This window comes from Bacillus sp. SORGH_AS_0510, from assembly GCF_030818775.1.
Lineage (GTDB): Bacteria > Bacillota > Bacilli > Bacillales > Cytobacillaceae > Neobacillus.
The window spans coordinates 1,120,001-1,177,671 of the sequence record NZ_JAUTAU010000001.1 but is presented as its reverse complement, the minus strand read 5'-3'; the positions used below and the strand labels follow the sequence as shown (position 1 = coordinate 1,177,671).

36 protein-coding genes (2 of these 36 running past the window's edge) are annotated in these 57,671 nt (G+C 39.1%); 14 read left to right on the top strand and 22 right to left on the bottom strand.

All coding sequences use genetic code 11. From position 1 onward, the window contains the following. The 4 genes from QE429_RS05995 to QE429_RS05980 form a co-directional block, all read right to left on the bottom strand. Positions 1-827, bottom strand: partial view of an N-acetylmuramoyl-L-alanine amidase gene (locus tag QE429_RS05995; RefSeq protein ID WP_307285160.1) — the 5' portion only. It extends 421 nt beyond the left edge of the window; only the first 827 of its 1,248 coding nucleotides appear in the window; its start codon is at positions 825-827; the stop codon falls past the left edge of the window. A gap of 428 nt (positions 828-1,255) precedes the next feature. Beyond that, positions 1,256-2,320, bottom strand: coding sequence for a glycosyltransferase family 4 protein (locus tag QE429_RS05990; RefSeq protein ID WP_307285158.1), 1,065 nt, complete (start codon positions 2,318-2,320; stop codon positions 1,256-1,258). A 105-nt stretch (positions 2,321-2,425) separates the two neighbouring features. Beyond that, positions 2,426-3,532 (bottom strand): glycosyltransferase, encoded by a 1,107-nt coding sequence (locus QE429_RS05985; RefSeq protein WP_307285156.1) that lies wholly within the window; start codon positions 3,530-3,532, stop codon positions 2,426-2,428. Positions 3,533-3,544: 12 nt separating this feature from the next. Continuing rightward, on the bottom strand, positions 3,545-4,300 hold the full coding sequence (locus QE429_RS05980) for a WecB/TagA/CpsF family glycosyltransferase (protein WP_307285154.1): 756 nt from the start codon (positions 4,298-4,300) through the stop codon (positions 3,545-3,547). A 477-nt stretch (positions 4,301-4,777) separates the two neighbouring features. Here QE429_RS05980 and QE429_RS05975 point away from each other — a divergent pair, with 477 nt between their 5' ends. After that, positions 4,778-6,118, top strand: a complete 1,341-nt coding sequence (locus QE429_RS05975) for an O-antigen ligase family protein (protein WP_307285153.1) — start codon at positions 4,778-4,780, stop codon at positions 6,116-6,118. A gap of 89 nt (positions 6,119-6,207) precedes the next feature. After that, on the top strand, positions 6,208-6,987 hold the full coding sequence (locus QE429_RS05970; RefSeq protein ID WP_307285150.1) for a LicD family protein: 780 nt from the start codon (positions 6,208-6,210) through the stop codon (positions 6,985-6,987). A gap of 93 nt (positions 6,988-7,080) precedes the next feature. Here the strand turns inward: QE429_RS05970 and QE429_RS05965 are convergent, their stop codons facing one another. Together QE429_RS05965 and QE429_RS05960 are read right to left on the bottom strand one after the other, a co-directional pair. Further along, positions 7,081-7,902, bottom strand: a complete 822-nt coding sequence (locus tag QE429_RS05965) for a glycosyltransferase family 2 protein (RefSeq protein ID WP_307285148.1) — start codon at positions 7,900-7,902, stop codon at positions 7,081-7,083. A 27-nt stretch (positions 7,903-7,929) separates the two neighbouring features. Further along, positions 7,930-9,384: an oligosaccharide flippase family protein gene (locus QE429_RS05960; RefSeq protein WP_307285146.1), complete on the bottom strand. Its 1,455-nt coding sequence runs from the start codon at positions 9,382-9,384 to the stop codon at positions 7,930-7,932. A gap of 436 nt (positions 9,385-9,820) precedes the next feature. Here QE429_RS05960 and QE429_RS05955 point away from each other — a divergent pair, with 436 nt between their 5' ends. Further along, positions 9,821-11,053: a CDP-glycerol glycerophosphotransferase family protein gene (locus tag QE429_RS05955; RefSeq protein WP_307285144.1), complete on the top strand. Its 1,233-nt coding sequence runs from the start codon at positions 9,821-9,823 to the stop codon at positions 11,051-11,053. 209 nt (positions 11,054-11,262) lie between these two features. Next, positions 11,263-11,658, top strand: a complete 396-nt coding sequence (gene tagD / locus QE429_RS05950) for a glycerol-3-phosphate cytidylyltransferase (protein WP_307290734.1) — start codon at positions 11,263-11,265, stop codon at positions 11,656-11,658. A gap of 75 nt (positions 11,659-11,733) precedes the next feature. Here the strand turns inward: tagD and QE429_RS05945 are convergent, their stop codons facing one another. The 3 genes from QE429_RS05945 to QE429_RS05935 form a co-directional block, all read right to left on the bottom strand. Then, positions 11,734-14,010 (bottom strand): leucine-rich repeat domain-containing protein, encoded by a 2,277-nt coding sequence (locus tag QE429_RS05945; RefSeq protein ID WP_307285141.1) that lies wholly within the window; start codon positions 14,008-14,010, stop codon positions 11,734-11,736. 171 nt (positions 14,011-14,181) lie between these two features. Continuing rightward, complete coding sequence (locus QE429_RS05940) at positions 14,182-14,931, bottom strand: NlpC/P60 family protein (RefSeq protein ID WP_307285138.1); 750 nt, start codon at positions 14,929-14,931, stop codon at positions 14,182-14,184. A 458-nt stretch (positions 14,932-15,389) separates the two neighbouring features. Continuing rightward, positions 15,390-17,030: a glucosaminidase domain-containing protein gene (locus tag QE429_RS05935; protein ID WP_307285135.1), complete on the bottom strand. Its 1,641-nt coding sequence runs from the start codon at positions 17,028-17,030 to the stop codon at positions 15,390-15,392. Positions 17,031-17,438: 408 nt separating this feature from the next. Here QE429_RS05935 and QE429_RS05930 point away from each other — a divergent pair, with 408 nt between their 5' ends. After that, entirely contained in the window at positions 17,439-18,116 is a 678-nt protein-coding gene (locus QE429_RS05930; RefSeq protein WP_307285133.1) for a nuclease-related domain-containing protein, read from the top strand. A gap of 857 nt (positions 18,117-18,973) precedes the next feature. Here QE429_RS05930 and QE429_RS05925 read toward each other — a convergent pair. The 9 genes from QE429_RS05925 to QE429_RS05885 all read right to left on the bottom strand — a co-directional run bounded on the left by QE429_RS05925 (position 18,974) and on the right by QE429_RS05885 (position 39,210). Beyond that, positions 18,974-19,669: an NTP transferase domain-containing protein gene (locus QE429_RS05925; protein ID WP_307285128.1), complete on the bottom strand. Its 696-nt coding sequence runs from the start codon at positions 19,667-19,669 to the stop codon at positions 18,974-18,976. 2 nt (positions 19,670-19,671) lie between these two features. Continuing rightward, complete coding sequence (locus tag QE429_RS05920; RefSeq protein WP_307285126.1) at positions 19,672-20,637, bottom strand: DMT family transporter; 966 nt, start codon at positions 20,635-20,637, stop codon at positions 19,672-19,674. After that, positions 20,627-22,507 (bottom strand): phosphotransferase, encoded by a 1,881-nt coding sequence (locus QE429_RS05915; protein ID WP_307285124.1) that lies wholly within the window; start codon positions 22,505-22,507, stop codon positions 20,627-20,629. The genes QE429_RS05920 and QE429_RS05915 overlap by 11 nt, the downstream gene beginning before the upstream one ends. Positions 22,508-22,667: 160 nt before the next feature. Beyond that, positions 22,668-23,702: a M14 family metallopeptidase gene (locus QE429_RS05910; protein ID WP_307285122.1), complete on the bottom strand. Its 1,035-nt coding sequence runs from the start codon at positions 23,700-23,702 to the stop codon at positions 22,668-22,670. Then, positions 23,695-24,321: a hypothetical protein gene (locus tag QE429_RS05905; protein ID WP_307285120.1), complete on the bottom strand. Its 627-nt coding sequence runs from the start codon at positions 24,319-24,321 to the stop codon at positions 23,695-23,697. Before QE429_RS05905 ends, QE429_RS05910 begins: the two co-directional genes overlap by 8 nt. Before the next feature lie 122 nt (positions 24,322-24,443). Further along, positions 24,444-26,921 (bottom strand): glucosaminidase domain-containing protein, encoded by a 2,478-nt coding sequence (locus QE429_RS05900; protein ID WP_307285117.1) that lies wholly within the window; start codon positions 26,919-26,921, stop codon positions 24,444-24,446. A gap of 578 nt (positions 26,922-27,499) precedes the next feature. Beyond that, the gene (locus tag QE429_RS05895; RefSeq protein ID WP_307285115.1) at positions 27,500-31,717 is read right to left on the bottom strand and encodes a S8 family serine peptidase; all 4,218 of its coding nucleotides are present in this window, start codon (positions 31,715-31,717) and stop codon (positions 27,500-27,502) included. Between the two features lie 356 nt (positions 31,718-32,073). Continuing rightward, positions 32,074-36,261, bottom strand: a complete 4,188-nt coding sequence (locus tag QE429_RS05890; protein ID WP_307285113.1) for a S8 family serine peptidase — start codon at positions 36,259-36,261, stop codon at positions 32,074-32,076. Positions 36,262-36,813: 552 nt separating this feature from the next. Then, positions 36,814-39,210, bottom strand: coding sequence for an immune inhibitor A domain-containing protein (locus QE429_RS05885; protein ID WP_307285111.1), 2,397 nt, complete (start codon positions 39,208-39,210; stop codon positions 36,814-36,816). A gap of 515 nt (positions 39,211-39,725) precedes the next feature. On the opposite strand from QE429_RS05885, the gene QE429_RS05880 reads away from it, so the two are divergent. Beyond that, entirely contained in the window at positions 39,726-40,331 is a 606-nt protein-coding gene (locus tag QE429_RS05880) for a hypothetical protein (RefSeq protein WP_307285109.1), read from the top strand. A gap of 43 nt (positions 40,332-40,374) precedes the next feature. Here QE429_RS05880 and QE429_RS05875 read toward each other — a convergent pair whose 3' ends face one another. Then, positions 40,375-41,307, bottom strand: a complete 933-nt coding sequence (locus QE429_RS05875; protein WP_307285106.1) for a CPBP family intramembrane glutamic endopeptidase — start codon at positions 41,305-41,307, stop codon at positions 40,375-40,377. A gap of 308 nt (positions 41,308-41,615) precedes the next feature. Between QE429_RS05875 and QE429_RS05870 the strand changes: the two genes are divergently transcribed. Next, positions 41,616-41,915, top strand: a complete 300-nt coding sequence (locus QE429_RS05870; RefSeq protein WP_307285104.1) for a hypothetical protein — start codon at positions 41,616-41,618, stop codon at positions 41,913-41,915. A 47-nt stretch (positions 41,916-41,962) separates the two neighbouring features. Here QE429_RS05870 and QE429_RS05865 read toward each other — a convergent pair whose 3' ends face one another. The 3 genes from QE429_RS05865 to QE429_RS05855 are packed head-to-tail and all read right to left on the bottom strand — an operon-like array spanning position 41,963 to position 44,838. After that, positions 41,963-43,747 carry a hypothetical protein gene (locus tag QE429_RS05865; protein ID WP_307285101.1) on the bottom strand — a complete coding sequence of 595 codons (1,785 nt, stop codon included), beginning with the start codon at positions 43,745-43,747 and terminating at the stop codon, positions 41,963-41,965. After that, positions 43,740-44,696, bottom strand: a complete 957-nt coding sequence (locus QE429_RS05860; protein ID WP_307285099.1) for a hypothetical protein — start codon at positions 44,694-44,696, stop codon at positions 43,740-43,742. Before QE429_RS05860 ends, QE429_RS05865 begins: the two co-directional genes overlap by 8 nt. Beyond that, entirely contained in the window at positions 44,689-44,838 is a 150-nt protein-coding gene (locus QE429_RS05855; protein WP_307285097.1) for a hypothetical protein, read from the bottom strand. Before QE429_RS05855 ends, QE429_RS05860 begins: the two co-directional genes overlap by 8 nt. Before the next feature lie 202 nt (positions 44,839-45,040). On the opposite strand from QE429_RS05855, the gene QE429_RS05850 reads away from it, so the two are divergent. From QE429_RS05850 to QE429_RS05820, 7 genes are all read left to right on the top strand, one after another. Continuing rightward, positions 45,041-46,816, top strand: coding sequence for a VWA domain-containing protein (locus tag QE429_RS05850; protein WP_307285095.1), 1,776 nt, complete (start codon positions 45,041-45,043; stop codon positions 46,814-46,816). 112 nt (positions 46,817-46,928) lie between these two features. After that, positions 46,929-50,321, top strand: coding sequence for a tubulin-like doman-containing protein (locus QE429_RS05845; protein ID WP_307285092.1), 3,393 nt, complete (start codon positions 46,929-46,931; stop codon positions 50,319-50,321). Positions 50,322-50,428: 107 nt separating this feature from the next. Further along, the gene (locus QE429_RS05840; protein ID WP_307285090.1) at positions 50,429-52,786 is read left to right on the top strand and encodes a hypothetical protein; all 2,358 of its coding nucleotides are present in this window, start codon (positions 50,429-50,431) and stop codon (positions 52,784-52,786) included. Positions 52,787-52,798: 12 nt separating this feature from the next. Further along, complete coding sequence (locus tag QE429_RS05835) at positions 52,799-54,073, top strand: vWA domain-containing protein (protein WP_307285087.1); 1,275 nt, start codon at positions 52,799-52,801, stop codon at positions 54,071-54,073. Between the two features lie 39 nt (positions 54,074-54,112). Further along, positions 54,113-54,754, top strand: coding sequence for a beta-mannanase (locus QE429_RS05830; RefSeq protein ID WP_307285084.1), 642 nt, complete (start codon positions 54,113-54,115; stop codon positions 54,752-54,754). Positions 54,755-54,765: 11 nt separating this feature from the next. Beyond that, on the top strand, positions 54,766-56,034 hold the full coding sequence (locus QE429_RS05825) for a TRAFAC clade GTPase domain-containing protein (RefSeq protein ID WP_307285082.1): 1,269 nt from the start codon (positions 54,766-54,768) through the stop codon (positions 56,032-56,034). Further along, a protein-coding gene (locus tag QE429_RS05820; RefSeq protein WP_307285079.1) for a GAP1-N2 domain-containing protein crosses the window boundary here: on the top strand, positions 56,031-57,671 show its 5' portion. Its footprint extends 1,167 nt past the window's final position; the window shows 1,641 of its 2,808 coding nt (coding positions 1-1,641); the start codon lies at positions 56,031-56,033; its stop codon lies beyond the right edge, outside the window. The genes QE429_RS05825 and QE429_RS05820 overlap by 4 nt, the downstream gene beginning before the upstream one ends.

The window sequence follows — 57,671 nt, the reverse complement described above, 5'->3', positions numbered from 1 at the left end:
CCTGTCGAATCAAGATAATACCATTTATTGTCCACTTTCACCCAGCCCGTCTTCATAACGCCTGAAGAATCAAGATAATACCATTTATTGTCCACTTTCACCCAGCCCGTCTTCATGGCACCTGTCGAATCAAGATAATACCATTTATTGTCCACCTTCACCCAGCCCGTCTTCATGACGCCTGTCGGATCAAGATAATACCATTTATTAGATACTTTTACCCAGCCAGTTTGCATAACTCCAGCAGCATCGAGATAATACCACTTATTGTCCACTTTTACCCAGCCCGTCTTCTTGCTATTGCCGTTGTAGTAAGACCACTGATTTGTGCCTTGCTTGACCCATTTGCTCGCTTCTCCCTTGCAGCGGTCAATAAAATTATCCCAGTTTGGCAAAAGATTTCTTGGGCAGTTCTTACCTGTCCAATGTTTGTGAGGCACGATTTTATTAATCGAAATATTATAGAGGTTCATCAAATATTGGACGACTTCCACCGTATTTGCAACCGTTTTTTCATAATTGCCATCCTCATTCACACACATTTCGATGTGGATGGACTTTCTGTTACCAGGTCCATTCCTCCCATCGCCTGCAGCCCATGCCACTTCATTGAATGGTATGGATTGAATCACTTCATGATCGTCAACCTGCAGATGCCACGAGGCAGTCCGGCTGTTCCCTCGTTCCTGTAGCCTTGCATGCGCCTCCGCGTCAGCCCCCCTGCTTGTATTATCTGTTTCATGAATGGTAATGTACTCCGGAACCAATTTCAATCCGGGGCGAGTTTCCGTATGTGAAGCAGGAATAAGTTTTTGAATAATATTCATGGCTAATCCTCTCCTTTACTGTTTATTTATGCTAAACAGGAGCAAATGGTCAGGGCTTAGGCTCGGAAATGATTATTTATACTCATGAACACCTCTCGGAGTTATAGTTCTAAAGTACCTATAAGAGTGCAGATTAGATTACACTCAAGTGACTGCCTATCGCACAAAAGGCCAAGCATCCGGCTTGGCCATTTTTTATAAAAAAGCTGTGTTAAAGAACAGTGTTGATTTATACATACTGTTGATTGGAGCGGAAGGGACGAAGACTCCTGTAGGAGTATGGTTCTGGGGAGACCCCGCAGACGCTTGCGTCGAGGAGGCTCGCCGAAACACCCACGAACCGCTCGTGCCTGGAGCGGAAATCAACAGGCATGGTTAACAGAGCCTATAAAAAAAGAAAGCCTGAAATCAAGCTTTCTATGAGTATATTAAAATTTGTCTTTTGCATTAATAGGTTTAATGACCTTCATAAAATTAAGGAGTGGTTTGTAATCCTCGCGAACCAAACCAATCTTTTCGACTATAATTTCAATTGTGATTAACAATACTACTAGAATGGTCATTGAACCCCAAACGGTTGCTTGTGAAAACATGAACGCAGCCAATCCAAAAATAGTAGACATGGCATAAATCAATAATACTGTTTGCTTGTGCGAAAAACCTGCTTTCATTAAGCAATGATGTAAATGCGATTTATCTGGAGCAGAAAGCGGTTGTTTATTAATTAACCTTCGAATAATAGCAAAAAGTGTATCAGAAATTGGCACTCCTAAAATAATGACCGGAATTATTATAGATATAAAGGCAACATTTTTGAAACCGAGCAAGGATAAAACAGAAATCATATATCCAAGGAAAAGGGAACCAGTATCACCCATAAATATCTTCGCAGGATGGAAATTATAAACAAGAAAACCGCCTGTTGATGCTGCAAGAATAAGCGCCGTTACCATTACATACATATTTCCCATTACCAGTGCCATTCCAGCTATCGTAAGCAGCGCAATCGTCGACACTCCAGCTGCCAGGCCATCCAGACCATCTATAAGATTGATAGCATTTGTGATTCCTATAATCCATATAATCGTGATAGGAATGCTAAGAATACCAAAATTAATTTGTCCGCCAAATGGAAGATTAATATATTCCACACTTATATTTCCGAAAATCACCACAATGGAAGCAGCAGCAATTTGGCCCAGCAGTTTAACCTTGGGTGAAATCTCCTTTATATCATCTACCATCCCGGTAGAAATGATGACTATGCTTCCAAGGATAATTGGCCAATGGTATATTGACTCTGGACTAAGAATCAAGATTCCAATAATAAAACTAATAAATATCGCTAAGCCGCCCAACCTCGGCATAATTTTCTGATGTACTTTTCTATTATTTGGTTTATCAGTTGCACCGATCTTAAATGCAAGTTTTTTTACAAGAGGTGTAAGGAATATTGCCGCGAAGAAACAAGTAATTAAAGCTAGATATAACATACAGTGCCTCCGTGTTTTCTCCATAGATTTATTTTAAGAAATAGAAAGGTAGCAAAGAACATATCCTCTGGGATTTAGCTCAGTTCTATTTCAAAAGAATATTTTTCACCTTTTCGACAATTTATACGACTTATATATGCTCTCAGCAAACTTTTGGATGGAGAAATGATTGGAGGTAAATTCGTAAAATCGTTCACCCACTTCGGTGAGTCTATCGTGCTTTTTCAGGTCATACATTTTTTCCAATGCACCAATAATTGTGTTCACATCGGAATTTTCAAGCACAAACCCATAGGATGAATCCGGAATCATGTCACGAACCCCACCCACATCCGTTGTAATCACAGGTGTTTTTTCCCTTGCTGATTCAAGTAAAACAAGGGGGAAACTTTCTGTTTTCGAAGTTAAAAGGGTAACATCCGCCAGTGTAAACAAAGCGCTGATGTCCTCACGATACCCAAGAAAACGAACTTGGCTGACAAGCCCTTTTTGCCCAACTAATCGTTCCATTTCACTTCTAGTGGTACCATCTCCAACAAACAGCAGTTTAGCATCCGGATGATTTTTAGCAAATTTTCCAAATGCTTCGATTGCAAGGTCATGACGTTTAACCGGGTCAAATCTGGCTACCATTATTATGACGAAATCCGTTTGAGAAAGTTTCAATTCTTCCTGCGAAAGAGTTGTTTTTTCTTCTGCAAAGTCTATTCCATTATAAATCGTAGTAATTTTACTTATATCTACCCCAAATTCAACCAGCATGTCTTTAAATCGTGAGGAAATGGCAAAAAAATGATCCGGCTTCTTCAAGACAAAAAGATGAAGCCTGGTAAAAAAACGGCCAACTGCCCCTCGGCCCAAGAAATCATTTCTGGGATCGCTGTGGACAGTTGTAAACCAAGTCACATTCGTCATCCTCCGAAGCAGATACCCGTAAAAGTTAGCTCTCGCCCCATGAGTATGGATAATCGCAATATTTTCAGCTTTAATGAATTTAATCAGTTTGGAAAGAATCCCGAAATCATATCTTGAGCTTTGTTCAAAGGAAACCGTCTGAATTCCGGCAGACACCGCCTTTTCATAGAACAAGCCCTTCTCAAACAGGCCGAGAATAAATTGGTCGTCTTCCTTCTTTAATTCCTTTAAAAGAGAAAGAATATGGACCATCCCGCCTCCCGTTTCATTTCCGGCGTTTAGATGCAGAATTTTCATCCTGTTTGCTCCTTATCTTCTGGAAGTAAATTTTACCTTCGTAATCTTTAGCAGGAAATCCGGCAAGGCCATCATACGACGCCATCGGCTTGGCTGCTTTAACAAACGGTAGAGCCATTCTGCATTCAATTTCTGCCAGGCAACTGGAGCTCTTTTTACTTCGCCGGCAATTACATCAAAACTACCGCCTACACCCATGAAAAGCCCCTTTTGAAAAGTATCGATGTTTTGCGAAATCCATTGCTCCTGCCGCGGAAATCCAAGTGCTGCAAAAATAAGGTCAGGTTGTTTGACAGCAATTTCATCGGCAATTTCCGAAGAATCCCAATCAAAATAGCCATCATGCCAGCCAGCGATATGTAAAGAGGGATAATTTTTTTGGATTGTGTTGATGGCTTTTTCGATTACATCCTTTTTAGCGCCCAAAAAATAGGCAGACCATTTCTTTTCATTACCCATTCTTAATAATTCCATTAATAGATCATAGCCGGCAATTCTCTCCGGCAATGGAGTGCCAAGCATCTTTGAAGCAATGACAACACCGATTCCATCGGCGATGACATAATCAGCTTTATTGACAATCGCTAAATAGCTTTCATCTTTCTTGGCCTCCATGACGATTTCCGGATTGGCTGTCACAACAAATGTTTTCTTGTCTTGCCTGATGCGGGTATCCAGTTCCACCAACAGGCTTTCCTTAGTGGTAAAATCAAAATCTACATTCAATATCTTTACTTTATTTTCAGCAGTCATAAGTTTCATCCTCATAGAAATTTGCCTTCAATCAGTTGTGTACGAAAAAACTCGAATTAAGTTATATTATGTCTTTTTGTAGGTCAATCTAACAAACAATTATAGGTGATTTAGCTTCCTTTGACAAACACTGAAAACTGCACAATTGCTTAACGGCATTTTTTACCGTAAAAGAAAAGCCTTCTTGAAGCCGATGCGGCCTATCACTAAGCATTTCCCTCGTTTTTATGTATGGATTCATCGGGATTTTCTACTACCCTGCCCTGTCCTATAGATTAATAGATTAAGAAAATAAAAGAACATTAAAAAATCAAATGCTTATTCTCAGACAGAATAACAACCTGAGAAAATAGGGCCCAGTAGAATTTACTATAGAACTTCTGGATAATCTATATTAAAATGTATAAAGTTGAGGAAGGATCGGAATTATTGCTTTCATGAATAATCTGCATCATTTGAAGACTTTTGCACAAAAAGGGGAAATGAACAAAAATGCTAGAAAAAATAAAGAATAACCATGCCATTGAAAATTTATTGCTGCTGTTTATATTAGCGCAGCCCGTTTTAGATTTAATTACTTCATTGGCGATTACTTATTTAAAAACAGAATTCACCGCAGGGATTTTCATCCGGTTTGCGATGATGCTCCTAGGGGCCTTCTATATTTTCTTTATCGCTGATTCCAAGAATAAACGGAAAAGCATCATTTATATCCTAGTGCTAGGCTTATTTTTAATATTAGGATTCATCAATAATTTAATGGTGAAATCCCCTGTCAGCCCTGCTGAGGAAATCAAATTTATCCTTAAAACGGTATACTTTGTTATTCTTTTTTACAGCTATATGATTGTCTTTAAACAATTGAAGTCAAAGCCGTGGTGGCAAAATACTGTCCAAAAATATGTCGTCTATGCCATGACATTGGTAGGGCTGTCAATGCTTGTCGCCGACCTGACCCACACTGCATTCAATAGTTATAAATACGATAAAGTCGGGCATGTCGGATGGTTTTATGCAGGGAATGAACTTGGTGCTATTATGTCTATTTGTTTCCCAATTGTTGTTCTATTCGCAATTAAAAACACAGCCACCATCAAAAAATCCTATTATTGGATACCTGCTGTTTTATTGATTTACTCCTTAATGGCCATAGGAACAAAAGTAGGCTTTGGATCTGTCCTTATTACATTGGTCATTAGTTTAGCTATGTTGATTGTTGAATTTTTCAGAAAAGGGAACACAAGACAGCATTTAAAGATTAATCTCTTCATTAATTTGATCATTTTTGCAGTCTTTGCCCTATATATCCCTTTTTCACCAATTGCTAAAAATACAGCCATCCATTTAACGTTGCTGGAAAATAAAGAACCACCGACGAGTCAAGAGGAGACTCCAGCTCCGGAAAAAGAACAAGAGTTAAGTAACCAACAGATTGAAGATCTTGTCTTGAGTAGCAGGGGCGCTTTCTTAGAACAGCAGAAGGAATATTTTAAAGATGCCCCGGTATCCCAAAAAGTTCTCGGAATGGGCTACGCTGGAAACTATAAGGAAACTCCAAAAATGGTTGAAATGGATTTTTATGACTTATTCTTCTCATTTGGAATATTGGGCTTCTTACTCTATTTCATTCCCTTTATCCGGCTCGCAATTGAAATAGCAATCAAAGTTCTTCGAAATCTAAAAAGCCATTTCACAATTGAAAATGTTTTAGTGGCAAGTGGTATAGTATTAGGTTTGGGTATCGCTTTTTCGGCCGGTCATGTATTTACAGCACCTGCAGTTAGTATATATTTAGCAATTTTAGTCGCGTATTTATATGTAAGAGTCGCATAAATGCCCTTCATTGGGCTTTTCTTGTATAAGCATTTTATTTGTGAAATAATAGTATGGAATAGAGATAAATGGGGGAGTTATCAGGCAAAATGACAGAAATAAAGAGTAATGAAAATCCATTGAGAGAAGTGCAAAAGGTTTTAACATCCATGATGGTAACAATCGATGCCATCTGTAAAGAAAATGATATCCCATATTTTTTATCTGATGGGAGTCTTCTTGGATGTATAAGACACGGAGGCTTTATCCCTTGGGATGATGATATTGATATTGGTATGCTTAGGAAAGATTACAACAGATTCATGAAGGTAATTGAAACTAGTCTTCCTAGCATTTATAAAGTTGAATCCTATAATCTTCACATCCATAGAAAGCATAATTGGTTAAAAATTATGTATTTAGAGGACTTTGAATGGGTTGGCAAGGATGGAGATATTCGCAAAGGCACGTCTATTGATATTTTCCCGTATGACTATGTGCAAGGAATTGATAACATCAGCTCTGCAGGTAAAATTTTCAATCGGCTTTCCAGATTAATGTATCCAAAAAAAATAAAAAATCCTAAAGACTTTATTGTTTCAATGGTGAATCGGGCTAAACTTTATAACTTTTACTGTCCATTTAATAAAGAAACAGACACGATCACTTATGGAATTGAAACTCCTTTTTATGGATATGCCTTTTTTAAGAAGGACGAAATCTTCCCATTAAAAACTGGAACATTCGAAAATCACCAGTTTAATATCCCTGGAAACCCTGATCATTTTTTAACAACAGTGTATGGGGATTATATGAAAATTCCTGAGGAAGCAGACAGACAAATTCATATGAGGAATTTAAAAGTAATTGATAAAGAAAAGCAACAGTAATAAGTACACATAGGAAATAACACAGAAACCCCGGGGTGAAAATTCTCCCGGGGTTTCTGTGTTGTCCATATTACGAATTAATAGAATAGTAAATTACCGAAAATATCCCCTGATAATCCCCTTGAGCCTGTTAAGGTGAAACTTTCTTTTATCATTAGATATATTTTGGATAGAACGAAAAGACGCGGCTGCTACGGCCCGGAGAAGATAAGGAAAACCATAATGTAGGCGAATGATCTTACCAAAGCCTCCTGCATAGGATAAAGCCCTTATAAGTGATTGCTCATCGATGGTTTCTTCCTTTAGCGGGTGATAAACAAATAAATCTTTTCTGAACAATCCTTTATATCCCTTTTTCAAGCCACGAAGAACAAAGTCAGTTTCTTCTCCGGCACCATAAATCGTTCCAGATCCTACACCCAAATCTTCATTAAATAAACCGATCTCTTTGACCAATTGCTTTTTAAAAAAAAGAGTGAAGGATGGACCAAAAAATCCGTATTTATTATCCAGGACTATATCTGACTGTGGCGCAATAACCAGTGATCCAGTACCTTCAATGTTGGAAGTGTTAGTTGAAATGAAGTCGATTTCCTCTTTTGTTTCAAGGGTTTCTTTTATTTGTTCAAGCACGTTTGATTCGTATACACAGTCATCATCCGGAAAGGCAATAATATCACCATCAGCTACTTCCAAACCTCTATTTCTTGCCCTAGATAATCCTTTGATAGGTGTCGAAATATAGTTAATAGGATATTTATCCTTAAAATCTTGGAATAAGTCAGCAATAGGATCGTTATTTTGATCAACAACGATTAATTCAAAGTTTTTATATGTCTGCTTTTCCAACGATTGCAATAACTCTATAATCTCATCACGTCTTCCTAACGTGGCCATTATTAAAGAAAATCTCAATCTGTACAGCTCCTTTAAATTAAGAGTCTATGATATGTTAAATTTAGCTTTGATTTTTCCAATCAAAATAAAAAGAATTTCGTCTTTTGTGAAATAAAGTATTAAAAAATACACAAGCGAATTCACACCAATAATTACCAGCGCTAAAAGCAAAGTTTGTGTAAGGAACGCTCGGATAATGAACGTGATTGGAATGAAGACCAGGGAATAATAAAAATATTTTAATTTCCCGGTATCGAAAAGAGTATAATTCACTTTTAGCTTCTTTTTGATGAATATATATTCAAACACGACTAGCAAGGTATTAGCGGCAACCGTTGATGCAATTGCCGTTGTATGTGTTAAAAGCTTAAAATACAAAAGGGACAGGTTTAGGGCAAGGTTTATAAACCCACACAGGAAAAGGAGTTTTACCAAAACGTTTTCCCTCTTTTTAATATAAATAATTTGATTGGTTAAAATCGATTCAATCCCGGTTGAAACCATATAGATAGAAAAGACAGCAAGGGTGCTTCCAGCAGGAGCAAACTCTTTTCCACCATAAATCAAAACGACTAAATCCGAGATAAGGAATAATCCAACTGCAGCAGGAAAAAGTGTCACAAAATAAAGTTTCGATGTCTTATTAAGTAATGACTCATACCCGGCTTCATCGTTTATACCAGATAAGTAAGCAAGTCTGGGCAAGGTAGCTTGGATAGCACTTACCAATAGTGTTTTAATAATGACCATTATTTGGAAAGTCATCGTAAAATACGCCAAATAGGATTTCCCCACGTATTCACCAATTAAATATCGATCTAACTGCGTATACAATATGCTAGCATTTGAAAAAATAACGACTACAAACAAAGGCTTTAGGTGTGGTATAATCGTAAGTTCTGAAAAATCAAATTTAACGTTTCTTTTAATATAAAAGAAGCTAATAATATTATTTAGAAATGTTGATAGTGCAAGTAGCGCAGCAAATTTTTTATAATCGTCAACACCGTGTATGAGAGTAAACAATAATGCAACATAAATGAGTCTGACAATTATGGTTTTGATCGCGATAAAGTCATAATTTTCATGCGCTTCATTTAGCCATTCGACATAAAACATATTCGAAATGAAATTAATCCCAAAAATTAACAAGACGGGATATACAAGTTCATTACTATATTGGAAGTAACTGAATAATGCAAAAGCAACCATTGCAAGTAAACTAGTACTAAAATTAATTATAAAAAGGCTTGTAAATAACTGGCTTACCTTTTTGGGTTCATTTTTGACTTTGCTTATTTCACGGATTCCATATTGATAAACGCCGAAAAGTGCGAAGATAAAAAAATAATTAAAAATGGTCTCTGCAAAATTAACCGTTCCCATAGAGTCTGCACGGAGTGTACGATAAGCATAGGGCCCGACAAGGATAGGAAGAATGATATTAAAGGTATTAAGAATAATTTTATAAAAGATATTAAATGAAATTGATTTTTGCATTTTAATTCCCATCTACATTTTTGTAATTTAGTGTAAGTCCAAAGTCCATTATTTCAATCACATAAAATCAATAATTTCTACTGAATCTCTTAACACACAGAATTCATTTTTTTATTAATACACTTCCCTCACTAACTTAAACCTATTCAATTACTTCAATTAGTCATTTCAAAAACTTTGTCGAAAAAAATGAAGATATTTTCAGCCATCCTATTATTTCATACCTCTAATAAATATACAAGTTCCGTAAACACTAAGTTTTAAGGTGTAAATTGTTTACACCTTATTATCTGAAATACCTAGTTAACAAGCCTTAATTTTTCATTGTTGTGTCTATTTTCTTGACTTAGTATCGACTACTCATTTTAAATAGGAATGGGAGCTAAAAGTATTCAAACTTGTAAAGGAAAATATGTTATGAAAGTGTGGTATGCACATGATTTTAGATAGGGTGAAAAGCCTACTAAAAAAAAATAAAAATTTATATAAATCAGTTTTTGAAGTCTATACGAAAATAAAGGAATTTATGGAGAAAGTGGAATATTTATTATTTTTTCATCTGTTTAAATTATTTCCGATATGTTCAAACAAAATAGTCTTCTCCAGCTATTATGGGAACGGATATGGTGATCATTCTAAGTATATAGCAGAGGAAATAATTAATTCAGAAGCTAATTATGAAATGGTTTGGTTGTTAAAAAAGGATTTGATACATAATAGTGATTTGCCCCCAAACATAAGAGCAGTAAAATATGGTTCCATTCGGGCAATATATGAAATGGTGACTGCAAAGATCTGGATTGATAATTGCAGAAAGTCTTCGTATGTACGTAAAAGGGACGGACAGTTTTATATCCAAACATGGCATGGTGGAATTTCATTGAAACAGATTGAGAAAGATGCAGAAGCAAATCTCAGTATTAGTTATTTAGAAAATGCAAAAAATGATTCAAGAATTGCTAATCTTTTTATATCTAACAGTAAATTTTGTACTAAAATGTATCGCTCTGCTTTTTGGTATAGCGGTGAGATTTTGGAATGCGGATCTCCTAGATGTGATATCTTATTGAATAAGAAAGATAATGTTAATGAGAAGGTTAGAAGCTACTTTGGTATTAATAGTAGTAAACATATCCTAATGTATGCACCCACTTTCCGGACAGATTCAAATACCAATGTTTATGATATAGATTATGATGGGTTAATTAAAGTTTTGGAAAGAAATTTTGGCGGATCATGGGTTGTTTTAGTAAGACTACACCCAAATGTAGCATATAAAGAAAACTTTATTGAGTATTCTTCTACAATAATAAATGCAACTGATTATAATGATATGTATGAATTATTAGCTGTAAGTGATATATTAATTACAGATTATTCAAGTACTATGTTTGAGTTTTCATTTACCAATAAACCGGTTCTTCTATATGCCACAGATATAGAGACTTATATTAAAGACAGAAGTTTTTATTTTGATATTCATTCATTACCTTATCCTTTAGCACAGAATAACCAACAATTATTTAGTATCTTGGAACAATTTGATGAAATTAAATATACAACTGAGCTTAGAAAGTTTCTCTCTAGCCTTGAACTTGTTGAACAAGGGACTGCTTCTAAAGAAGTTGTCGAAATCATAGGGAGAGTAACCAATAATAAGAACGATTAAATGGATTGTTTTTTTTGCGTATCAATTACACAACATATAAAGGAAATATCCTATTTGACTCAATATGAACTTGGACAATAGGGATGATTTGTTTTATAATGCTTATGTCTTTTAGAGATTGTTATCACATTACGAAGAAAAAAATTACCGCTCAAGGATTATTTCATTGCTTTTGTGCCTTGAACGAAGCGAAAGGAATTACTTCAAATATGAAGAAAGTAATAACATATGGAACTTTTGATTTGTTGCATTATGGACATATAAATTTATTAAAAAGGGCAAAAGAATTAGGTGACTATTTAATAGTTGCATTATCCACAAATGAATTTAATGAAGTAAAAGGAAAGAAATGCTACTTTTCCTTTGATGAAAGAAAGAAACTTCTTGAATCAATTCGTTATGTTGATTTGGTCATTCCGGAAAATAATTGGGAACAAAAAGTTCAGGATATAGAAGAGTTTAAGGTTGATATCTTTGTTATGGGCGATGATTGGAAAAATAAGTTCGATTATCTTAATGATTATTGTGATGTGGTCTATTTAGGTAGAACACCTGAAATTTCCACGACTAAGATTAAACATGAATTAGGGTTAAATAAGGTATGATAATCACAAATAAAATCTAAACATAAAAGAGAGGCTGTATTTCAGCCTCTCTTTATATATTTAACACTGATATGTTTAGTTTATCGGCTTTGATCCTGTCCACTTTCCATCAGAGTTAAAAGAATGAACTTCCTTACCAATTGTTAAATATGTCCCGTGGACCATTAATCCATCGTTAGTAAAATAGTACCAAGCATTCTTATACTTTAACCAGCCACGCAGTTCAGAACCATTGCTATTATAATAACGATAGTCATAAGCTGTACCTGCTTGTTTTACCCAACCAGTTACCATGGCTCCGCTCTTATTAAAGTAATAATACGTTTTGCCAATTAGGTTTCTTCCGACAACAGAGTCACCGTAATTGTTGAAATAGTACCATTTGCCTCCATATAAAAACCATGTCTTATTGTATAATGCACCACTGCTTTTAGCATAATGCCAATAAGTACCGTCAAAAACCCAGCCATTGGCTTTCATCGCTCCACTGCGGTTAAAATAATATGGTGTGCTTCCCACCATATGGACACCTGTTGCCATTTGACCGTAGGAGTTTACATCCGGATTTAAATAATACCAAATTCCTTTTTCATAAAGCCAACCCGTTTTCAGAGAGCCTTTGCTATCAGCATAATACCAATGATAACCATCATATGCCCACCCGGTTTTCATGACTCCTGCTTGATCAAAGAAATAATAGACATTATTAATTTTTTGAACCCCTGTAACCATCATACCTTCTGAGTCAGCATAATACCATTGTTTACCATCCTGAATCCATTTATTGATGGCTAACACACCACTATCAAGGTCAAAGTAATATTTTACATCATCGATTTCATACCAGCCGGTTGCCATATTACCATCTTCATCATAATAATAAAGGTTTCCTTCATCATCTGTAGTCCATCCATATTCTAGTCCTGGGTCGTAATTCCCATCATACTGCACGTCAACACCATTTGCTAGCAATTCTTCAATAACCTGCATAGCTGGAGAACCCTCAGTAAGGTCAAGATTAGGCATATCTGTCAACATGATAAAAGACAAATTTGCTAAATCCAGCAAAGGGCTAAGGTCAGATGCTGGATTAGAGGAAATATATAAGTAAGACAAATTAGAAAGGCCGCTTAACGGCTGTAAGTTCGTAATATTATTTGATTCCAAATCCAAACTTTCCAAGGATTTTAAATTCGATAATGAAGAAATATCTGTAATGCTATTCTCCCATAGTGATAAAATAGTCAAATTTGTAAGACTGCTTAATGGTGAAATATCAGTAATACCGCTATTTGTTAAATCTAGCATCTTAAGATTTGTTAGGACTTTTATAGACGAGAGGTCACTGAAATTATTCTCTGATAACCCTAAGCCAATTAACTCCGGTAAATCATTCAAGCCGTAAACTTCACTGATATTGTTACCGGAAAGGTCTAAATACACTAAAGATTGCAACCCATTGAGCGATGCAAGACTGCTGTTTCCTAGTTGGTTATTTGCTACTCCCAGATACACTAAAGCTGGTAGTTGATTCAATGCAGTTAGATTTGTAACCTGGTTATCTGATAGATCTAATTGCTGTAATGTTTGTAATTCCCTCAGGCCAGAAACATCACTTATATTATTGCTGGAAAGATCTAAATAAACTAAGGATTGCAACCCATCCAGCGAGGCAAGACTGCTGTCCCCTAAATTATTACTATTTAAATTTAAATTCTCTAGTTTTGTTAGGGTACTTAATTTAGATAGATTACTAATATTATTGCTAGAAATGTCTAAATTCACTAAGGATTGCAACCCACTCAGCGAGGCAAGACTGCTGTCCCCTAAATTATTACTATCTAAATTTAAATTCTCTAGTTTTGTTAAGGTACTTAATTTAGATAGATTACTAATATTATTATATGAAAGACCCAAATACGATAAATTTACAGCAAACTCTAAACCAGTTAAATCAGTAATATTCAAGCCCGATGCTTCTAAATCTGTTAGATTGGCTATTTTACCTACGGTAATGGTTTCACCAGCTTTTAGCCCTAATGCTTCGCGGACAGCGCCTGCCAATTTGGTATCATTGAACTTTACTGCATCATTTACACCCTGTGGACTACTTGCCTCAGGAGTTGACACATGAGGTTGAGGTGCCGTTTGTGTATGTACGGTTGTTTTTGGTAATCGCAATTCATGTAATGCCTTTTGTTTAAAAGATTCTTTTGACAAATTAACGTTTTGAATTCCAGCTGGTTTTGATTCTAAAACCTTGTCTGTAAGTCCGGCTGCCTTCGTATTCAATGGTGTCATTAATGATAGCGACAATGCAGAAGCTAGCATTACTTTACTTATTTTATTCATCTTCTATTAGACCCCTTTCTATACTAGATTCATTATATATCAAAACAATTTCCTTATTATAGTAAAATTTTATATATTTTAGCAAAAATTAAATAGTTAATAGTAGCTGTTGAACACAAAAAAAGCGAAACCAAATGATCACTTTGGTTTCGCTTTTTCTTATAATATTTGTTATTCAATCCAAGCACCGTCACTGCCAATGCGATATCCATCAATGACTGTATTTTTCGCCATATCGCCGTCAGCGTTAAGATAATACCAATGGCTTCCGGAATAAACCCAACCAGTTAACATCGCACCACTTGAAGCAAAATAGTACCAGTCATTTTTATATAATAACCAACCGGTTTTCATTACCCCATTTGATTCTAAGTAATACCATGTACCGCCATCTTTAATCCAGTATTTTTGCATAACACCATCTTTGTAGAAGTACCAATTTCTTCCAGACAATACCCAACCATTGTTATAATTGCCAATTCGCTTTGAACCAATATATGTTCTAGAATAATAGGATTCTGTTAAAGAACTAATCTTTACACCTGCACTAGACGATGCATGAACAAATTTGTTATCCCCTAAGTAGATTCCTACGTGTGAAGCTCCAGCCTTATATGTACTAAAGAATACAAGATCGCCTTCCACTAAATTGCTTTTTGAAACCGCTTGCCCTTTTGTATATTGCTCAGAAGCTGTACGTGGGATTGAAACACCTGCTTGCTTGTATGAATAGCTTGTAAATCCAGAACAATCAAAACCACTTGGTGTTGTTCCTCCCCAAACATATGGAACTCCTATATAATCCAGCGCAATATCTGTAACTTTATCTCCAAATGATGATGCTTCTGCTTTTTGTCCACCAATAAATCCGCTCAAAAGTAAAGAACATGATAGTAGACCACCGACTATTAACTTCTTCATGATAACCTCCGTGTTTCTATTTCTCTCTGTCTCTATTTGTTAAATCTAGTATCTCATATAAATTACTAGTTTTAATTTACAGTTATTTTTTAATATTATTACAGGAATGTTTCAAAAACTGACCTTATTCGACTTTTTGTTGGATTTTTCTGAAAAATGGTAAAAACGCAGGTATTTTAGCACGTTATTTCCGTGACCTTCACCCTATAGTATGTAAGAGTTTTCCAGGTGAAAGGGCGAAGTTTGTCAAATACTCTTGAACTCTTAACGGATTTCCATCCTTTTTTGCAGAAATGTAACAGAATTTTTGACTTTGGTCACATCTTAATTCTTTAAAATTGAAAAGTCTGTTAAACTTGCCTGTTGATCTGCTCCAGGCACTCTGGGGACAAAAATCAACACGCTTCTTTAATACAGCCAATTAAAAAAGGAACCACCAAAGGGTGATTCCTTCCTGATTAAAGCATGGCCCCGTCTTTTCCTAGACGGTATCCGTCAACCGTTGTGTTTGCAGCCATATGGCCATCTTTGTATAAGTAGTACCATTTAGTACCAAGCTTGATCCAGCCTGTTTGCATGGCACCACTGCTATTCAAGTAATACCACTTACCACCGGTGTATAACCACCCGGTTTTCATATCGCCATTTTTCTGGTCTAGGAAATACCATTTCCCGCTGTCAGAGAGCCAACCGGTTTTCATATCCCCATTATTCTTGTCTAGGAAATACCATTTGCCATTAATAGGTTGCCATCCAGTAAGCATGGCACCAGATTGGGTGTTTAGGTAGTACCATTTTTTGTTGTTGTCGAGGAACCAGCCAGTTTTATAGGCACCATTACCGGTACCATTAACATAGACATAAAACCATTTGCCTCCAACATTTTGCCATCCTGTTTTGAGGTATCCGTTATCATAGAAAAAGAAATTTTTACCGTCAAATGTTTGATTTCCAGTTAACATTTTTCCATTCTGATCAAAATAATAACTATTCTGTCCTTCTTTATACCAGCCTTTTTTGATTTTCTCACCATTCGCAAAGGTGAATTCATAAAATTCTTTTGCAATATTAGCAATTTTCCCAGCCCAAGCGGGATCGGTTGCATATTGGTGATAACCGCTATTAAATCTCATATTATCAAGAGTGGGTTGGGAATAAAACGGATACATTGGGTCTTCAATGGTTTTATCCCAACTAACATAATGATCTTTTATATAATTTGCTCCATTGATAATTCCTTTACTTGGCGTGTCAAACTTATGTGCACTTACCATAGGATCAAAATCCACTGCACCGATACCATAATAGTTATTTTTGGTACCAACTATATCAGACTTTCCCCATTTAGACTCTAGGCCAGAATGTGCTAAAAGATAGATAGCGTTTAAACCTGTAACATTCTGGGCTTCAATGTAGGATGCACCCATTCCTTTCATTTTGCTACTTGCTTCCTGTGTTTTATAATCAATGAAACGGTTAATTTCATTTGCCGTAACATTTGAAAAAGTGTCTAGAGGAGTAAACAAAGAGATAGAGTTTGTAACCTTTCCTTCTTTTTCAAATTCATAAGGAATGACATTACTACCACCATCCGTAGTTCTTGGCTGGTCATTGATATCCATATACCAACCATAAATCCATCCCTGCTGCAACTTACCATTGATCATAGTTTGAACTTGATAGTAATGAGTGGTCGCATCATAGCCTAGAACTGTTACCTTGGAGTGATCATCAAGTTGACCAATAATATTTGAATTAAAACCAGGGGCGTCCTTCAAATTCCTCCACTTTTTTACAAGCCATGTTTGTTTTGAAATATCGTTACTTAAATATTCTTTGTAAACCCATCCAACCTTGCCATTCCCAAACTCGACTTTTGCCGTATTTCGTACCTCTTCTAAGACAGTAACCTGATCATTAAAAGACAATTCTGCAAGTTGTTCTGATTTTTCTACGTTTGGATTCTCTTTAAAGATAGGTACGTTAATTGAAATAACACTCATTTGTGTTGCAGTATTAGTTGCTGCCGAAGCCTTACTATGAAATAAACCCAGTAATAAAAATACAACTAAAAAACTACGAAATAGTACTTTTTTCAATTCCCTTCTCCTCTCAATCTATTATTCTATCTTTAAGGGTAACATATTTTCCATGCGTTTCCACCTTAATTCGACATACATCTTGGAAATTCTTCAAGAAATGTTCAAACACTATTTACCTTCGAGTGAGAAATTTTATTAAAATGAAAATAGAGTTAGATAAATATATGAAGGGATGTGCTTTATGGCTTTTAAACCTCGCACGGAACGGCAGGAATTAACTATATTAAGAAGCTTAAATGCCAGGATGGAGTTACCGGAAGAAGATAAAAAGAATTATTATAGCCTTAAGAAGGGATACGAAGGGGAAGTAATGTTTGATTTATTAACGGAACAGATTCAAAGTGATTGTTATATATTAAATGATTTGTTGCTCAGGTTAATAATAATAAATTCCAGATTGATACATTGATAATTAAAGATAATTTACACCTTTTTGATGTTAAAAATAATGAAGGCGATCATTATTATGAAAATGGTGAGTTTTACTCTAAGAATGGGACAAAAATTACGAACTCACTTGATCAGCTAAAGCGCTGTGACTCTCTCTTCCGCCAATTACTGCAAAAACACGGCTTTAGGATTCCTCTTGAATCAAATGTAGTTTTTATTAACCCCCATTTCACACTATATCAAGCACCAAAAAATAAACCCCTAATATTTCCTACACAGATTGATTCACTAATGAAGAAATTAAATACGACGACAAGAAATCTTACTGGAAAACATAAACAGTTGGCCGAGCTATTAGATTCGTTGCATTTTGTGGAATCCCCTTATCCGAGGTTGCTTCATTACGAATATGGTCAGCAACGTAAAGGGCTTATTTGTTGTTTATGCCAATCGTTTAGTGTTTGCGTTGATCATAAAATGCTAGTCTGTAAGGATTGTGACCACCACGAAACAGTTGATGCTGCAGTAGTACGTTGTGTGGAGGAACTAAAGTTGTTGTTTCCGGATCGAAAGATTACTACTAGTGCGGTGCTGGAGTGGTGCGGTGGAGTTTTGTCGGATAATACCATAAGACGAGTATTAAATAAATACTATAAGGCAAATGGGTTTGGAAGATGGCTTTTTTATGAATAATGTGGGAACCACTTGCCAATTAGACTTTTTTGTAGGTAAGCAGAAGTAGGTGTCTCTACCTCTGCTTTTTATTAGGGAAAGTAACCGTAGCTACTTTTGCAGTTCCTTTTAGGAAGAAGTAGACGTAGCTCCCTTCTACTTCTATTTTTCCAGTTTCTTTTTGGAGAAAAGTAGATGTAGGTGTCTTCTACTTCTACTTTTCCAGTTTCTTTTTGGATAAAAGTAGACGTAGATCCCTTTTACTTCTATTTTTCCAGTTTCTTTTTAGGAATAAGTAGATGTAGACCTCTTCTTCTTCTATTATTCCAGTTTCTTTTTAGGAAAAAGTAGATGTAGACCTCTTCTTCTTCTACTTTTCTAGTTTCTTTTTAGGAAAAAGTAGATGTAGACCCCTTCTACTTCTACTTTTCCAGTTTCTTTTTAGGAAAAAGTAGACGTAGACCCCTTCTACTTCTACTTTTCCTCCTTCTTTCCAGGAAAAAGTAGACGTAGACCCCTTCTACTTCTACTTTCCCTCCTTCTTTCCAGGAAAAAGTAGATGTAGACCCCTTCTACTTCTACTTTTCCTCCTTCTTTCCAGGAAAAAGTAGACGTAGACCCCTTCTACTTCTACTTTTCCTCCTTCTTTCCAGGAAAAAGTAGATGTAGCTCCCTTCTACTTCTATTTTTCCTCCTTCTTTCCAGGAAAAAGTAGACGTAGACCCCTTCTACTTCTACTTTTCCTCCTTCTTTCCAGGAAAAAGTAGATGTAGCTCCCTTCGACTTCTACTTTTCCTCGTCCATCCAAAAAAAAGCAAACTTTTCATTTAACAGAAAAAGGGCACTCTATTCATAGTGCCCTCTCGCTTCATCATGCTCTAGTTATTCCCCATCGCCAAACGCCGTTTTACTTTCTCCAGGTCCTCTAAGGAATCAATTTCATAGCTGTCGTCCGGGTGGATCTCCTGTAGATACACATTAAGGTCGCGAATATTGTCCTTAACAATGTCATCCCAATATAAATCCTTGAAGTTTCCGCCAGCGACCTCTTCCTCCAGCTTCTTAACGATATAACGCCCATCTTCCTCTGACCAATACGAGATGCCGCATAAAATGTAATCATGCTCGCCGTCGCCAACTTCAATGTCATAGACCTTAAAATTGTCATCGTAGCGAATCATCCATTCAGCCTTAAACTCTGGCTTTCGTGAACTGAAGTACATCGATTTCTTCGGATCACGCAAAAGGAAGTTATTTTTCAAAAAGACATCGGCATCAATCACGTACGAGCCTGGAAGATACTCTCTTACCAAATACATCGTGTAAATATTGTTATACACATCGTATTTATCATTATGAACAAGCGTAACGCCGTACTTTTCTTTCAGGTACTCGAACTTTTCCTTCAAATATCCAGTAACTACGATGATTTCCTCCACGCCGACTTCTTGAAGGAATTCCACCTGCTGCTCGAGCATTGGTTTCCCATTGACTTCAACCAAGGACTTAGGTGTAGTTAATGTTAGTGGTCGCAATCTTGTGCCCATTCCTGCTGCTAGTAAAATAGCTCTCATAATTAAGCGGTTCTCCTGCCTTTAATCAGATTCATCCATTTTAACTCGTCTTTAGTAGCGACAGTCAGTATGGATCCTAATAAAATCATAATACTACAAAGAACGGCTTTAAGGGTAATCGGAGTATCTAAAATGATGGCACTTAGAATAATCGCCCATGCTGCATACGTAATATTTAAGGCCATGGCACGAGTTGGTCCCATAACGTAAATTGCTTTATAGTAATACACATACGAAGCCGTTCCAGAAAGGGCAACCCCGGCGATTAGCCACAATTCACTGCTCTTAAACACTTCGCCAACAAGCGGGTAGGCGTTGAAAAATGGTAATATCAGAGCTGCATATGTGACAGCTGAAACTACTTGACGAATTTGCAAGGCTTGCTCTGGTGTTATTTCGTCGTCCTTCATTCCATAAGCAAGGATTACACATTCCATTCCCCAACCGAAGATACATAAAAGAATAAACGAGAATCCAAGAATAAAGCTAGGAGACGGCTCGCCGCCAGCAAAGCCTAAGATAAAAATGAATAAGATACTAATAAAAAGGCCAATCCAGTTTTTTAACGTTAATCTGTCTTTTAATAATAAGAAAGCAAAGAAGGCACCAATCGCTGGATACACTGCTGAAATAGAAGCCGACAGGGAGGCACCTAAATATTTAACTGCAAGCACATAACCCGTCATTCCAATTGGTCCACCAAGTAAAGCGCCTAAGACAACAAATCGTCCGCTGCGTGTTGCTAATTTTTTAAATGAGGTAGTTAATTCTCCTCTGAAGGCCATATAGGCCATCATCCAAAAGCTAGAAAGCATATCATGGAAAAACGTACTAACTAGTGGTGCTAGGAAAATAACTGCATCTGATGAAACAAACAATGCTTTTGCTAAAACCATTCCAATTAAAACGGTGTCAAGCGCCCAGGTGAAGCCTGAGAACAAACCGAAGAAAATCCCCTTATTTTTCATACGAGTATGCCAACTCCCTTATCAATTCATGATTTAAATTCTCTCTAGCTCTGTTAAAGCGATTAATTCCGTACTGACCAAAGTCATCACCCTTGGCTTCTTTAATAATTGTCCATATGCTCCAAAGGAAATCTTGGAAGATTTTATTCATTAGTACTCTTTGTTGAATGTCGAGTGGAACTTCATCCTGTTGTAGGTAAAGCGATAAGAACAATTCCTCATCCTCTGGTGTAAACTCACATTCTATCGAGTGTGCCGCGACATCCCACATCGGGTCGTTCATACCAGCATATTCCCAGTCGATTAAATACACCTTATCAGTCCCGCTTTTCACTAGGTTCTCGGGAACCAAGTCATTGTGGCATGGTTTTAATTCAATATTCATCCCTTGATAAACATCCTTTAAAACCATAACCTGCGCTCTTACTTCATCATAATGTTCATAAGGCTGCCCATTGGCTTCCTCCATCAATTGTTCATACTTTGTAATATTTTCAAACACATCAAATCGATTGGCCATCTCTATACCAGATTCGTGAAGCTTTCTAAGAACTGCCGTTGTTAACGTCATGTAATCCTGACGTTTAGCTGTTTTTCCCGTTAATGTCTCCGCATTGGGAATTAGTTCAGCAATTTTGACGCCTGATTCTTCATTAAAATATGCGATTTCTGTATCGATGCCAAGTTGACTAACTAGAGTCGAATTAATCTTCTCCTCTTTACGGTTGATCATCTGCTCGGTTCCATTTCCAGGAATCCGGAGAACATACTCCTTATCATTGACCGTTACCTTAAAGTTCTTGTTGGTCATTCCGCCAAACGGCTGGATTTCTTGAATGTCTTCATAGGCCAGATCAAGGGCCTCCATTAAGTAGCTCTTGATTTGAATTTCTCTGAACTCCGCTTCTTTTCTTTTAAGAATCGGATAAGTTTTATTAATGATGATATCGTAATGCTGTCGGCTATCAATTTCTCCCCAAATCAGGTTGTGCATTTTTAGAAAGCCAATATTATAATGTCTGGATACATCAAGCAGCATATATTCATAGTTCATAAATGGATTCTTGTTGTTTTCTTTATAGTCATTGACCATTTTTGTAAAAACTTCATAGGATAGCTTACTGAAACCAATCATTTCACCATCAACATGGTTGAATTGATGAATATCTTTTGCTACTTTATAAAGATAACCATTTCTTAGCTCTACAAATGCCTCGTCTCCCGAGCCGCTTTCATCCGTGATCAGAACGCTATCGCGTTGTGGATGCATAAGCATTTCCTTTATCGCACGTTCTTCAATTAAAATATCATCTTCAATGAGGAGAATATCCTCAGAAATGAACTCATACGCGAGTGCTAATGACGCCATTGAACCGGTCCATTTATATTTGGGATTATGGACAAAGTGTAGATGACTGAATTCTGGAAACTCTTCCAAGGCTTCGTGTTGGTAGCCAGTGACAATAACGATATGATTAATGCCGTTTTCCTGTAGAATATCTACATTCCTTTTTAATAATGTGGTATCATCAATAGGCATTAACCCTGCAGGTTTGTTAAAGTCTTTTCTAGAGCCTGCTGCTAAAATAACAGCCTGTTTAATCTCTGTTAACGGTTCTTGATGGATATTAACCTTTTTATCATGAAAAGCTTCGATTCCATTCTTTAACGAATCAATTCCTTTTTGTGTTAAAAAATAGCTGATATTTCTACCCTTTTTTTCGCTGTAAATATACTCTCCGAACGTTAAATCATGGATCAGATAATTGACCTTTCCGATTGAAATCCCGCAGATCTCAGCCATCTTTTTTTGATTTAAGTTGGCATTTTTATTAATCGCCTCTAATAATTGAAATGAGTGCTGTTCCATTGAATGGACCTCCGATATATTCAAAAATTGAATGTATTTTTATTGTAACTCAAGCCCAAATTTCTGTAAACAAAAATATGTCGATTATTGGCTAGTATTTACCATGATTAGAAAATACATTTTTTTCTCATCAAAAAAAGAGATAGAATGATCTATCCCTTTAGAGCTTGAGTGCCTCCACTGCCAGCAATAACCCTGCTGATTGGTTTTCTTTCCAAATGGTATCAAAGTTTGAAAGCGGTACTGGTTTACTGTATGTATGAGTGGAAATCTCCGGTGTGAATCCAGGCATCTTCATGTCCTGAATAAACCAATCGGTGAAGCCGCCCCCACTTGGATTTGGTCCTGGAAACACTAAACTGTAACCCGTTAACTTAGAATACTTTTGAGCAATTTGGTAATCACGGTTATATGCTGCCGTCGCTTGATGAAAGTTCCAATATAGAATGCGTCCAGAAGAGTGATACGCTGTGGCAATTTTAAAATGATGTGTTTTCACAAAATTGGAAACCGCTTGAACTTCTGGCTCACTTAATGGTTGATAGCCTTTGAAATTCTCTGGAGCTGGTTTCCCCGTGTTATTTGCAATATTTGCCCAGTCCGCAGGATATTGACGATTCAAGTCCACGCCACGTATGTTTGCTTTCCACGAAGAAAAATCTGTCTTCCCTCCGTTTAGCTGTATTACATATTGAGGGTTTTTAGCTGTAGAAGCTCCTTCTTGTACGAGCATAACCCCATCAGGATTGACCATTGGGACAAACCAGATGGAAACCTTATTTAACAGGTCTCTTACGTTATAGCTATTGAAATTACGCTTGGCCGAGTAAGAGGAAGCGTATTGATCCAGCATTTCCATCAACACATTTGTTGTCATATGTTCGCGCGCATGATGCGAACCGTTGAAAAAGATTTCCTTTTCTCCTCTGCCTAGCTTAATAGCGTAAATATTCCTGCCGTCAACTGACTTTCCAATAATTTGGGTCTGAATAAATCCTGGAAAATTCCGTTTGAATTTATTTATATCCGCCATTAAGTCATTATACGAATAGGCCTGCTTTGGATTCACGAGATTAGCGATCCAGGCACCGTTGCTTCCCAGTGTATATCCTTGAATTGTGGTATTGGCTGCCATGATGCCGTTTGAATAGGTATAATACCAGCTATCATCATCCACGAACCAACCTTTAACCATCGCTCCTGAAGCCTTTAGGAAGTACCAATGGGCTTGATCGTAAACCCCAGCCGGTCATCATAGCACCACTTTGTGCAAGGAAATACCATTGCCCTTGATCGTAAACCCAGCCGGTCATCATGGCACCACTTTGTGCAAGGAAATACCATTGCCCTTGATCGGAAATCCAGCCGGTCATCATGGCACCGCTTGATTTCAGGAAGTACCAGTGGTTCTGATCAAATACCCAGCCCGTTTGCATGACTCCAGATGCATCAAGATAATACCACGTATTTTCGTCCTCAAGCCAGCCGGTCTTCTTCTCACCTGTTACTGGATTGAAAAAGTACCACTTTCCATCAATCTGCGTCCAGCCAGCTGGATTGGTTTCCGATTGTGTTGTAGAATCAGTTTGCTGTGTATCAACAACAGTGGATGGTTCCCCGTTTTGAGTAGCAGACGATGAATTAGATTCTATGCTTTCATTATTTTCTACACTTACATCGGTCGTAGCCTCCGGTTGGCCGGCTTTCGACGAGTCTATTTCAGCAGATATCGGCTCAGTGGTTTCTTCAGCAGCAGCTTGTAGCGGAAGAGCCAATAGTTGAACTAGCATCATAGACGTCACAAATCTCTTCATTCCTCACCCTCCCCTAGCAATCTTCTAATCTAGTAGAATTTTTTCCTTTGCAAGGATAACATAGACAAATTTCGATAAAAAGAGACAAAAGGACTGTGCACATTAGCACAGTCCTAATCTATCTATTTATATTGAGGAATGTCGTAATACAATGTATACGAGCTTAAAGAATCATAGATTTTTTTAATATTGTTGGTTTGTTTTGCTGCCCAACCAATGTCTGTTGCATATTGGTGATTGGGATTAAGCGGATTCCATCTCATCTTATACAGCGTATTTTGTGGTGCTGCCGCATTAATATAGCCTTGTCCAATAAATTGTGCTCCGCCAATAATCGCTGCTTCAGGAGTAAACCACCCCTGCTTATAAGCATATTGCGCACCACACGTATTAGGACAGCTATCAATCGCACCTATACCATACATATTGTAAACCGTTTTTGGTTCAACGGCTTTTCCATCCACCGTATCAACCACTATTCCTTTGGCTAATTGTGACGTTCCATTTCCTGTCTCAAGCAGTGCATGTGAAATTAGATATACTTCATTCACATTGTATTGCTTACTTGCATCAATAAACGCTTGCCCTTTTCCTTGTAAAATTCCTTTTCCGGTAAGTGTTTTCGCGTTTAAGTCTTGCGCTGACGTTCCAGCACTCTTACTTAAAAGTAGGAACTGGAAATACTCTGTACTGTTAGAACTAAAGGTATTCGGATTAAGATAATAGCTAACATCTTCTGCTTTTGCATTTCGCCATGTATCATATTTAATCTCATACCAATTACCAACCGTCGAAACAATGGTTACTGAAGCACCGCTCTTCAAGGCTCCAAAAATAAATGAATTCGTATTCGTGTCTTCTCGGACATTGAGCGGTGTAGTTGAGGTGACCACTCCCTTGGTTGGGTCTTTTAAATCTTTTAGAACAAAATCACTGCTGACATATGCCTTAGCGTATCTGTACTTATCCGTTTGCGGATTTTTCTTCATTTCAATATCAAGCATTTCCTGGAACGAATAATTGTAACTGGTTGTTTTCACAACAGGACCAGTATTTAGTACACCATTTGGAAAGAAGTTATACGTCTTACCATCAATAACTTTTTCACTTGTTACCATTTTTCCGTTTGTATCAAAATAGTACCAGTTATTATCAATTGCTAACCAACCAATTACCATTTCGCCACTACTTCTGTTTAAATAATAGGTGGAACTATTTTCGGTCAGCCAACCGGTCTGCATTTCTCCATTTGTATTCAAATAGTACCATTTATTTTTATCAAGTACCCAGCCAGTGGCCATCGTTCCATTACTATTAAAATAATACCAAGTATTATTATTTAGGAACTTCCAGCCAATTACCATGGAACCATCTGTATCTAGATAATACTTCTTCTCTCCTTCAGTCAACCAACCCTTAGATGCTGTACCATCGGCACCAAAGTAGTACCACTTATTATTGACAAATCCCCAGCCACCAGTCTGCATGATTCCATCTGTGCCAAAATAGTAAAGCTGTGTTTCAACAGTTTGAAGACCAGTAAGCATCTTTCCATCGGCACCGAAAAAGAACTTTTTATCTCCTTCAGTCAGCCACCCCTTGTACATAGTCCCATCTGTGGCTAGATAGTAAGAGGAGCCTTCTTCCGTTATCCATCCCGTTTGCATAACACCATCTGTACTAAAGTAATACCGCTGATCACCAATGGTTTTCCAGCCGGTTGCCATACTTCCATCCTCAGTCAGGTAAAACTTCTTATCACCCTCGGTGAGCCAGCCTTTATACATAACACCGTCTGTGCCTAAATAATAAGTCTTTCCGCCTTCGTTCAGCCAACCGGTTTGCATGACGCCATCTGCACCAAGGTAATATCTTTGGCCACCGTCAATTAACCAACCAACTTGCATCTTTCCATCACTATTAAAGAAATACTTTCGATCATTTTCTGTTAACCAGCCAGTATGGATAAGACCATCTTGTTTAAAATAATACTTATTCATGTCATTCTCTAACCAACCAGTATGCATGACACCCGTTTGATCAAAGTACATAACGATGGAACCATCGCGGAACCAGCCAGTAATTGGATTCGTATTTAGTGCACCTGATGAATTGAACACATATGGTTTTCCATCAATGAATTTTTGACCTGTAACCATATCTCCGCTTGGATTTAAATAGTACTTGAGGTCTTTATCGACAATCCAGCCGGTTTTCATCGCACCACTTTTATCGAGGAAATACCATAGATTTTTATCGAGGAGCCAGCCAGTTTTCATCGCACCGCTTGATAAAAGGTAGTACCAAATATTATTATCCTTCAGCCAGCCCGTTTTCATCGCACCGCTTTTCTTATCGAGGAAATACCATAGGTTTTTGTCTAGGAGCCAGCCAGTTCTCATTACTCCGTTACTGCCAAGGTAGTACCATTGTTTATTATATTGTACCCATCCTGTTACAGCCTTACCTGTTGGCGACAGGTAATACCAGCTGTTGTTCTGATACTTCCAAGTGTAGGTTCCAGCTGCGGAAGCACCAGAAGCTGTGGAAGAGAACAACATGGTGGCCAGTACAAACGCAGTGACACGTTTTTTCTTCAATCTGTTTCCCCCCGTGAAAAATTATTCTCTCTATTAATCTATCTATTTTTGACTTGAATTAGCTGTAATCGCAAATTTTTCTATGATGATTATACTAAATTACCATATTTTTGGATATGGGAAATAAAGTTAATTTCCCAACTCAAGGATCTGTTGTTATGTTATTAATTTTTATGAAATTACAAACCTCCTTTTAAAAAAATAGTAGTACTCTATTATTTTCTCATTTTAAAGCAATTTTTCAACAAAAAAATTGAAAATTGTGTCGCAATTAGTAAGATTGTCATATAAAGGGAATAACTGGTTACTAAGAAAAGCGCAAGCGCCTTGGTCAGCCCCGACAGGCAAATGTTCTTCGGCAAGAAAAGTCGCTCTTTGACTTTACTTGCCGAAGGTTATTTGACCCGAGCTATAACAATCATCGCTTTATCAAGGCATGATTGTTACAAGTTACTCAAGGAAGAATAATCAGGATGAAAACTGGCTAGGCGCTGGACAATTCTCATAGGCGAATTTTATACTTTCTTATTTTGAAATAAAAATGAAGACAAGCTTTTGCTCGTCTTCATTTACTTACCTTATTTTATCCACGCACCGTCACTGCCAAGTTTATAGCCGTTAATCGTTGTATTGACAGCGAGTTGACCGTTGTTGGAGAAGAAGTACCATTTCCCCCCCAATTGCTTCCAACCTGTGACCATTTGACCGTTACTATTTAGGTAGTACCATTTGCCATTTGGAGAAATCCATCCCGATTGCATCGTACCATCTCCACCTAGGTAGTACCATTTGTTTTGGTAAAGCACCCATTGATTCACAGCCATTGCCCCTGATTTATTGAGGAAGTACCATTTGTTGTGGTGTTTAACCCAGCCAGTTTGCATTTTTCCATCACTGCCAAGGTAATACCATGTATTGCGAACCTTTACCCAGTTTGTTGCCCTCACACTATTGTTATAGTAATACCATGATCCGTTTTCTTGCTTCCAACCTGTTACATTTGCTCGGTTAATTACGATTTCTCTTAATGTTTCATTGCCAGCAAGGTCGCGAAGCTTAAGCTTGATAATATTTTTACCGATTTCTAATGGTACCTTTACTTCAATATGATCATTAGCTGGTACCATCACATCCACCGGGCTCACAACCGCTTTTTCATATTCGTGATTATCATCGACAAATAAAGATAGATAATTGTAATTATCCTTAAGGTTGAACTTTAAGGTTGCCTCTTCCACATTTTTCGGAACAAGGTTCGGAGCATCAACATTAATTACTGGTGCAGTTGTATCAATGAACACCTTCCGTGAAATCGAAGTCGTTTGATCCGATTTATCTACCGCTTTTACGATAATATCGTAGAAACCATCTTTTTGGAAACTGACTGTCGTCTGGAACATATACGCACCACCAAGATAAGTGGTTTTCACTTCTTGTCCATTTACCGTCAATGACTTTAACCCTAAATCTTCTTGAACCATTCCAGCTACAGGAACTGTCATCGTGTTGTATGCCCCATATGGAACGGTAGTCCAATCATCTACGAAAATCACTGGAGCAGCGTCTGTTACATCGCCAATAGCAACAGTTCCACCGCCGAAATTATATGCATAATCATAGGCAAGCACGTCAACGATTGCACTTTCTGGAAGATTACTTAATTTATAGCGATTCACATCAGGAGTCACTTCATCGACAAATTCGCCATTTACAAATATTCCGTAAGCAGCTACACCGGAACCTTTCTCCACTGTATCCCAAACAACAGATGATGTTTTCTCGTTATATCTCGGGCTAATCTGCGGCTCCGTAGTATCCACTAGGATTGGGATCTCTTTTGTTTGATATTGTGCACCTGCATAGTCAATCACAGACTTGATTTGATAATAATATAATCCATCTTTGACTGTTTTGCCTTTCACAGTACCATCCCATGCGCGGTCATAGCTGTAGGAAAACGGCACTCCGAAACCGTCTGCAAAATAACTCTTTCGCACATCTTTTTCCGTTTTTACTCTGCGAAGCAATTTTTTATTTTCATCTAAAATATTAAATTGAAGGTCTGCAGCATTTCTCATTAAGGATGGCAAAGTGCTGATGTCATCGTGAAGCCAGTCACCATTCGGTGAAAACGCATATAAGCCGCGATCTGGAACAGGCTCTAAGAACCAATCGTCTGAAAGCATGTCATGAACAGGTTCTTCGACTGAATTTCCATCCTCATCCTCGTTGTTAAACATCCCTTGAAGATCAAAAAAGCGGGACTCTCCTAGGTCTTTGAAGCCATCCAAAATCGACGGGCGATCCCATTTTCCATAAAACCCTACATAAGGAATAGTCAGATCCTGACTCAACTCTTTTTTCCCATCCGTGTTGCGGTCGCTATCTACCAAACGAACAAAGCCTTCTACAAACATATCTTCTTTGAGGTCCATCGTTGTTTTATTTCCATCAGCATCAATGGCAGGAACCTTTGCCTGACTGATATCTACATGGATCGTAATATCCTTGGACTTTCCAGCTTCAACTGTTACTTTTTTAGGGCCATCGACCTTTACCCCCTGAAGATTACCGGCGATTAGGGCATTATGATCTTCCCCTTCAGAATTTTGCTGAATGGTATCTGCTAAAACATCGGTAAGGACGTCATACGTCACATCTGTTGTTGAAATATTTTTAGCGGTCAACGTCATAGTAAAATCTTTAGTCGTAAAATCCTTCAGTTCAACCTTCGCCTGACCATTGCTTTTATTCACTACGTACACAGGAGTTTTTACAGCATTATACGTTTGCATCATCCCTGCACCCTGAAGGCGCGGCGAGAATGCTTGTCCGTTCACATCCGTAATGACCTTGGCAGTGTTCATTAATAACGTTTTGGCTAAATGAGTACGATCGCTGACAGAAAGTGATGCGAAACGCTTGTCCTGATGGAGATATTGCTGGACAAGTGCGGCTCCACCTGCCACGTGTGGTGACGCCATGGACGTACCGCTCATTTCCCCATATTGATTATCATTTAATGTAGAAATAATTTTTCCGCCTGGAGCTGTAATTTCCGGTTTTAATTCCAGACTAGGTGTCGTTCCCCATGAAGAGAACTCCGTCATTCGTCCTGATTCTGGGTCAACTTGACGGTTCAACTGATTGATGTGCAAGGTAGTATGTCCATCTGCAATTGCTGTTTCAAGGGTCTGACCCTCTGCCTGGGAAATCAGCATAAACGGAATATCCCAGCCACCTTGATTTTTATAAAAAGCAGAGCCATGATCGTCATAGACGATAATTCCTACAGCCCCTGCTTCTGCTGCAATCCAGGCTTTATCTGCGAATGAGAGATCCCCACGTTGAACAAGGACCACTTTTCCAGCCACATCGATCCCTTCATAATCCTCAGGATAACCAAAAGCACCATTAAGGCTGACTAATTCTAATGATTGGCCGGATTCTGTAAGCTTTGACCAGTCATCCACACCATAACCAACACCCGTAAATCCGTCTACTCCATCAACAGTAAGCCCCGTTTCGTATTCATATGCTAAATTTCCAGATGCTGCAACTTGAATGCTGTCAGGATTCAGACCTGGTGAACCAACTACACCGATATCAGGATTTTTAGAGTATGGATTTTCGCCCCAGCCATAGGAAATCGCTCCGGCGTTCCCTGCAGCAATCGCACAAACAATCCCGTTATTTGTTGCTCTTGTGATTGCTACATCCTCAGCACTTTCTTCATTATAAAAGGATGCATCGTCACCAAGACTCATGTTAATAACATCTGCACCCAATTTGATCGAATCATCAATGGCTGCCAGGTACACATCAGACCAAGTCGACGGGAAAAGTGGGTCGTTACTGAAGACCTTCATTGCAAGCACTTGAGATTCAGGTGCTACTCCTTTCACACCGCCATTTTCTTCATCCCCATTAGCCGCAACCGTACCAGCCACGTGCATTCCGTGCATTCCTGTATCAGGTCCCTTGTCAAGGATGGTATCATTTTGATCAAAATAATTGTAACCATATGGCACTTTATCTGTGAAAAATTTACCTTTAAGGCCCTTTTGCTTCACTAGAGTATCCACTTCATTTTTCGTTAGTCCTTCTTTTGTTGCATCTGTCAGGACAAAATCTTTATGTGATGGATCGACACCTGTATCGATAACGGAAACGACCATTCCCTCACCCTTCAGACCAGCGTCCGCCCAAGTAGCACTTGTTTGGATATAAGACTTGCTGTTTTTCATGGTTGGCTCTTCAAGCGGGCGCTTGTATTCACGCGCCAAATAGACATGCTTGACCCCTTCAATTTCCTCAAGCTTAGATAGGTCGCCATAGGTCAGTTCACCGCTGAATCCATTAAAAGCCGTGGAAAAATGATTCTTATATGTAAGTTTGACTCCCTTTGCTTTAATTTTGTCCTTTACCGCTTTCTGCTGATTGCTTATCTTTGATGCTAATGAAGCTTTTGTTGTTTCAGGAAGCTCCTTGTAAAGCTTGCCCTGCTTGGTTGCTTGTTCCACAGGTGTTTGCCCATCAATCTCAACAATAACCCTGACTTTGTCAGTCGCTTTGAAATTAGCCTTGATTTTACTCTTTAATTCTTTCTTATTTCCATCTGTTAATTTCAAGTGTTGTTTAAACTTTTCAATCAAAGGTGCATAATTTTTTTGTGCTCCTTGTGTTGGTGTTGCAGCAGACGCTGGTGCAACAAAACCAAGGTTTGATAGAACCAAAGCTGAAGCTAAAACATACGATGCCATTTTTCTTTTCTTTTTTAATGACCTCAGGCTCATGACCTTGTCTTCCCCCTCTAATATCAACACACTTAAATTATTTCAATCTAGTAAGTTATAACATAATTGACAGAAAAATCTAAATGCTACCCCAATTTTAGTAGAGAGATAGAATTCGGTCAATGTTTTTTTAATAGAATAAATTAGAAAAGCGGAAGCGCCTTGATCAGCCCCGACAGGCAAATGTTCTTCTGCAAGAAAAGTCGCTCTTTGACTTTACTTGCAGAAGGTTATTTGACCCGAGGGGTTAGGCGCTGGAGCTGGACAATTCTCGAAGTCGAATGTTATTCATTCTTATAATTCATTAAAAAAAGGCGAACAGATTAGACATCTGTTCGCCTTCAGTGGAGAGGAAATTACTTAATCCAAGCTCCGTCTTTACCAAGCTTATAGCCATCAACAGTTGTGTTAGCAGCCATTTCACCGGATTTGTATAGGTAGTACCACTTGCCGTTAACTTGTTTCCAGCCAGTAGCCATCGCGCCATTACTATTTAGGTAATACCACTTGCCACCTTCTAGTAACCAGCCAGTCTTCATTGCACCAGACTTCGTTAAGTAGTACCAAGAACCGCCATCAAATACCCAGCCAGTAGCCATCTTGCCATCTTTCTTCAAGAAGTACCACTTACCGTCTGTATCTTTCACCCAACCAGTAGCTTTAACATCTTTCACATAGTAGTACCAAGAACCGCCTTCTAAGCTCCAGCCATTCTTCACTACAGGTTGTTTTTCAGCATCTTTACGGTTAACCACAACTTCTTTCACAGTTTCGTTACCAGAAAGGTCAGTCGCTTTTAACGTAAATTTGTTTTCGCCTTCCTTAAGTGGAAGTGTTACTTCATAATCCTTGCTTAATGGATTTAATACATCAACAGGGCTTACAACCGGTACTTCAAATTCGTGATCTCCATCTACAAAGAAGTTTAAGTAGTTAAAGTTATCTTGTAGGTTAACCTTCAATGTAACTTTATCAACTTTCTTATCTACTCTTTCAGGTGCATTTACATTGATTACTGGTTTAGTAGTATCAACGTATACCTTACGAGCAATTGAGAAGGACTTATTAGAGTGATCGATTGCTTCAACCTGTACATCATATAATCCATCTTTAGCAAAAGTCACCGTTGTTGAGAAGTGATAGTTACCGTCTTCACCAAGTGTGAATTCAGTTGCTTTTCCGTTCACTTTCAAGGCCTTTAAGCCGATATCATCGGATACAAAACCTTCAACATGGATATCTTTTGAATCATATGCACCCCATGGCTCAGGTGAATTTGGCACATAGTTACCTTTTGAATCTTTTTCACCGTTAGAAATAACGATTAATGGCAATTCAACATCACCAATTGCAGCTGTATCATCACCAACGTTACCAGCATAGTCCATTGCCAATACTTCAACGATTGCTTTTTCTGGTGCATCAGTTAATTGGTAAGAAGTTGCTTTACCGTCAGTAGTATCAACCAACTTGCCATTTACGAACACACCGTACACTTCTACGCCTGTTCCATCTTCTTTCGTTTCCCAAGAAACTACAGATTTTTCAGGATCGTATTTCGCAGTCACTTGTGGTGCAGTTGTATCAACATATACTGGAATCTTCTTGGATTGCCACTTAGCACCAGCATAATCAATTACAGATTTGATTTCGTAGTAGTATAAACCGTCTGCAACTGGTTTACCTTTTACTGTTCCATCCCAAGTACGGTCTTCCTTATAAGAATATGGAGCACCGCTGCCGCCATCATATGCATTCTTATACACATCTGATTCTGCTTTCACACGGCGAAGCTGGTTGCCATCCTTGTCCAAAATGTTGAACTGAACTTCTTTTCCATTTCGTAAGAACGCAGGAAGTGGATTAATATAATCAGTATACTTATCACCGTTTGGTGATAAAGCAATAAAGTTCTTTTCAGGGACTGCAGAAGTGAAATCCTCTTCTCCTTCAAAATCACTTAGAATATCTGTTACACCTTCACCTTCAAAATAGTACTGTAAATCATAGTAACGTTCTTCACCAAGGGCAGTAAAACCATCTAAGTTTGCTGGCTCGTCCCAGTTACCATAGAATCCAACGTATGGCGCTGTTAAGTTAGGTGTATTTTCATCCGCACCTTTTAATGTGACAGAACCTTCAACAAAAATATTTTTTCTTAAATCTAGTAGAGTCTTTTTACCGTCCGCATCAATTCCAGGAATTTTTGCATCTGAGAAATCTACTTTAACTGTAAAATCAACAGATTTTCCAGCTGGTACTGTTACAGTTTTTGGTGCATCAACTTTTGCACCTTCAAGGTCTCCAGCAATTAATGCGTTATATTCAGGAATACCTTCGCCATAATTCTTAATCGTATCTGTTAATACGTCAGTATTTACAGTATATGATACTGACTTATCAGAGATATTTTTAACAGTAAATGTCATTTGGAACTGCTTAGATTGGAAGTCTTTTAATTCAACCTTAGCATCACCAGTAGCCTTATTCACAAAGTACGCAGGTGTTGTAACAGCTGCATATGTTTGCATCATACCAGCACCTTGACGGCGTGGTGAGAATGGTTGGCCATTTAAATCCGTAATATTTTTAGCAGTATTCATTAACAATACTTTTGCAAGATGCGTACGCTCGGCAACAGAAAGATTACTGAAACGCTTGTCTGTTTGTAAGTATTGTTGAACAAGTGCGGATCCACCAGCAACATGTGGTGATGCCATGGATGTACCACTCATTACTTCGTATTGGTCGTTGTTAACTGTAGAATAGATATTTCCACCAGGAGCTGTGATCTCAGGCTTTAACTCAAGTGATGGAGTTGTTCCCCATGAAGTAAAGCTTGTCATACGACCCATTTCAGGACTTTCATTTTTAGCTGACTGATCAACATGCAGTGTTGTATGACCAGCTGCAATAGCATCCTCAAGTACCTTACCATCATTTCCTGAAACAATTACTAAAGGAATTTGCCAGCCACCCTGATCTTTATAAGGAATAGAGTCGTCTAGCTTGCTATTGTAAACAATAATCCCTGCAGCACCAGCTAGTGATGCGTTTTTAGTTTTATCAGCAAAAGATAGTTCTCCACGCTTAACGAGTACTACTTTCCCTGTTACATCTACACCTTGATAGTCTTCCGGCTTACCAAGTTTACCGCCAAGACTTACGATATCTAGCTTACCGCCATGGTCTGCAACAAGCTTCGTCCAATCGTCAAGACCGTATCCCTTGCTTGCGACAGAGGCAGCTCCTTCCAATGTAAAGGAATGCTCATATAGATATGCTTCGTTACCAGAAGCGGCAACAGAAATACCGTCAGGGTTTAAGCTTGGTGCCCCAACAACGCCGATATCAGGGTTCTTAGCATATGGGTCATCCCAGCCATCGCCGATATGATTAGAGTTCCCTGCAGACATTGCACAAACAATTCCATTCGCAGTTGCTCGTTGGATTGCAAGGTCTTCTGCACTATCTTCTTGATAGAATGCAGCGACATCTCCAAGGCTCATGTTAAGTACGTCTGCACCTAGTTTAATTGAATCATCAATCGCAGCAAGGTAAACGTCAGACCATGTTGACGGATAAATTGGATCGTTACTGAATACCTTCATTGCAAGAACTTGCGCTTCAGGTGCAACCCCTTTAATTCCACCTTTTGACTCGTCCCCGTTTGCTGCTACAGTACCAGCTACGTGCATACCGTGCATGCTTGCACCAGGTCCAATATCAAGGATGGTGTCATTTCCATCATAATAGTTCCAGCCGAAAGGAACTTTATCTGTGAAGAATTTACCTTTTAAGCCATTTTCAGAAACTTTTTGTGCTACTTCTTCTTTAGTTAAACCTTCTTTTGAAGCATCAGTTAATTTAAAATCGCGGTGGGATGGGTCAACACCCGTATCAATAACGGCAACAACCATTCCTTCACCTTTGTAGCCTGTTTTCTCCCAAGTTGTACGAGACTCAATGAAGTTGTGGCTCGTTTTCATATTTGGCTCAACTTTAGGACGATTATATTCGTTAGCTAAGTAAACCTCTTTAACACCTGCTACAGATTTGATTTTATCAAGATCACCATAAGCGATCTCACCACTGAATCCATTGAATGCTGTGGAGAATTTCTGCTTATATTTAATGTTTACGCCTTTAGATCTGATTTTGTCTTTAACAGACTTTTGTTGGCTTTCCGCTTTAGCGGAGAGTGAAGATTTTTTATCTTCTGATAATTGTTTATATAATGTCCCCTGCTTTGTTGCATATTCAACCGCAGTTTGACCATCCACTTCAACGATTACACGGACCTTATCAGTTGCTTTCAGGTTAGCTGTAGCAGTTGTTTCTGCTTTCTTTGCCTGTGCTTTAAAAGACGTTCTTGCGTGCTGTAATTGTTGTGCTTGCTTTAATTGTTGCACTTTTGACTCTAGGTCACCTGGCTTATAAGCAGCCGATGTAGGTGAAACAAGAGCAAAGTTAGATAATACTAGAGCTGAAGCTAATGCGTATGTAGCAATTTTGCGTTTGTTATTATAATTCTTTTTACTCATTTATTACTTTCCCCCCTATTAAAATAGTATCAAAAATATTATTCCTACTAATTTACTATATTGAGTATTACTTCCCAATTTTTCAAATAGTCGGAATATGCAAATATAATTTTAGTATTTTATTGTAGTAAAGGTCAATAGTTTTTCGGCATTCGAAGAAAAATATTTTCGCAATATTCGACATAATAGTCTAGGAAAATAGTCCAATCTATTGATATCTTTCGATTTGAGATAAATAAAACTGACAAAAGATACTACAAATATTGTTTCCATGCGATAATTTGGCATTTTAATTCTAATAACAAACCGTAAGTAGTAGCTTTATATTAAAAAAGTAAATGGCGTGCGTGTCCATATACCTATGTCCTCTACCATACTTCCCTAAACTAAAACGAACCAACTCTACGAAAAGTAGAGTTGGTACTCTTTTGAGAGTCTAGTGGATCCAGGCACCGTTTAAACCAAGTATATATCAGGGTCTGTAGCAAATTTTATATGCTTATCTATTAAAAAAAGACACCGGGCAGCCCGATGTCTCTTCTAAATCATTTTTTACTTGTGGATCCAAACTGCACCAGCGGAGTTGTCTTTTGCTTCACCAATGACTTGGAACTTAATTGGATACTGTGCTGGAACTTTTACTCCGGCATCAGGAATTACGTTGTTAATGTAAGCTTTCGTAGAATCAAATTCTGTTACGCCTGACAGTCCTTTATAATCATAGATTCCACGAGTTGGTGAATCTACATACCATGCAGGTGATTTGTCTAACGAGAATGCAGCGTCTGAAACTTGATAGCGAGTTGTTTGCTCAATTGATTCCTTACCATTTAACTTAAAAACAAGTGCATCTGGATGAGAGTCAACAACACTTAGGAAACCTTCACCTGGGTGAACTCCACCCCAGTTATCGGTAAATGTATCATCACCATACCAAACTACTAAACCAGTATTATATTTCGAACCGCGTGAGAATAGTAAAGATGCATCAGAACCGGCGTAGTTTCTCCACTCTAGGTAATAATAGTGAGGTTTGCTAATCCAGCCATCAGATACTTCGAAACCATTTAAAGTCACTTTTGTATCCCCTTCAGCATCATCAGAGAATATTACATTTCCATCTACTGTTAATTGAAGGTTATCAATGGCGAAACCATTTGGAGCAAAACCGCCATCTGTTACATAATTAAATACAAGTTTAACTTTTTTTCCTGCGAATTTACTTAAATTAAGAGATTTGTCAACCCAATTTCCTTTGGATGTATCCAGACCACCTTCAGTGTTTTCATCACCAAGAACATCAAGAGGTGTGCTCTTACCATCTTCTGTAACAGCATCGACATATAAATAGTCATAGTCAAACTCTACTTCATAGAATTGTTTGTAATCAAAAGATGCAGATGTTGCATTTGTTAAATCAAATACTGGGGTTTCTAAGGAGGTATTTAGGCCATCACCTTTTGTGCTATAATAATATTTTTTTCCAAACGCAGGGTCGATACCTTTTACCTTCTTATCAGGTAAGTTCACCTTAACAATTCCAGGATTCTTAGACTTGGTTACGCTTTGATCGATAACGGTGGCTAAACCATTTTTATCGATATCTTGATAATTTACTTCGGTAATATTAGCCCAGTTTCCACCAATTGTCTTTTGGTAAAATTCTTTGACTTGTGGTGAGAAGCTTGGTGGTTGCGTTCCAGCAATATTTCCGTTCCAGCTTCCACCGCTCATAATTGACCACTGAGCAACTGTATCTCCATTACCTGTGTATTGAGTGTCATACTCATCTGGAGCACCTAAGTCATGACCAAACTCATGTGCGAATACACCAACTGCGCCGTCTTCAGGCTCAATTGTGTAGTCATATGCACCCATCCCAGAGAACATTCCATGATCTGCATTGTTTTTTGTACCTGGAACTTGGTAGATACCGTTTAAAGTCCACCGGTGTGACCAAATTGCATCATTCCCAAGTTTGCCTCCACCTGCTTCCTGGCCTACACCAGCATGAAGAACCATCAAATGGTCGACTAATCCGTCTGGTTCATTTTGATTACCGTCCCCATCAAGGTCATAAAGATCGAATTTATCAAAGTCATTTAAATTCATTCCCGAAGCAACTGCGGCATTTAACGCATCCTTTACTAGATCACGTGGACCTTTTGGATTAAGGTTATCATGACCACCAGCCGGATTATCATCACCGTAATCACTAGCTTTTCCTGGTACAGTTAACCAATCTGATACAGTTCCATCTACTGTGTAACTTCCACCAGACTGCTCTTCATAGTACTGCTTAAATGTTTTTACTTTTTCACCATTGAATAGAGTGAAATCTTCATTGCCAAATAGCATTTTTTCATAGTGTTCTTTGTTAAAATCATTTGAATACATATAGCCAGGTTCTTGAACAATATTGTTGTGTTTGAAATCCGCATATTCTACTAATAATACAAGCACCTTATCTTCACGAACATCACCGCTATAGTTCGCTTGTTTTGCAGAATCTACTTTAACAGCGCCAGTCGGTTTACCCTTTTTAAAGTTTTCATGCCCTTTAGCAAGTTGTTTAGTAAGCTTGTCCTTTTGTTTTGTTACAAAATCTTTAGCTTTCTTATCAAGCTCTTTCTGTTCTTTTGTTAATGCCTTGTCCGCTTTACCAGGCTTTTGCCCCTGTTTCTTATTAATGTAGGCCTTTACTGCCTTTGTAATTTCTTGTTGTGACGCTCCCTTTGCAATAAGTCCCTGCTTTTGAAGCGCTGCACCTAGACGATCAAAATCTACTACATTTAAATCAATTGGAGCTGCTTCTACGGATGCTGCTTTTGCCGGTGTTGGTGCCACCGTGCTTCCAGCAAATGCGCCTGCAAACATGGTAGTCGCTACCATGGTACTTGCAGCTAGGCTGGATAAGACCTTTAGAGTACTTTTCTTCTTCAAATGCATATACCCCCTAATTTTTATATAATGGTTGTTCTTTCTAAAGAACACCACGAAAACTAGTTTAACAGAAAGTTACTAATCTTGTAAATAATCTAAAAATATTATTTATTCCTTTTTTTACTAGTTATTTGTTCATAGATAATAGATTTCACAATGGTTTTTATGGTTACTTTTACCTATAAAAATATTAATTTAATAATGTTTAGCTTACTTATTAGTCCAAACAGATTACCAAATAGCGGGAAATTTATTTCGCTTTACTAAATTTAAGCATTTAGTCCTGCATTCATCATTTACACATAAACCATTAAATAATATTTGCGATATAAAGAACATTTCGTCGTATTTTAGCTGCTAGGCTCTAATTCTGTCGGAAGTCCGAAAGCGGTAAAGGTATCCATCCCTTCCAAATCAAGGTATTTATTGTAGTAAAATTTAGGAATAAATGGATTTTACACCCCTTTTTATAGTAGGATAGTAATAGGTTCTACTAACTTACATAAAACGGAGGGCGAAGGATGCTGACTCCCGCACAACGAAAAGTAAAGCAAGAACTGGAGGAGCTGCAGTTAAAGGCACCTCTCCAACCCAAAGATGAAGAACCTTCTCCACTAAAAAGTCATAGGAGAAAATGGTTTTATATGATGGGCGTAATTTTCGCATTCTTTATTAGTATTTTTATACTACAAGACCTATTTTCAACATCCCAAGATGAGATTGTATCCTATTTAAAAATGGAACAAGCCTATTATAATCAAAGCTCAAATCTATTAAATGGGGCTATAGAACAAGATTCCGCTAGTCTAAAGCAAGCTAGTGAGAAGCAAGCGGTGCTTGTGCAGAAAGTGAAGAAATTAAAGGCACCTGCTGAATTACGTATACATAAACAATACCTGCTTGATGTGATGCAGCATCGGTTAGACTTGATCACCTATCTAGCTGAAACACCCCATAGAGACACCTTCCAAGTTAATAAAGCGTTATTGAAATTAAAGGTTTCCCAAGGGCTGGCGGCGGAAAGATTAACCACTGCTTTTGATAGAGAAAAAATCAAATACATAGAGCAAGAGGATGGAACGATTGAGTATTGGGTGGATACTAAGACTTATCGTTATCATTTTTAGAAAAAGTAAGGCAGTAACCCAAAAGGTTACTGCCTTACTTTTTTTATGAACCCTGTGCCAGATCCACAGCACCCATTTCCTTCCGAACACGTTTTTGCTGTAATTTTTCTAAGGTAAAAAGAATGAGGTAAAGAATGAAACAACCTAGTGCAAAATATTCAACCGCATAATCGATATAGTACCAAGAAAGCGTGGCTGTTATATCGTAAAGAGAGTGAACAAGAACCGTTACCCAAAGGTTGCGGGTCCATAATAAAATTATGCCGAACAACAGCCCCATGTTCGCGAAGGTTACAATCGCTCCGATCCGAATCGACCATGGCTGCTCTGTATCTAAGGTGTGATCGATGCCAAATAAAATGGAAGTTAGGAAAAGCGCAAGCATGAGGAACACGTCCCTTCTCCCGCTTTCCCACCGCTTAGGAAAGAGCTTCCGAAAAACGATCAGTATAAGAATCATATAGGCCAGCCGCCATACTTCTTCTAAACCGGCGAGCGTATCGGCATATATATCCGAGCCAATCGTATCGACTTTATCGAAAAAGGACCACACATGGTCGATCGGAGCTTCTTCAATGTCTGGTTCATATGCTTGGGATTCCGTATAATCCTGCACGTATTGATCATAATCATCGTTAAATTCCAAAAAGGTATTACTAGAGTAAATATTGATCACCGTGCTTCCAAGGAAGAAAATAAGGAAGGCACCTGAAAATTGCATTATCACCTGTCGCGGACGCTTAGGAGAATCCTGCGGGCTGCTGAGACGTTTAAACAACTTCCAACCGATAAAAAAAGAACCTACCATCATCCCGTCATACAACGAGCTGGCCATATAGCTGTATCGGGATAGATAGAGTAGAACCTCGGCACCGATGGTTACAATGAGCATGGCAAAAAGGAGTTTTTTCGAAATCGGTTTGGCTAAATTAGGTATCATAACGTCATTCCCTGCCTCTAAATTTGTTGTGTCCATCTACTTCCCTAAAAGGTTTACTGCTAGTATCCCAAACCCATTTAAAAAGAGCAGGAAAAGGAAACAGGCAACGATCCATTTCTTTTTTCTCGACACGGTTTGTCTCCTTTAATTTGAGAGTATAATAGTAATAATTTAACATATCGATAGCCAAATATCACCACAATGTTCTTTCCATTTTCTTATCTGTTTCTACAAATCCTCCCTATTGGAAGCTGCATAGGGGTTGTTTACAAAAACATTTTTCCATTTTATACTTATCACTATAAAAATTTACAGTATTTTCTAAAAGAATAGGAGATTGTTAAATGAAACGACTTGTTTCCATCATTCTTTTCATTGTGGTGATTTATGTGTTATCCGAAACCAATCCTACCCGTTCGGAATATGTGGACTGGCTGAACCACAAGGCAATGGACCAATCTTCAAATCTGCTGCAAAAAGGAGTCCTCTCTGTGGCGGGAGAATCGATTTTTGATATGGGCACCACACAAGAGGATTATTTTATTTTCACAATTTATAAAACAGACTTTTCCAAGGTAGGAATGGGCGAAGTTACATCGGTCGGTATTTTTAATCGGTTTATTCCACTCTCTAGTAAAGAATAACAGAAGGGGCAGGCCCACTAATACCTGTGAGTCTGCCCCTTTATTTTCTATTCCACTTTTTCCACTTGGAAAACGGGGACGCGAACTTGTTCTCCGTTTTCGTTGGTGAACGTTGTGTAACTGTTAAACATACCAATGACGGTATAATTCGTATAGATGGTAAAATTCTCAGACCCCTTTAATAACAAATATGATTTATCATACTTACCAGTACTGTAATTGTAGCCTTCTGAAAGTGTGACGAGTGCAGCACCGCTGCTTGTCTTGGCTGCCGCATATGCCGTAAAGCGCACTTTTTTTCCAAAATAGTTCGCAACATCGCCAACTTGAATTTCCACATAGTCTACTTTAATTTTACTAAATTGATATTCCCCTTTGATCCCAGGTTCATAGTAAGCCAGCTCCCCAGCTCCTTGCCCAATCGGATTTTCCAGTAATATCACCTGTTTTGCTTCAACCGTTAAATTGTCCGCTTGCACATCTAAAATTGGGTTAATTGAGTCTGTCCTCACCTCATAGGCCAGGTAATGATGCTTTCTTTCAGATGACTTGGCATCGATAAAGATGACTGGACTATCCGATGTACTATAGTTGCTTTGAAAGCTTAGCTTGTTGATCACGGGTGGTTCACTGAGTCCCCCTTCCGTCACCATCATTGGTTCTTGCCCCTTTAGTCTGCCAAAATAAATTTTCCCATCTTTAGATATGGCAGCAACAACAATATCTGCCCCCCATTTATTTCTTGCGCTCACGAAATTAGGAAACTCCTTTTCTGGATACAGCCGCTTTAAGACTCGTATCGGATCGTACTGATCCCAGGCAAGATTGGCCTTCGTAATCAGGTCCTCCGTATTTTCCAAAGGTCTAAGAGCTTCATAGATGTTAATCGCCTCTTCATATTTGTTGCTCGCCATCAATTTACCTGCTTTAGAGAGTAGGGCAGTCTTCGATCGTTCTATATAAGCCAGAACTTTAGCATCCTTCATATTTGCTGATAATTTGTTCGTACTGTTTGCCTGTTCAGCAAACGTACCATAATCCTTTTTTTCCATTGCTTCGGTAAGAACCTTAAGCAAATGGGCATCTAGTGCTTTCTTCAGCCAGGCTGTATCAATCGAGAATCTTGATAGCATGACGAATTGTCGATTCCCCTCATTTACCATATCAATAACAGGCGCACCCGCATCTATTAGTTTGTTTATTCTGGTAGCATAATACGCTTGGAACGAGGTTGTCAGCTCTTTGGACTTAGCAACATCCCCACCGTAGTATTCACTAGGAATCTTCCTTAGATTGGTATAAATCTGTTCCTCCGCTGTTTGATTAAGAGTAACCTCATTTTGTAACTTGGTTAAATAAGTCTTCTTGATTGAAGAGAAATAGCCCTTCATATCTTGATCCAGCTTAGTAAGGGCAATCATCTCCCCATACATGTCCTTCTGAATGCTGGTGCCTGACACCCACTTTTGTTTTTGGGTTTTCCATCGGTCGTACATATCAACGAGGCGGTCCAACTCCATATCCTCATAGTAGCTGACTGCCTTTTCATCTAGATCCTCCATAATTTCACGAATAGGTGAGAGAATGGAGAGCTTCCGATTGATATCTTGGTTGTGATCAGAAACGGAAAGATTTAACTTTGCTGCCCGGAACTTCTTCTCGGCAGCGACCAATTCACCTGATTGATATAATCGGATAGCTTCCTCATAGGTATTCATTTTTTCATGGGCCAGAATGATTTTTCCTCCCACAAGGACCAGGAGACAAATAAGTAGGAAGAGGTAGAAATTTCGCGATCGATTTACTTTTTTATAAACGGTTGATTTAGACATGACTTACGACTCCTTCTTCATAAGCAAACCGCTTGAAATCAGGATCAAACGGATATTTCATGTAGATGAGACGCTTGGTTTGGTCCTCTAGACTGCCCCAGTCTACTTCAGGATGGGCCTGCAGGATACTGCATAATCGAAGAATTCTCTCCTTAGGAAAATACTCAAGGAACTCCTCAATGAACGGTTGAAATTCTTGGATATAGAGTTTCATCCGTAACACTGTGCCTGCAACGGACATCAGTGAATCCATTCCAAAGTCCCTGATGACGGCCTCTCGATAGTGAATAAAATAGGCGATGCCCTTCTTCGTCATTAGTGAACGGTTGATTTTTACCACCTCAAGTGCATATTTCACAAAATCCTTGTCATATGATGAAGGGATAAGCGGTTCAAGCTCCAGCTCCATATCCCTACGGAGGACAATCTCATTTAGAGTCATGACACGCCGGCTCTTCATCTCGTCATTATAAATAAAATCGCCAATTTCACGGAGTTTTTCATAGGCATCGGCGAGTCTATTCTCTTTGACATCCATCTTTGCGAGATTACTGTCCACTTGAATACCTGCTGCAATCTTTTTTAAATCGGCCCGAAGCAAGGTTTTTAGCTGGGTAAAATACTCACTTTTCAAAAATAGAGATGATAACATCACGTAGCTAACGACAAAAATCAATCCTGTAACTAAGGAGAAATAGAGAGTTTTCATTGTCGGTGCTGCTACAATCCCAATACTGACAACGATTAGAATCCATGTCGCTTCTGTAAATAGCTTGTTTTTTAATATGGCTTTAACAAGATTCTCAATCCCAATAAAAGGAGTGCCACATGCTGGACAGATATCATCCTTTAAAACCGTGTAACGATTGCACTTCTTACACATTTTCAGTTTTTGAAAGCGGTATTGCGTACGTTTCTTCTTGGAAAACTGAACTGCCTGTTTAGCCAATTGACTCACCCTCGTTGAGCATGATCACCATCTCTTGGTCTAAATCATCATAGTGACCGCTGTTCCTCTTATTTTTAAATAACTTATAGGTTTTCCAGATCAGGATCAAAACTAGAACACTAGTGAACACAATGCTATACATTCTACTTCCCCTTTTCGGATTGGTATTTACACATTACTACTGTTTTTTCCAGAAAATGCATTATTTTATATTATAATAGGAAAATTTTTATAATTCTACCGAATATTGTTTGGGGGTAGTGTAGGCTAGATGGTAAAATAAGTTTGTATTTCTTGTTTTTGTAAATTATTAATTAGAAACTGCTAGTTGGGGGTTACATCAAATGATTAAAAAATGGATTAGTAGTTTGATAGTGGTCACATTTCTTTTAAGCAATATCGATTTTTTTCATGCACGGGCTGCAGGACCGTTATCTTCCACTTCGCGGATTGAAGGCATGCTGGTAGTCGATGTGAGTAATTCAATGAAAAGCAGCGATCCCAATAATATTAGTAGTGAAGCGATGAAGATGTTTATTGATATGGCCTCCTTCAACGGGGATAAGATTGGGGCAATTTCCTATGCGGATGAGGTCATGCGGGAAAAGGCACTGGTTAAAATCCACTCCGAACAGGACAAGAAGGACCTGAAGGAATTTATCGACTCCCTTGAAAAATACACCTATACAGATATATCTTCCGGGGTGAAGGAAGCTGTAAAGGTGTTAGATTCGAGTCATGAAGATCATTACTTCCCTCTCATTGTATTACTTGCCGATGGCAATAATGAGCTCGACCCAAAGAAATCTAAGACAGTGAAACAGGCAGATGAGGCCCTTACTCAAGCCGTTTCCGCTGCCAAGACTAAGGGATATCCTATCTATACAATTGGATTAAATGCCAATGGAAAGCTAAATAAAAACGTTCTATCTAATGTTGCCAAAAGTACAAATGGGAAGTTTTTCGAAGCAAGCTCTGCCGATCAGCTCCCTGGAATCCTAAGCACAATCTTCGCTAACCATTTGAAGCTGAAAATCGTTCCTGTGAATCAATTAGTGGCAAATGGAGACTATCAAGATATTAAAATTAATGTCCCTAATGAGAATGTCTTAGAAGCAAATATCTCTTTAATCTCAAGCCAGCCAGTTGAAGTCAAGCTGCTTGACCCTTCCGGAAAAGAACTTGCGATTCCCTCAGACCAGGTACTGCTGTCTAAATCCAAAACCTATTCAATGGTCAAACTATTGAAGCCACAGCAAGGTGATTGGAAACTGAAGGTAAAAGGGGTCCCACAGGATAAAATCGATATTAATCTTGTTTTTAACTATGATTTACAGCTAAAACTGACGCCGCTTGCCAAGCAAAGCTATAAGGCGGGTGAAACCGTAAAAATTGGAGCATTCTTTGAGGACAACGGGACAGCTATTGCTGATAAAAACATCTATCAATCTATGAAAGCAACACTCTATGTGAAGGACCTCGATAAAGGGAAAACGGAGGAAGTGAATTTACCTGCCGGTGAGAAAGGATTTACTGGTCAGTTTAAGCTGGGAAGCTCTGCTAACTATGAGGTAGTAGTGAAGGCTGAGGACAATAGCTTCTTCCGCGAAACGGCACCGCAAAAGTTGGCTGTGCAACAATCGGCTGCAGTGCCTGCTGTATCGAAGCCAAGCCCTATGGAAAAGGAAAAACCGTTCCCATGGGTTTCTGTAATACTTGGTCTTCTCGGAGCTCTCTTGCTCGTGGCACTGGCGTTTATTTTGATTGCCAGATTGAAGCAGGCAAATCGTGGGTTCAGCGGTCAGATCGTGGTTGAGATTAAAGATGAAGATACGGGTGAACGGACCAATCCGCAGTATAAAAAGTTGAAGGGATTTAAAGGCAAATTCCGCCTCCATCAGCTTTTATCCCTGTCACCTGAATTTGCGGAAACGAATCAAATCCTATTCAAGCCTGCAGCCGGGGATTCCCTCCTGCTTATTAACAACTCAGACTGTTCAATCGAAAAAGGCGGCCGCGCCATCGATGCAAAAAAAGGCCGAGACATCAAACGAAACGACCGCCTGCGAATCGTCCTAAAAAAAATAAACAAATCCATCTACATTGAATACATCAGCTAAATATCGCGGGTGTCAGGCACCAAATGAATGCCTGACACCAATTTTTGAATCTTTTGGTGTTATTTTCCGTCTATATAGGTAGTTCTATTTTCAGCCAGGGAGGAATTTTTGCATGAAAGCTAGTGTGAGAGAGCATATTCAGCAGTTGGATGTTTCCTTAGGTGGAGGCATTATCTCAGAAAAGATCCGTGTTGATACAATCGACAATCCGATGCTGGTCATCGGTTTAGGGGGCACCGGAATTGATGCCCTGTTACGACTTAAATACCAAGTCAACCGCCGTTTCAAACTTCCTCAAGATCCGCTATCCAAGAAGAAAAAAGAAAAACCAAACAACATCGAATTCCTAGCATTTGAAACCAATGAATATGACCGCAATAAAAAATATAAAGGCATCGGGCTCGACCCTAACAAAGAATTTGTCCTCCTGTCCAATCCAGAAATTGGAGGCTTACTACAAAACCGCAGTACAATCGAGCCTTACATAAAGGAATGGCTGTCACCTGAACTATTAATCACAGACGGCATCAGCGGAGCCTCCGGTGTTCGTCAGGCAGGACGGCTGCTGCTGTTCACAAAAATCAATCAAGTCGTCCAAACTATTGAGCGAAAAATTGAAGCCGTCCTAGAAGGCACAAGCAAACGCCTCTATGTTTTCATCCTTACGGGACTTTCCGGAGGAACAGGCAGCGGCTGTTATCTCGATATTGCCTACATTACACGCGGAATTATGGAACGGAAATTCGGCGCGACCGGTGTCGATAAAGTGAGCATGCTCGGGTATCTATTTACTCCTGACGTAAATTTGTCCAAACGTGGGTTAAGCTCACATACCGTTGAATATATTGAGAAAAATGGCTATGCCGCCTTGAAAGAGCTTGACTATTGGATGAACTGTGATGAACGAAATGAACGTTTCAAGATGAAGTATGGCAGCTTGCTCGATGTAAACTCGCCAATGCCGCCGTTTAATCTCTGCCACCTGATCTCTGGGACAAATCTCGAAGGAAAATGGTTGGAGAATGCCTACGACTACTGCATGAATGTTACAGCCGAGAACATTACTAACTTCATGGCAAATGAAGAAAAGCAATCGGGGGAAGAGTTTGCAATCCATGACTACATCAGTAACATCCGCACTAATATTGCACAGATGCCAAAGCCGTATGCCGCAAACTATCAATATAACATCATCGGGGCATCAATGGCGGAGATTCCGCTTGAGGAAATGACCACCTATGTCGGCTACAAGCTGTTTGAAAAAATGAATAGTATGTTCGATACCAATCCTGACCAGACAGACGTTGAGCAATTTGCGGAGAAGCTTCGCATTGACCCTGACTCTGTCCATCAACGCTTTAATGAGCGTGTACCTGAGCCCTTGTCCGGATTTGAAAACAGTGACCGTTTCTCGTATAACAACGTGATAAAAACCTCTGTTATCAACCTGGATGAAGAGCTTGATCGTGAATTTTTACTCAAAGCGAAGGAACAGTACCGAAAGTGCAAAAAGCAGGTTCCTGGAGAAATTATGGAGGAATTCCGACGTCACATTGAGCGTTTATTCCTTCATCCCAAAAAAGGGCCGATTTACGCGTCCCGGTTAATTTACTCGAATGATGGCTTCTGCTTATTAAAAACGCTACAAGCTTATGTCGAAGGACTACGTGACCGCCTTGAGCGCCTTCCTAGAGCGATTCAATCCGAACAGGAATATGCCTACAACAAGCTTGAGGATGCGAGAAGTGCCTTTATCTCAAAAGACCGCAAAAAGAATGCTTATATTGAAGCAAAGCTGAACGAGTTTTATGCTCGTGCTGAAAAAGCAAGAATCGAAGAAATGATTGAATTTTATGAGGATCTCTATGCGCTGCTGGGCAGCCAGAATAACAAGATTTACGAAGTGTATAAAGAAATCCTCGAGACGCTGAAGGGCATTTTCCAAAAGAACGCCGACATCCTTGTCGACGGTGAAGAAGTGAAGCGCGATCATGACGTGACATATTACTGGCATCTCGTCAGCGTTCCGGACGTGGCCCGTGAAATACAACGGATGTTTGATTCGAAGGATGGAGAATTACTCGTCCAGCAGTGGGCAGAAATGCTCCTCGAAAAATCGACCTACTGGGTAAAGGAATCGGATATTGACGTTGTTGGCACCGTGTCAGAATTTTTAACAGACCAGTTCGGTGAATTAATAACGAAGTCGATGGAAGACTTTTTACGACTCAAATACGGGGATGACCAGCCCATCGATAAAATCATTGAGGATAAAATTGCTGCCCGCTTAGACAGGGATGCCCTGCCGGTGTTCCACTTGGCCAACAGCAATGGACAGCTTCACTTCCCTCAATGGGGCTTTGTTTCCGTACCAGTCAAGGCACCGAATATTTTTAACGGAATAAAAAATTTCGAACGTCATTCGTTAAGTCATTCCCGCTTCACCATTAAGGAAAGCGAGTTGAAGAATCGAATCTTCTGGCTAAACACGAAAAATGGAATTCCATTGTTTGCGTACTCGCCATTAACCAATTACGAAACACAATATGAAAAAACCATCTTAGAAAAAGAAGGCGTTGGCCGCCATCTGGTGCAAACGGCGAAGGAAAACTGGGCCTACCTCCCTTCCCCTATTCCAGAAAGGTCATGGGGAGATACGTATCGTAACGAACGTGTGATGCAATATAATGCAGGCATCCGTATCCTGTTTGATCAAGCAAAGGTATACGGTTCAATTACCGAAAAGAATGCTGAACAAAATACGAGCGCTAGATTCCAGTGTCATTTTACAAAGGAAATCAATCTACCGGAATTATTTGCATCCAATGATGTGAACCCTAACCAGCTAGATAAGGCAAGCCTTGGGAACGTAAAACAAGTGCTGCGTGTCTTGAAGGACATGTTCGCTGGCAACATGGAATCAGCAGGCTCAAGCGATATTTTCGGAAGTACCACTGAAGAATTAGCGAAGGAAAACTTTATTCGCTCCCCTAAGCTGATAGAAAAGATCAAGCTTGAGGTGCAAAAATATCGTCTAATTGAGGAAAAAATCAGCGAAATGGAGCAATACATTGCTTCACAAAAGGATAAAGAAGCTTCGATGAATCAGTTCATTCAAGCCGTCTATACAAAAACCATCAAGAAGCGCGGAGCACTTTATGTGTACGATAAAGAGATTGAAGAGGATGCTTGGGAGCCATTTGTTAATTTGATGAAAACCACCAAATTTGTAGATTACCAGATTTATCAAGCCTTTAAGGCACTAAGTCCTAAGCAATTGGATCAGCTTGAAAAGAAATCAGAGCGCCGCAGCCATGAGTTAATCAGCCAGGAAAACGCGACAGAGCTCATCACCGCCTTAGAAGAAATGGCCGCTACTTACAAAAGGGAAAAAGAAGATCTTGATTATGAATACAAGGACTTTGCCAATGGCGAGGAACTTTACAGCTTCTATAAAGAAATGATGATCAAAGTGACGGATATGTTACGGCAGTTAAAATCATAGTATAACAAGTATTTTACAGGCCACATGCAGCATTTGCTTGTGGCCCACCTCTTATCAAACCAAGTGTTACAGACTCTGGGGAATGTTTTTCAATGGGGGGAAACAGCTTGAGAGAACTTTTACAGAAATACGCCAACACGTTTTCTAGCGAACTGGAGAAAATGAGCCTATCGGAAAATGAACAGCGAAGTGTCAACCATCCGATTGTCTTTCTTTTCCTTGGAGACATGGTGAAGGATGCACTGAAATCCATCATCACCATCAACGAAGAAAAATGGCAAAACAGTTCTGGAGTATTGTATTTTCATGCCTATCAAACGAGCACCATCACGAACCAAAATGTGTTATCCTTCCAACTCCCATCTGACGGTGTCAATCGAAAGGAGCAGCGGAAGGATTTATATCATGCCTTCTACCATAATGACAACCAGCTGATTCAATTAAATCAAACCTTCCGTAGGCTATCCTCTAAGATTGCTGAATACGGCAAGGTCTATTCCTCTTTAAAAAAAGTGAATCTGTGTGTGGTGACAGCCATTGATGATTCGGCTAACATTCTCATTCAAGAGTTTACCTTACTGTTAAAAAGTATTTTACAAGAATCGTTTCGCTTAGTTGAAGTCGATTTATTCGGATTGATGAAGGATAAACAGGACGGAGACCATTTTGCCCTCTCCACTTCTTTAGGCATTAGTTTTTTCAAAGAATTAGACACCTATCAAAGGGACAAATATACCTTTGAAAAGGACCTCCAGCTAACAGAGGACCATTTGCGGCTGACGGTCAGCCACCCGCCTTCCCCGCTCTTTGATTTAGTCTACCTATTAAGTGATAAGAATGAAAATGGATTGATTTCTAGTGACAGCATGAACCAAAACTATGAAATCATCAGCAATCTTCATCTCTTAAAAAATCGCAAAATGATGACTGATTATCATGAAAAAATGGACAGCTACAATCATCAGGACTTCAAACGAGGAATGAAGGCAAACACAAGGGAACCTGTTTATGCATCTGCTGGCTTTGCTAAGGTAAACCGCCCTAACAAAGCAATTGCCCTCCATGCAGCTCATTTCTTTTTCCAAGAGACTCTTATCTCAGTAAAAGAAGCAAGCACGGCACCAGATGAAAAAATACTCAGTTTATTCGATTTGTCAGAAGCTTCGTTTCAAAAGTACTTTCAGAGGTGCCTTCCACCGGTGGATCAGCTTGAGGATATGACAGGCCTTATGGGGACGACGAATTCCTATCAATCGATAAAACGATTGTCAGTGAAGGAAGCGGAAGAGTATCTGTATGAAGGCGGCACAGAGCGTTTCTTTTCTGTAAACTTTGAGGAGCCTGTGCGGGAATTTCTAGATAGTCTGGACCTTCGTGCTCATATCAAACATTATCTCTATGAAAATGTCATTAACCATGAGCAGTATGGGTTGTTCGCTGCTTATTCGTGGACCTCTGACTCCAACGATGCGAAAAGTAGTGTGCTGAACGCGATTGCCAAAATGCAGCGGGATACGAGGCAAGAGCGTCTTAAAACAGAGGCACATCTTGAACAGCTTTACCAGCAAACCGTGGACAACTGTGATTTTAAAAAGAGCTATCTTCCCTTTTCTGATAAGAAAAATTGTACCAGCTTTGTCTCCTATTTTTTCGATGCCGTTTATGGTCTTAAATATGACATGCTCAGGCACGATGTGAAACTGGCTGTATTAAAACAATACCAAGATGTTCTTGCGGAGAGACACTCTTATATTCGGACAAAAATAGAGCATATTGACCAAGTTGAATCCTGCCTAAAACAAGCGGCGGCAGAAAGTATATATGATTCGGATGATGCATTAGATCAAAATATTTCCGAATATTACGCGGACATCATTGGACAGATTACAGCAAGGATCAAGGAAAAGTATGGTGATACCTTCTATTCTCATGAACGCTTTTTCGGTAACCTCCTCTCCCTGGTTGAAAATGGCCCTGCTGCCCTCATGAAAAGACTGTTGCAAGTCTGCAGTCGTGAGGTATTAACAGCAGAAGCATTCCATCGCAGTTTTGAGGATGAGCTGTTAGATCGCTCCAATGTAAAAACACATTATGGAAATCTTGAGATTCTCTCCAAAGAGGACCTATTCAAACAGTTATATCATCGCTTACATGATCAGGCATCGATTCATATTGAAGTACTGAACTACAGCCAGGACCACCGTTATGAAGAAAAGTACTTTTTTGGTGACTTTTATAGCAAGTTCATGGCATATGCCTTGGAAAAAGAACATGAAACCAGACAATGTAAAGTTGGCTGTGCACATGAAAAGAAATCGAGCGGCATCGAAAAGCTTACCATCATGGGTGGCTTTCAGCTCAAAGATTTAATGTACTATCGCAATGGTGAAAAATACTACGAGGCCTACACGAGAAATGGCTACATTTTTCACCACCAAATAGAGGAAACCAACTCAATATCATAAGGAGTTTTAAACATGCCTGTCCGTAAATTTAGTTTCATTCTTTTTATTTTTAGTATAATCGCAGGCTTCATTGGGGCAGTTGTGGGTGAATGGATAATCAGCAATTACTATGGCGTCTGGCCTAATATCCTGTTAATAGGTACCTATTTTGGCCAGCTGGCCTTGTTTGCCGGGGCATTCTGCCTCATTGCTGAGATGATGAATCCCATGATCAATGGGCGCAGCTGGCGCTTGGAATATTGCGGACTTTCATGGAAGGTCCTCGTCCCTTCCACTTTTGTGATGCTGTTTGCTGCTGGTCTAATCTTTCAATTCCTTTACTCGCTTAATTTTTTAAATGTGAAACCACCTGATGATATTGTCATGGTTATGGATATATCGGACAGTATGAATAAAACGGATCCACACCATGAAAGCTTAAAGGCAGCAGGAAAACTCATCACTACAATGGAGCCGAATCATCGGGCAACAGTTATTTCTTTTAACGAAAAAGCCTTTATTACGAAATCCATGTTTAACATCAAAGATCGAGCGGAACGTGCCGATGCCATTGATCAAATTAATAGTTTGAAAGCAAGCGGCAGTACCGATATTAGCAATGCGTTAGATACGGCGATGAAGGAGATTGACGAGCACCAGCAAACGGGACGGAAACCAATGGTCATCCTCTTTTCCGATGGCTATAGTGAGCTGAAACTCGATGCAGTGGTCAAACCCTATCAAGACAAGGACATCATTATCAATACGATTGGGATGAGTAAAATTGATCGAGGAGGCGCCCAGCTTCTGAAGTTAATTGCCTCCCGTACCGGCGGCTCCTTCTATGATGTCAAGAAGGCCGATGAATTAACCAATGTGTTTGAACGAATTTATTTAGAAAACCAAGACCGCCTGCTCGTGACGGAGCGACATGGCTTGTATAAAGAAAGCACTTATCTCGCCGTTCTACGTGTCATCTTACTAACTTTTATCGGAGGCTTATTCGGCTTAGCACTTGGCATTCTATTTGATAACCGCTTTCTAGCGAAAAGCTATGGGATTACTGGTCTGGCCTCTGGAATAGTGGCCGGGCTCGTGCTCGAGTTGGGTTTACAAAATACACTGCAATCAGGATTTTCCTATCGCTTGTCAGCTGCGATCCTTTTAACAGCCTTAACTGCTCTTGGCACAATGATTATTCCAATTCGGGAAAAATATTCTGGTGGAACGTCCCGCCATCCAGGTGGAGTTGACTTTTCCGCACAAGGCACTGCATCAAAGGGACAATCCCTTAACAAAGGGTTTTAATGGAGGATATTCATCTAGAACAAGATGGAGGGTGATCACTTGTTATATTGGGAAACCGTCACTTCCCCTGGGCATGAGATTAAAGATATACAAAAAACAGTCAGAGATTCCGAGGTTCATTTGTCATGGTTTTGGTCAAAGGAAATCGATTTTGTCTACATCTACAAGGTTTCGGCTGACCTTATTCGTCCAATTGATGAACTGGATGAATCTGATTTAAAGCTTTATACCCGTGAGGAATATAAGATAAATCAAGGCTATGTTGGCAGAATTGATAGCATCGGCCGTTATGCCTTTCGCATCCTCCCCTGCCAAAAACGGGACGGGAAGCTCATTGTCTTTCGGCAGGAAAATGACCGGAATCTCATTTATATATCCGGTGTAAGGGCAAGGATTCATTTTTCCATTACCTATAAAAATAAACTCTTTCAGCCGAAGAAACGGGTAAAGATGTGCATTATGACAGAGCTACCTCTTGATAAAGAACTGTTAGTCTACGTGAAAAAGAGCGGGGGCGTGCCAGTATCGGTGGAGGATGGAACGGTGTATCCCTTTGTTCGCGACTTTCCCTCAGGGAAAACACTGCCACCTGAGATTGAAATCAATAAAGACGAATATGTTCGAATCTTTTTTAGCAATGGAAAGAATTCAGCGGAAATGTATGAACTGATACCTGATTAGGGGGCTTACGAATGTTCGCTATACTAAAACGTATGTTTGAAAAAAAACAACCTGTAAAAGAGAGATTACCATTTTACGATATAGTCTGCCCATACTGCTTTAGCAAATTCCATCATGAAGAGGTCGTTTTCCGTGCGGCCCACCATCGTGAAGATGACGAAACGTTAGCCTTGCAGGAAGATGAGCTATTAAACAAATACAGGGAAAAATTCGGGCTTGCGCCCATTGATGAATTAGAGGCCATCATTGACCCTTCGATGATTCCTGATGTGAATAAGATTTATTCTGACCGGGTGCTTATGGGCGTCTCCGATAAATATTCGGTTGTGACCAAGAACCGCCTTTGTCCATTCTGTCATAACGACCTGCCAGTGACCGCTGGAAAGCATCCAAGTAACATCGTTTCGATTGTTGGTGCCACTTCTGTTGGTAAATCTGTGTATATGACTTCACTGATTCATATGCTCCAGCATGTGACGGCAAATAATTTTAACGCCGCTTGTATTCCACTAGATAATGAGATTAGTAAACGGTTTAGAGTGAATTACGAAATTCCTTTATTTGAAAATGGGAGCCTGCTGCAATCAACAGAAAAATCAAATCGTCAGGAGCCGTTTATTTTTCAGTTTGTCTTTAAGGATGAAGACCAGGCACCGCTTACCCTTGTCTTTTTCGATGTCGCCGGCGAAGGGATGGTAGATAAGGAGTACATTAAGCTTCATGCGGCCCATATTAAAAATTCAGCCGGTATCCTTTTCTTAGTCGATCCGATGCAAATTCGCTCCATTCGGGAAAAGCTCATTCATCAAATGGGCGAGAACCCTGGCAAAATTGTCGCCCAAGGGGATGAACCGCGCGAAGTCGTTATCTCTTTATTTGGTGATTTTATAGCACACTTAGAAAATAGTAAAACCGATATTCCGACAGCGGTTGTGCTGACAAAAAGCGATCTGCTGCATTCCTTAAAAAATGATGACGGGGAATACATCAGAACCAACAGTAATGTGTTCCGTCATGTCACACATAAAGGCCATCTCCATTTAGATGAATATGAAAATATCAATGGCGAGATTAGACGGTTTTTATCCAAAGTGGATACACCCTTTGTGAATGCGCTTGATGTGTATTTTAAAGATACTTCCTATTTTGCTGTCTCCGCACTTGGAAGCAACCCGGTCGATCAACAGGTAAGCGGCATGATTAGCCCGATTCGTGTCGATGAACCATTTATTTGGCTGCTTTATAAGCTTGGATATATTGAAGGGAGAAATGAGCAGTGACCGGGAAGTTAATTCAGCAGCAGATGTATACAAGGGAGCGGGGCGGGATTTTTCATGCCACCGATGGATATGACACGATTGCTATTTCTGAGGGGCTTGATCAAGCATTTGTGAAAAAGTATTTGCATCCTTTTTGTATGTATCACGCACCAAAGACCTTAATGGAACGCGGAGAAAAGGATGCCTCCCTCTACCCTAAAGCGGTTACGTTCTTCCAGCCTGAAACCGGCCATTTAGTGGTGGGGCAGGCTGTGTTTGTCCCTGCTGATTTCACCGGGCAGCGCAGCACTTATTTTATGCACAATTATATTCTTCCTCCTGGTCGGAAGGAAGAATGGGTACAGCACCCTGAAAGGCTGTTTCAACTAAAGGATTTTGCAACCTCCTATGATATCAGCGTTGGGAAATTGCTTCCTGAAAAGGAGGAGTTGGAATCTGGCATGATCAACTACCTCCTATATAAAGAGGTATTGCTGGAGGAGCTCGGAATTAGCGAAGGTCAATTTAAACAGCTCCTTTATGCTGTTATGTCCTCTATTGCCGGAAAGAAAAAGGTCTTTATCTCGTTGAATGTCCCACTACAGGATTATTCTACCTATGCCCTACATTTACTTGAACTGGTCATGATTTATTTGCCTTATGCTCATCGACGCAAATTGGGTGCGGTAACGTTTACAAGTGTCCCGGAGACAAAGAATTATATCCATGTCACCTTTTTTGAGCCTGGAACCCTCAACATGTCAGACCGTTCTATCGAAAAGCAATTCATTTTTGACTTTGCCTCAGGAAGGGTATCCGGTGTGGACGTTGAAGGACAGAAGCATGAGTATCTTGAGTTTGCCATGAGGCATTTTTCGGAATCCAATCGCATCGATGACTTTTTTGATTTCGTTGACAATGCCACGATTGGATTAGCCGAAGAGCAGAAGCTGGAAATCGAAAGTTTCTATCAATTAACCGCTATCTACCTAACTCTTAACGACACCGATGATTCTTTGTATGTTCATAATAAAGTAGGCTTTTTGCATAGTCTGTTAAAGTTCCTACAGGTGAATAGTGATATGAAACCAGAATTAGTGGACTTATTCATTAAAATCATGACAGAGGAAAAGCTCGCTGCCGATAAAAATAGTGCCTTAGCTTTTATTCAGGCTGTCGTTTCACTTAATGCCATTGTGAGAAATGACGAGGCCCTTGGATTCATCCTGGACACCCTTACCTATTATCAACAGGAGCCTTTATTCCATAACCTATGGAAAGTAATTGAACAGGACAAGCAGGGCTACCATGCTATCTTGAAGTTTATGAATGACCATCCAGATTATGAACCTCTTCTTGAACTCTATCTCGATGAGCGACTGTTGCAGGTGGTTCGGACTGAAGACACCTTAAAAGAGCTGCAGCGGATGCTGGACAGCCCTTTCCTTTTGGTTGTGGAAAAATTTAAATCTGTTGCGATTCGAAAGGTAACTTCATCGATTACGCAGGCACAAAATAGGTTCCAAGCTGTTCTTGCCGTGAAAAATTTTAGCATTGCACATCCGAATGCTGAGTTTATCTTATTCAAAGATGACATGCTTGCACACGCAAAGCATGCTCTGCTACGTTCAATGCGACTGAAAGACCTTACCATGAAG

What these genes read in the sequence shown, in the direction of transcription:
- QE429_RS05990 (WP_307285158.1), bottom strand. Translation starts at nt 2,320, where the DNA reads ATGTTATATCTAGCTTTAATTACTTGTTTCTTCGCGGCAATATTCCTT.
- QE429_RS05985 (WP_307285156.1), bottom strand. Translation starts at nt 3,532, where the DNA reads ATGAAAATTCTGCATCTAAACGCCGGAAATGAAACGGGAGGCGGGATG.
- QE429_RS05980 (WP_307285154.1), bottom strand. Translation starts at nt 4,300, where the DNA reads ATGAGGATGAAACTTATGACTGCTGAAAATAAAGTAAAGATATTGAAT.
- QE429_RS05975 (WP_307285153.1), top strand. Translation starts at nt 4,778, where the DNA reads ATGCTAGAAAAAATAAAGAATAACCATGCCATTGAAAATTTATTGCTG.
- QE429_RS05970 (WP_307285150.1), top strand. Translation starts at nt 6,208, where the DNA reads ATGACAGAAATAAAGAGTAATGAAAATCCATTGAGAGAAGTGCAAAAG.
- QE429_RS05960 (WP_307285146.1), bottom strand. Translation starts at nt 9,384, where the DNA reads ATGCAAAAATCAATTTCATTTAATATCTTTTATAAAATTATTCTTAAT.
- QE429_RS05955 (WP_307285144.1), top strand. Translation starts at nt 9,821, where the DNA reads ATGATTTTAGATAGGGTGAAAAGCCTACTAAAAAAAAATAAAAATTTA.
- tagD (WP_307290734.1), top strand. Translation starts at nt 11,263, where the DNA reads ATGAAGAAAGTAATAACATATGGAACTTTTGATTTGTTGCATTATGGA.
- QE429_RS05945 (WP_307285141.1), bottom strand. Translation starts at nt 14,010, where the DNA reads ATGAATAAAATAAGTAAAGTAATGCTAGCTTCTGCATTGTCGCTATCA.
- QE429_RS05940 (WP_307285138.1), bottom strand. Translation starts at nt 14,931, where the DNA reads ATGAAGAAGTTAATAGTCGGTGGTCTACTATCATGTTCTTTACTTTTG.
- QE429_RS05925 (WP_307285128.1), bottom strand. Translation starts at nt 19,669, where the DNA reads ATGAGAGCTATTTTACTAGCAGCAGGAATGGGCACAAGATTGCGACCA.
- QE429_RS05920 (WP_307285126.1), bottom strand. Translation starts at nt 20,637, where the DNA reads ATGAAAAATAAGGGGATTTTCTTCGGTTTGTTCTCAGGCTTCACCTGG.
- QE429_RS05915 (WP_307285124.1), bottom strand. Translation starts at nt 22,507, where the DNA reads ATGGAACAGCACTCATTTCAATTATTAGAGGCGATTAATAAAAATGCC.
- QE429_RS05910 (WP_307285122.1), bottom strand. Translation starts at nt 23,702, where the DNA reads ATGGTTAAAGGTTGGTTCGTGGATGATGATAGCTGGTATTATACCTAT.
- QE429_RS05905 (WP_307285120.1), bottom strand. Translation starts at nt 24,321, where the DNA reads ATGAAGAGATTTGTGACGTCTATGATGCTAGTTCAACTATTGGCTCTT.
- QE429_RS05895 (WP_307285115.1), bottom strand. Translation starts at nt 31,717, where the DNA reads ATGAGCCTGAGGTCATTAAAAAAGAAAAGAAAAATGGCATCGTATGTT.
- QE429_RS05890 (WP_307285113.1), bottom strand. Translation starts at nt 36,261, where the DNA reads ATGAGTAAAAAGAATTATAATAACAAACGCAAAATTGCTACATACGCA.
- QE429_RS05885 (WP_307285111.1), bottom strand. Translation starts at nt 39,210, where the DNA reads ATGCATTTGAAGAAGAAAAGTACTCTAAAGGTCTTATCCAGCCTAGCT.
- QE429_RS05880 (WP_307285109.1), top strand. Translation starts at nt 39,726, where the DNA reads ATGCTGACTCCCGCACAACGAAAAGTAAAGCAAGAACTGGAGGAGCTG.
- QE429_RS05875 (WP_307285106.1), bottom strand. Translation starts at nt 41,307, where the DNA reads ATGGACACAACAAATTTAGAGGCAGGGAATGACGTTATGATACCTAAT.
- QE429_RS05870 (WP_307285104.1), top strand. Translation starts at nt 41,616, where the DNA reads ATGAAACGACTTGTTTCCATCATTCTTTTCATTGTGGTGATTTATGTG.
- QE429_RS05865 (WP_307285101.1), bottom strand. Translation starts at nt 43,747, where the DNA reads ATGTCTAAATCAACCGTTTATAAAAAAGTAAATCGATCGCGAAATTTC.
- QE429_RS05855 (WP_307285097.1), bottom strand. Translation starts at nt 44,838, where the DNA reads ATGTATAGCATTGTGTTCACTAGTGTTCTAGTTTTGATCCTGATCTGG.
- QE429_RS05850 (WP_307285095.1), top strand. Translation starts at nt 45,041, where the DNA reads ATGATTAAAAAATGGATTAGTAGTTTGATAGTGGTCACATTTCTTTTA.
- QE429_RS05845 (WP_307285092.1), top strand. Translation starts at nt 46,929, where the DNA reads ATGAAAGCTAGTGTGAGAGAGCATATTCAGCAGTTGGATGTTTCCTTA.
- QE429_RS05835 (WP_307285087.1), top strand. Translation starts at nt 52,799, where the DNA reads ATGCCTGTCCGTAAATTTAGTTTCATTCTTTTTATTTTTAGTATAATC.
- QE429_RS05825 (WP_307285082.1), top strand. Translation starts at nt 54,766, where the DNA reads ATGTTCGCTATACTAAAACGTATGTTTGAAAAAAAACAACCTGTAAAA.